We start from the raw sequence: 45,204 nt of genomic DNA on the forward strand, positions 1-45,204 counted from the left end.
TGCGGCGGGACTGTTCGGCGAAGCAGTCCTCGCCGTAGGAGCAGTTCGTCGCGCCCAGGCATTCGCGTGCGGACACGCTGACCTGCCGCCACGCCCGGTCGGACACACCGGGTACCAGGTCGTCGCGGTCGCCGGTCTCGGTGTCCGAGGACCATTCGCGCAGCCGGGTCACCTCCCGTCCGGTGCGGGAGATCTCGAACGGGTCGAACAGTTCACCCTCGGGTTCCTCCGCGGTGGAACCGTGAATCTTGTTCAGGCACAGGTAGTTCGACCGCCCCTTGAGGATCGCGAACGACGGTTCGCGGCCGATGGGAGCCTTCAGCGCGGTCGCCAGGCGCGGCAGGTCGCGGTCGATAAGCTGGCGCTGCAACGCGATCGTGGCAGTCGACACCACCACGGTATGCCCGGACACCACCGCGTGCCGAATCGACGGGATCAGATACGCCAGCGACTTGCCGGTACCGGTGCCCGCCTGCACGGCCAGATGCTCACCGGTGTCGATGGAATGCGCCACAGCCGAGGCCATCCGCAATTGCCCGTCGCGACGGGTACCACCGAGAGCGGTGACCGCGACGTCGAGGAGTTCGGGAACCTCCGGCAGCGTATCGAGTGCGTTCTTGTCCTGTGAACTCTTACCCAGGGGGCTCATCCGGAGTACGCCGGCGAGCCGTCGTACAGCAGATCACCGTCGAGAACAACACCCGCCGCACGCATCTCGGACAGGGCTTTACGGCAGGTCTCGTTCGCCACCCCGGCGGTGTAGTTCAGCAGCACGCGGGTGGCCAGACCAGCGGCGACCGCGTCCAGTGCCGTGGCGCGGACACAGTGATCGGTGGCGATGCCGACGATGTCGACCTCGGTGATCGAGCGGGCCGCGAGCCAATCGGCCAGCGTCGTCGAGCCGTCCTTGGCGGTGCCCTCGAAACCGGAATAGGCGGCGCTGTACTGGCCTTTGGAGAACACTTCGGCCACCGTCGCGGTGTTGAACGGCGGATGGAACCACACGCCCTCGGTGTCGACGCGGCAGTGCGGCGGCCAGCTGTCGACGAAATCGGGATTGTCGGAGAAGTGATCACCCGGGTCGATGTGATAGTCGCGGGTGGCCACCGCGATCCGGTAGTGGGGCAGCAGGGTGGTCACTGCGTCGGCGACGGCGGCGCCGCCGTGGACGCCGAGCGAACCGCCCTCACAGAAATCGTTCTGCACGTCGACGACGATCAGGGCGCGGTGTGGAGCATGCATTTCGGACGCCTCCTGGACCTAAGGGCGGGTGGGGAGCTGATAACGGGTGGGGATCGCGGGATCGCCGTGTGAGAGACCGAGGCCCTCCCACGGCAGACTCACCAATCCGTCGGCGAGATGGGCACGGCTGTCGGTGAGGGAGGGCAGGTCGGCTACCGGCTCGCCGCCGCGTACCAGAGGTATCTGCAGGGGCCGCACCGACTGTCCGTCGCCGTCGGGGACCGGTCCGCCGGTGCGGTAGATGACCTCCTCGACGACGGTGCCGCTGGCGCGTGCCAGTCGGATCGCCGACTTGGCTCCGCCCACCGACGCCTTGTGACTGGCCCGTTTGGCCACCGCGATGCCGTCGACCTCCACGAGCTTGTACACCATTCCGGCGGTGGGTGCGCCGCTGCCGGTGACCAGCGAGGTGCCCACCCCGTAGGTGTCCACAGGTTCTGCCCGCAAGGACGCGATCGCGTACTCATCGAGGTCGCCGGAGACCACGATCCTCACGTCCGGGGCGCCGAGCGAGTCGAGTTGGTCACGCACCTGACGCGCCAGTACACCAAGATCACCGGAATCTATGCGCACCGCACCCAGATCCGGGCCGGCCACCTCGATGGCGTTACGCACCCCCTGGGTGATGTCGTAGGTGTCGACGAGCAGGGTGGTGCCCACCCCGAGCGCCTCCACCTGCGCGGCGAAGGCGGCCTTCTCGTCGGGGCCGTCCGGGCCGGAGAATCCGAGTGTGAACGCGTGCGCGGCGGTCCCGGCGCTGGGCACACCGAAGGTGCGGGCGGCCTCCAGATTCGACGTCGCAGCGACCCCGGCCAGGTAGGCGGCGCGCGCGGAGGCGACCGCGGCACGCTCGTGGGTGCGCCGGCCGCCCATCTCGATGATCGGCCGTTTCGCCGCCGCGCTCACCATCCGGGCGGCGGCCGAGGCGATCGCCGAATCATGGTTGAGGATCGAGAGGATCAGGGTTTCGAGGATGACCGCCTCGGCGAAGGTGCCGCGGACGGTGAGGATGGGGGAGCCCGGAAAGTACAGCTCACCCTCGCGGTAGCCGTCGATGTCGCCGCTGAAGCGGTAGTCGCGCAACCAGGCCACGGTGTCATCGTCGAGGAACTGTGCCACCTGCGCGATCTCGTCGTCGCCGAAGCGGAAGCGGGTCAGCTCGTCGATCAGCCGCCCGGTGCCGGCCACCACGCCGTAGCGGCGGCCGTCGGGCAGCCGCCGGGCGAAGACCTCGAACACGCACGAACGCGCTGCCAGCGGGCCGCGCAGCGCCGCCGACACCATCGTCAGTTCGTAGTGGTCGGTCAGCAGGGCTGTGTTGTCGAGACTCACAATCGCCTACCCTATTCGTATGCATGCGGACATATGGTGTGCGCACGAGGCTACTCCCGGTTCGACGGCGGTGGCCGAACCCGCGGTCGCCGATCCACAGGTTGGGATGGATCGCCCCTGGGTGACGATCGTGTGGGACGACCCGGTCAACCTGATGCGGTACGTGACGTTCGTGTTCCAGAAGATCTTCGGGTATTCGGAGACACGCGCCAACGAACTGATGCTGCAGGTTCACAACGAGGGCAAGGCCGTCGTGTCGGCGGGCGACCGCGACAAGATGGAGACGGACGTGCGCAAACTGCACGCCGCCGGCCTGTGGGCCACCATGCAGCGCGACACCTGACCGGTCCGCCCGTCGCCGCGCCTACCATGTGAGGCGTGCGCACTTGGAAACGTGAAGGCAGAGGCCGCTCCCGCCGGATCTGTGCGGTAGTCGAGCAGCACGAGGCCGAATTGCTGATCTCGATGATCACCTCACTGACCGACCTGCTGACCGAACGCGAGTCGAGTGCCCCACCCGCCGACGAACTGGCCGCGATCACCGGCATCCGCACCGGCCACCGCGACGCACCGCGCGACGTCACCCTCGGGCGTCTGCTGCCCGACTTCCATCGGCCCGACCAGGATGAAGAAATGTCCGCGGATGTGGTCAACGGCGATCTCAACGCCGGTCTGCGCAGCGTCAACGAACCGATCATCATCGACGCCAAACTGGCCGCGGCCAAGGTCGTCCTCGACACCGTGCCGCCCGGTGGTGGCCGGATCGCGCTCACCGACGAGGAAGCCCAGCAGTGGCTCACCGCCCTCAACGATGTGCGGCTGGCGCTCGGCGCGATGCTCGGCATCACCGAGGACACCCCCGCCGAACTGCCCCCGGACCACCCACACGCCGCGCATCTGGATGTCTATCACTGGCTGACGTTCATGCAGGACATGCTGGTCGAGGTGCTGATGTCGCGGTAGGGGTGTCCCGGAGAGGGAACCTTTTCGAGGTAGCTACGTGCGATTGTCTGCGGCGCAGACTTCTCGTCGGCTTCGTCTGTGCGAGATCCAGGTAGTCGACTACTCGTGTCCCACTCCTTTCGGTCTGTGACCGTTGTCGTAGCGGATCGCGGGATTTCGGATTCAGCGTCACGTTGCGAATCCTTGCCTGTCATTTCCGCTGTGAAACAGGTCAATTGACATTGTTGGGAGTGAAACATGACAAGCCAGTTGGAAAGGTCGTCCCCAGAAGGGGCGGATGAGGAATCGGCCGGAGAACCGTGCACTGCGTGTGACACCGCAGCGTGGTTCCGGTCCTCCGATGACGTCCGGACGGGCTTCATCCGGGGAATCGACGCATTCGATACTCGCCCCGTGACGTATAGCGTGATCGACGACGTTGCGATTTTCGAAGGGGATATCGCGCTCGGCAGCCCTGACGAGGTGGCCGCGATCACCGCCGAAGTCACGAACGCAACCGCGGCGGAGGTCGCGGCGGCAGTCGCCGACAATGAACCGGGCATCGTGGTGAACGGTATCGGTATCACAGGTCAGCGGTATCGCTGGCCGGGTGGCTTGGTGCCGTTCACATGTGTGTCATCGCTGCGGCCCTTGGTCAATCAGGCAATCGCGCACTGGCAGCAGAACACCCGTATCCGGTTCGTGGAACGTACGTCGGCAAACCAGAATCTCTACCCGAATTGGGTGTCGTTCGAAGTTCGCGACGGCTGCTGGTCGTCGGTGGGGATGCAAGGGACAGGTGCCCAGGTCATCTCACTGGGTGGCGGGTGCGGCTTCGGGTCCGCAGTTCATGAAATCGGGCATGCGGTAGGTCTGTGGCATGAACAGAGTCGCGAGGATCGTGACAGGTTCGTGCGGGTCGTGTGGGCGAATATTCAAAGCGGTCGCGAACACAACTTCAACCAGCACATCACTGATGGCGATGATATCGGATCGTACGATTTCGGGTCGATAATGCACTATCCGGAAACGGCCTTCAGCAATAACGGAAAGGCCACGATCGTGCCGGTCGGAGGCCAGGCCATCGGGCAGCGCACGGGTCTGTCTGCCGGTGACATCGCTGCCGTTCGCACACTCTATCCGGAACTCGAGCAGTCGCGTTCCTGGCGGGGCGTCCAGTTCTCGGGAAATGTGGCGGCCGGCGCCACCAGGCGGTGGTCAACCCATAGCTGGCCGTCGCATTGGTTCGTGGAATGGTTCGTCATCCCCACTGCGCCGGTCATTGATGGCAATGCGCAACTCGAATGGGTGGTGGGAACATCGAGGCAAGCCGAGCGGCTTGTCAAATATCACGTCGAGGTACGAAACCTCTCGAACTCGGCCGTGAGTTTCGACGCACGGTACCAAGTTCTGGGTTGGTCGCCGAATGTTATCTGAGGCAAGGAAGCGGACAATGGAGATCACACTGAAGATTGACGGCATCGACGTCGTCGCCAACTCGGTCGAGTCGGGCGAAATGAATCATGACGCCGGCGCAGCACGCGAGTACTCGGGCGCGAGCGTCGACGGCAACCATGCCGCGGCGGACTCCGTGGACGCCGATGGCGGACCGCCACCGGGCTGGCTCGTTGCCGTGATCGAAACCGCCGAAGCAGAAGCAGCTATGTCGTCCCTCGCCGAGGAACTGGGGGCTGCGGTTGATGGGGGAACCGGCATCTGACGGCAACCGGTCGGATGACATCGAATGTAGACACATATTCAACGAAGGAGATTTGAAATGCGATTCGGAACTCAGTTCACCGGCACGGTGACCGCAGGGCAGACAAGGACCTGGTTCACGCATAGCTGGAACGCGGCATCGAATGTCGTGTGGTCCGTCGTCCCGACCGCACCGGTGGTCGACGGCGCCGCCCAGGTGGAGTGGAAGGTCAGGTCCACCCGGCAGGCGACCAATCTGGTCAAGTGGTTCATCGAAGTCAAGAACGTCACGAACGTTCCGGTGACCTTCCAAGCCCGCTACGCTGTGCTGGATGGATAGTCCTGCTTCTGGCGTGTCGGATGACGACCCGTGCCCGGTTTCGATAGCTGTGGTTTTCGAAGAAGCAATCGAAGCAGGGTCCGGGTCGATCCACGTCATGCTGGAAGATGTCAGTCGTATCGATGCCGCAGCGGAGGTTGTCGCCGAGTCGGTGGATGGAATCGAGCACGACGTCGGGGCGGGTGACGGCGTCACGGTGGTGCTCGGCGTCCCCCCCGCGCGCCGCGACGCGGGCTTGAATATTCGCGTCCACGTTGATTGCAGTGGCAGCGGGGCGATCACCAGTGGTGACCGAATTACCACTCAATCCTATCCGGTTCCGGTTGGCGGTTCGTCGAACACGGCGACAGTGCGGGTGGTGACCGTCTAGCAATCCGGACGGGGGACCCATGTGGCGCTGCCGGTGTCGGCCAGCTCGGGAATGTTCTCGCAGGATCTTCGGTTGCACATCGTCATGTTGACTATCAGCCGCGATCTGGTCGATCGGATGGTTGCCCACGCGCGCGCCGACCATCCGGACGAGGCGTGTGGGGTGATCGCCGGACCGGAAGGTTCGGACCGTCCGGAGCGGTTCATCCCGATGCTCAACGCCGAACGTTCGCCGACGTTCTACCGGTTCGATTCGGCCGAACAACTCAAGGTGTGGCGCGAGATGGACCGCGCCGACGAGGCGCCGGTGGTGATCTACCACTCGCACACCGCCACCGAGGCCTACCCGAGCCGTACCGACATCTCGTACGCCGGTGAGCCGGGCGCCCACTACGTGCTCATCTCCACCCGCGACCCGCAGGCCGAGGAGGTCCGCAGCTACCGCATCGTCGACGGTGTGGTCACCGAGGAGCCCGTGGAGATCGTCCCCGCGTAGCCTGCGCGTTCGCCCATCATCAGCCCCCGACATCAGGAGACCTCATGGCTGTGACCGTGTCCATCCCCACCATCCTTCGCCCGCACACCGGCGGTGAGAAGCGCGTCGAGTCGACCGGCGCCACCCTGGCCGAACTCATCGACACACTCGAATCGGCGCATCCGGGCCTGAAGGAACGCCTCGTGGCCCCCGACGCAGCCGGCACCGACACGCTGCACCGCTTCGTCAATGTGTACGTCAACGACGAGGACGTGCGGTTCACCGGCGGCCTGGCCACCGTCGTCGACGACGGCGACGAGGTGACCATCCTGCCCGCGGTCGCGGGCGGCTGATCCGGCGGTGGCACGCTACGAATCGCTCATCGAATCGGTCGGCCACACCCCACTGATCGGATTGCGGCGACTCTCGCCCCGATGGGACGACGATGACAACGGCCCGCATGTGCGACTGTGGGCCAAGCTTGAGGACCGCAACCCCACCGGCTCGATCAAGGACCGCCCGGCGCTACGGATGATCGAGGCCGCCGAACGCGACGGCACGCTGGCGCCGGGCGCCACGATCCTGGAACCGACCAGCGGCAACACCGGCATCTCGCTGGCGATGGCCGCCAAGGTCAAGGGATATCGCCTGATCTGCGTGATGCCCGAGAACACCTCAGACGAACGCCGATCGCTGCTGCGGATGTTCGGGGCCGAGGTGATCTCCTCGCCCGCGGCGGGTGGATCGAACACGGCCGTCGCGATGGCCAAGGACCTGGCCGCCGCCAATCCGGGCTGGGTGATGCTGTACCAGTACGGCAACGAGGCGAACATGCTCGCCCACTACGAGGGCACCGGCCCTGAACTGTATGCCGACCTGCCCGAGATCACCCACTTCGTCGCGGGTCTGGGCACCACCGGCACGCTCATGGGAGTGGGCCGGTATCTGGGTGAACGCAAGCCCGGCGTACAGATCGTGGCCGCCGAACCACGCTACGGCGACGAGGTGTACGGCCTGCGCAACATCGACGAAGGTTTCGTCCCCGAACTGTACGACCCCGAGGTGCTGACCCGCAGATTCTCGGTGACCGGCGCCGACGCGGTGGCCCAGGTACGGGAACTGATCGACCTCGAAGGGATCTTCGCCGGGGTGTCGACGGGCGCGATCCTGCACGCAGCCCGCGCGATCGGACGGCAGGCACTCAAACGCGGCGAGCGCGCCGACATCGGGCTGGTGATGCCCGACGCGGGATGGAAGTATCTGTCGACCGGGGCGTACGAAGGTAGCCTGGACGACGCACAGGAGGTGCTCGCCGGGCAGCTTTGGGCCTGACAGCACTCCTCACCGAACGGTCTCGATCAGCAGCGAGGAACGACACGTGACCCATCCGATGCCGGCCGCGGCGGCCGAGCAGCCACGCAAGCCGCGCCCGCTGTGGCTGACGTCGGCGATCACCATGATCGCGATCGCGGCCGGGCTCATCGCGATCGAAGTGATCGACAACCTGACCCCGCACCACGATCTGGATGCCAACGGCATCGAACCCCGGCAGGTGGGCGGACTCGACGGGATTATCTGGTCACCGTTCCTGCACGGTGACTGGGCGCACCTGTTCGGCAATCTCGGCCCCGGCCTCGTGCTGGGGTTTCTGCTGCTGATGGCGCGTCGATTCCTGGTCGTCACGGGCATCGTCTGGGTGATCTCCGGAGTCGGGGTGTGGCTCACCGCGCCCGCGTACTCGATCACCATCGGGGCGTCGGGCATCATCTTCGGCTGGCTCACCTACCTGCTGATCAGGGGAATCTTCAACCGCAGCCTGTGGCAGATCCTCATCGGCGTGGTGGTGTTCCTGATCTACGGCTCGGTGCTGTGGGGGGTGCTGCCCACCGACGAGGCGATCTCCTGGCAGGGCCACCTGTTCGGCGCGATCGGCGGCGTGGTCGCCGCGTGGCACCTGGCCGGCCGTGATCGTCGCCGGCGCGCGCCGCAGGCGCTCCCGTCGTCAGGGGTGGGACTCTGAGTATCGAGGCCACCGCGCCCATCGGCATCTTCGACTCCGGAGTCGGCGGCCTCACCGTCGCACGCGCGATCATCGACCTGTTGCCCGACGAGGACATCGTCTATATCGGTGACACCGGAAACGGCCCGTACGGCGGGCTCACCATCCCGGAGATCCGCAAGCACGCCCTGGCCATCGGTGACGACCTCGCGGCCCGGGGCGTGAAGGCGATCGTCATCGCCTGCAACACCGCGTCGGCCGCCTGCCTGCGCGACGCTCGCGAACGGTACGCGCCGATCCCGGTCATCGAGGTGATCCTGCCCGCGGTGCGCCGCGCCGTGGTGGCGACCAAGACCGGCCGGATCGGCGTGCTGGGCACCGAGGCCACGATCGCCTCCCGCGCCTACCAGGACTCGTTCGCCGCGGCCCGCGACACCGTGATCACCGCGGTCGCGTGCCCGCGGTTCGTCGACTTCGTCGAACGCGGAGTCACCAGCGGCCGGCAGATCCTCGGGCTCGCACAGGGATACCTTGAACCGCTGCAGCAGGCCGACGTCGACACCGTGGTACTCGGCTGCACCCACTATCCGTTGCTGTCGGGGGTCATCGCGCTGGCGATGGGTGATCAGGTGACACTGGTGTCCAGCGCCGAGGAGACCGCCAAGGACGTCTTCAGGGTGCTCACCGAGCGTGACCTGCTGACCCCGCATACCGGACGCGAGGCGGTGCGGGTGTTCCAGTCGACAGGCGATCCGGAGTTCTTCGCGCGGCTGTCGTCGCGATTCCTGGGCCCGGCGGTGGGTCAGGTCCAGCACCTCTAGCGACGCCCCGGCAGTTAACCCGCCGAACATGTGACTGTTATGCGACTCGCAGCGCCGACGGCATGGCAAGGTAGGGGAATGCGCTTAACCGTGCTCGGATGTTCAGGGAGTGTGGGTGGCCCCGGTGCTGCATGCTCGGGGTACCTTTTGCAGCTTCCCGGACATCAGCCTGTGATCATGGAGTGCGGCCCCGGTGCCTTCGGTGAACTGCAGCGGGTCGTCAACCCACGCGAGGTCGCGGTCATGCTCAGCCACCTGCACGCCGACCACTGCATGGATCTGGCGGCGATGCTCGTATGGCGTCGGTACGCGCCCGAACCGGCCACCGAACGGGCCCCGCTGTGGGGTCCGCCCGGATGCCGCGCGCGGATCGGTGCTGGGTCCTCGGAGGTTCCCGGTCAGCTCGACGACATCACCGACACCTTCGACGTCCACGAATGGGGTACCGACGACGTGCAATTGGGCGGATTCACGATCCGGCCCTTCGTCGTCGACCATGTCCCCAATTCGTATGGATTCCGGATCACCGCCCCCGACGGCAAAGTACTCGCGTACAGCGGCGACACCGCACCGTGCGACGAACTCGTCGATCTGGCCACCGACGCAGACCTGTTCCTGTGCGAGGCGTCGTGGACGCATGCGCCTTCCGAACGGCCCCCGCACCTGCATCTGTCGGGCATCGAGGCCGGTGAGGCCGCGACCAAGGCCAACGTGAAGCTGCTGGCCATTACCCATGTGCCGCCGTGGACGTCCAAGGAGGCCATCTACGACGAGGTTCGGCAGACGTTCAGCGGCCGCATCGAGATGGTCTCCCAGGGACAGTCTTTCGAGCTGTAGCCGCCACGCGGGACGGGTACCCGTCCGGCCGCGTGCGCGGTCACCGATAGAGTTGGACACCGTGACGACACGAGCAGACGGCCGCGCCGACGACGAACTCCGCCCCATCACCTTCACCCGTGGATTCACCTCCCATCCGGCGGGTTCGGTACTCGTCGAGTTCGGCGGGACCCGCGTCCTGTGCACGGCGAGCGTCACCGAGGGTGTACCGCGCTGGCGCAAGGGTTCCGGGCTCGGCTGGCTGACGGCCGAGTACGCGATGCTGCCGTCGTCGACACATGAGCGGTCCTCCCGCGAGTCGGTGCGCGGCAAGATCGGCGGCCGCACCCACGAGATCAGCCGCCTCGTCGGGCGGTCACTGCGGGCCTGCATCGACCTGGCCGCGCTGGGGGAGAACACCATCGCCGTCGACTGCGACGTCCTGCAGGCCGACGGCGGCACCCGCACCGCCTCCATCACCGGCGCGTACGTGGCCCTCGCCGATGCCGTCACCTGGCTGGGGGCGGCCGGCAAACTCAAGGATCCGCAGCCGCTCTCGTGCGCGATCGCCGCGGTCAGCGTCGGCGTCGTCGACGGCCGGGTGCGCCTGGACCTGCCGTACGAGGAGGATTCGCGCGCCGAGGTCGACATGAACGTGGTGGCCACCGACGCCGGTACCCTCGTCGAGGTGCAGGGTACGGGGGAGGGTGCGACGTTCCCGCGCGCCACCCTGGAGAAGCTGCTCGACATGGCCGAGATCGGCACCGACGCCCTGTTCGAGGCTCAGCGCGAGGCGTTGGCGCTGCCGTATCCGGGTGATCTGCCGGGTGCCAAGTGACGACGATCCTGCTGGCCAGCCGAAATGCCAAGAAGCTCACCGAACTGCGCCGCGTCGTCGCGGCGGCCGGGATCACCGGTCTCGATGTGGTGGGTCTCGATGACGTCCCCGAGTTCGCCGAACTGCCCGAGGACGGCGCGACGTTCGAGGACAATGCGCTGATCAAGGCGCGCACGGGTGCCGCCGCAACCGGACTGCCCACTCTCGCCGACGATTCGGGGATCAGCGTTGACGCCCTCAACGGGATGCCGGGGGTGCTGTCAGCGCGGTGGAGCGGGACCCACGGCGACGATGCCGCCAACAACACGCTGCTGCTGGCCCAGCTGTCGGATGTTCCCGACGATCGTCGCGGTGCGGCGTTCGTCTCGGCATGCGCGCTGGTCCGTCCCGACGGTACCGAAACCGTGGTGCGCGGCGAATGGCGAGGCACTCTCGCACGAGAACCGCACGGCATCAACGGTTTCGGCTACGACCCACTGTTCCTGCCCGCCGACGCCCTCGCCGCCGGCCGATCATCGGCCGAACTGAGCGCCGAAGAAAAAGACTCCCTCAGCCACCGCGGCAAGGCCTTGTCCGCCCTCGTCCCCGAACTCCGCGCCCTCGCCGCCGGCTAGCCCCGAGATCTGGTCAAGGTAACTAATCATCTTGATCCCTGAGGCCGAAGCGACGAAGGAGCGAGGGTCACGAAGGGTCCGGTGACCCGACCGCATGACGCAACCCCGACACCCGCCCTCAGATCCCGAACTGCGCCTTCACTTCCTTCGTCCGCTGATGCTCGACAACGAACGACAGGAACGGAATCGTCCCGGCGAGCGCGGTCCAGATGATCTTCCCCGCCGACCACCGCACCTTGATGGCCAGGTCGACGGCCATGATCAGGTACACGAAGTACACCCACCCGTGCACGATCGGCACGAAGTCGAGGGCGTCGACATCGAAGCCGTACTTGAGGGTGAGCTCGGCGACCAGCAGCAGCAACCAGAGTCCGGTGATCCACGCGAGCACCCGGTAACGCAGGAGTGCGCTCTTGACCGATGCGGTGGATGCGGTGGGTTTGGTGGTGCTGATCTCGGGCACGAACAACTTCCTTACACGTGATGCGGGCAAACGGTTGACGACAGGTTGTGGTCAGCGCGAGGTGGGTTCGGGATCGTCAACGCCACGACGCGGGGCGTCGGCCCGGTTCAGTTCGGCCAGATACCGGTTGTATTCGCGCAGGCCGGCATCGGCACCCGGATCGATCGGTGCGATCAACGATTCCGCGCTCGGTAAACTCTGGCGCTCGGGCAGGATGCCGTCCGGGATCTCGACGGCACCCTTGCTTCGCGGCGAGAGCTTCTCGACCTCGCCGGCATCGTTCTCCAGCACGACGAACCGCCGATAGGCGTACACCACCGCCGCCGCGAACGCAGGCCACTGCAGGGCGTACCCCAGGTTCTGGGCGGTGCCCGACGCCGACTCATATCGCGACCACTGCCACCACGCCAGCGCCAGACACGCCGCCGCGGCGACCACGACCAGCACGATCAGCGCGGGCCGGTGGCGGGTGCGGCCGGAACGGGCAGAATCCATGTCCCCGACGGTACCCGTACGACGCAGGTCACAGCGCACGCGGTACGCTTGGCGGCGCACGCGCGAGTGGCGGAATTGGCAGACGCGCTGGATTTAGGTTCCAGTGTCTAAGGACGTGGGGGTTCAAGTCCCCCCTCGCGCACTATTCGAACGTGCTGGTCAACCCCGTTTTTGGTGGTTGACCAGCATAGATGGCCCGAATCGGTGGGTGTGCGAAGGTGTGCATTGGTGCCGGTATGTGTAACAGAATTGGGCAAGAATTGGGCAAGGACTCCGGCCGACTCTCACGCGGGGCACCGGACCTGAAACAACAGAAGAGCCCCCACCCGCAATGGGTGGGGGCTCTCGTCGATCTGGGGTGTCGGCACCGTATCAGGGCCACTGGGCGGGAGTGTCTAGGCCGGATTGGCATCGAGCCAGGTGTTGGTGCCCTGCACGGTCATGTTGGTCCCGGAGCCGGTGACGGCCAGGTGCAGGAGGTCGCCATCGGTGAGCGAGACGCCGGTGACCGTGATCGTCGTCGTGGTTGAGCCTGGGAGTGCGGCACTGCCGATCTCGGTGCCGTTGCGCTTGATCCGGCCGGTACCCCCACTCGGACCGGTGTTCGCGACACGGGCTGTGACGGTGGCCGTTCCCGACCCTGACACCACCATTTTGTGGTCCGACACGGTCGCCGGGTAGGTGCCGTCGGAGGTCCAGTTGTTCACCGGGTCGACGGTGGCGTAGGCGATGGTCCGATTGCCGGACTTGACGATCCGCTGCCGGTCGAGGGTTTGCGCCTGGACCTGCTCACTGTAGGTGGCGGCCACGCTGGTGATGTCGGTGATCATCCGGATTGCCGACACCTGCTCGCTGTAGGTGACCGCGACCGTCGTCACGTCGGTGACTGCCCGCACGGCGATCACCTCCTCGCTGATGATGGCGGTCACCGAGGTGAGGTCGGTGACCAGGCGGGCCGGGACGACGGTCTGCGACCATGCGATCGTGGCGGTGGTGAGGTCGTCGAGATCGACCGCTGCGATGACCTGCTCGGACCAGGTAACCCCGACGGTCGTGACGTCGGTGAGGGTACGGCCCCCGCCCTGCGCCTCCACCACCTCGCTGTAGGTGACACCGACGGTGGTGACGTCGGTGATTGCCCGGATCGCCGACACCTGCTCGCTGTAGGCGGCAGCGACCGTCGTGACGTCGGTGATGGCGATAGCCGGGACCACGATCTGTGACCACACCACGTCCACGGTCGTCACGTCGGTGACAGCATGCGCCACGATCGCGGTCTCGCCGATGGTGGCGGCCACGGTGGTGATGTCGGTGATGGCTCGGACGGCGGTGATCTGTTCGGACCATGCCGCGCTTACGGTGGTGATATCGGTGAGCGCCTGGACGGTGCCGACCTCCGATGCCCACACCGCGGCCACGGTCGTCACGTCGGTGATCGACCGGACGGCGAGGATGGTCTCGGTCCACGTGACGGTGGCGGTGATGCGGGAGATGATCGACAGCGGCGGCTGCGGGATCGTGCCCGGCGGCAGGGACGACACCGACCCGGCCATCGACGGCAGAGACGACACCGACCCGGCCATCGACGGCAGAGACGACACCGACATCGGTTAGTCGACCTCGATCTGCGGTGTCACAAGCAGCTTGCCCGCGCCCGTGAACTCCTGCGGCGCAGGTGAGCCACCGGCCTTGATCTCGTTCACCTGCACCAGCGAGCCGCCCGTGGACGCGAGGAAGTATCCGATATGCGTGTACACGCCGGCCGGGACGTCGATCTCCACCTGCGATCCGGTGTAGACACCATCCCCGGCCGTACCCGACGACCAGGTGGTCTGTTTGCGGGCAGCGGATGCCTCCGCTGATGCCGACGTCATCGCCGCGACCCAGGTGGCCTTTACGGCGAGGTCCCCGGCCAGGGCCTCCTTGGTTGAACCTTGCGACAGTGGCATGCACTTCTCCTATCTCTTTTGTACTGCTATTGGATTCGGTGGACGTTGCCGACCGCGAGGCAGATGTCGAGGTCGTCACCGGTCTGGGGGACGGTCAGCATCAGCCGGTACCGCAACCCCGCCGGCAGTGCGTCGCACACCGCCGATTCCTGCCGGAATGCGATGGTGCGGGCGGTGATCTCCGATGCCGTCCAGGTGGTGATGACCGCGGCGGTGGTGGCGGGGTTGCGGGCGAACTCGATCCGCGCCACCACCGCCGGGTCGAGGTCGGGGTCAAGGTCGGCAATGGTCCAGGAATGGACGAAGTCCGCACCCCGGGACAGGATGAGTGCCTCGTGTGCGGGCCGGTGACCAGCCATCATTGCTCCTCTACGGTCGGGCGGACCTCGCGGTAGCCGAGCTGGGCGAGCGCTTCATGGATCGGGACCGCAGATGCGCACCGCAGGAGCGCGGTCATGCCGTTGGCGGGGTCCCCGTCAGCATCGACGACGCACCCGTTCTCGTCGGCGAGAAACACCTCGGTGCACAGTTGTTCGGCCTGATGCTGCGAGTGGGGGCCGACCTGGATACCGACCGCTTCGAGCGTTTCGGCCATGCCGGGGAGACCAGCGATGGTGCCGAGCACATCCAACCGCGGGTAGGTGACCAGCAGGTGCCGGCCATCAGCGCACCGGTACAGGTTGGTTACCGGACAGTAACGGGAGTCGTTCTCCCACAACAATATTGCGTCAATCATGACCGTTCTTTCCTCAAGGCGAAGAACACTCCGGGCGCGCCGTATCCGCCGGCACCAGGGGCGGCACCTGCGCCGCCACCTGCGCCGCCACCCCCGCCACCACCACCCCCGGGGTAGCCGCCGTTGCCGCCCGCGCCGCCCTTGTTGCCGGACAACAGATCACTCGCCGACCCACCGCCACCCGCACCGGATCCGCCACTTTTCGTGACCGCCGCCGGATCAGCACTATTACCGTTCCCGCCGCGTGACCGGGGAGCACCACCCAGGCCACCAGCTGCCACCGCAGACGGCTCACCAGCTGCCCCCGGAGCCGGGTTGTAGAAGCCGGACCCCGCGGGGATCGAGGTTCCGCCCGCACCGCCCGCACCGGGAGACGATGATGTCGGCGTGAACCCATACGGACTCGCGATGCCTCCAGCGCCAGGAAATGACGCCGCGAATGAGCCAAATGACGTATCCCCGTTCTCTGCCGCGATGGTCACCGGCACATCCACCGACGATTCGCCGTCCAATATCTCGGACACATCCAGCGTGTACACCTGGTATCCGCCTCCGACACCGCCCGCACCGCCCGCACCATACTGACTCCACACACCCGACGATCCGGTACGTCCACCCCCGACGCAGATCACCACCAATTCCGTCATCTGATCAGTGACCGTGAACACCCCCGACGAGGTGAACGTGGACACGATGTAGCCGTTGAGCACCGCATCCTTGATCGCTCTGATGGTGTAGTTCGCACGCTCGGGAGTCGACTCATCCGGGGCCGAACCAAACCAGCCCGAGAAGATGCCGGTGATCAGGTTTTCCACCAACGACATTGGCGCCAATGCGCCGCCGCCGAGTAAGAATTCCAGCAGCAGATTCCCGAGATTCGATGCTGCGCCGCCGAAGAAGTTCTGCACCAGCGGCTGCACATCAGCCGGTTCCTCGACAGTCGTCGCCGACGAGTCGTCGGCGATGTCGCCGAGCAACTCACCGAACATGGTGGTGATCGCTGTCATCGGGCCGTTGGTCATCGTGCCGCCGGGGGTGGCCAGCAGCTGGTCGCCGATCTTGTCCTTGGTCTGATCGGCCACCACCTCCGGATTCAGATTCTGATGATGAGCGGGCAGCTCACCGATGGTCAGCACCCCTTCGGGAAGGTTCGACGCATCAGGCAGATTCGGGGTCGTCACAACGTCTCTCCCTCTTCCGGGTGATACCTGGTCACCACACGCCTGGCCCCGGCCTCCAGCTGGTACAGGTCGGCCTGCACCTTGAGCAGCTGCGCGCGGTCGGTGCGGACCTCCTCACCGATACGGTTGGTCCGCCGATCCAGGTCGACGATCGCCAGCGCATCCTGATCACGCTGACGGGCCAGGCCCTCCACCGCCGCCACCGCCACCTCGACACGGGCCGCGAGCCGATCAATGTCATCACGCAGATTCGTATTGTGATCATTGGTGACCTGATCGCGGATCTCATTGGCCTGAACCTTGATCCGCCACGTGAACACCGCAGCCAAAATCCCCGGCAACGCGATCAGGAAATACGCGCCGATATCGAACCAGTCATTCGCATCCTGAGTCACCGGGTATGCCGCCCGCCGACAGCCGCCAGAAACGCCTGCGCCGCATCGCCCGCCGCGAGTCCGAGGTAACGCGGATCGTGCTCGGACCAGCCCGCCGCGCGCGCCCTGTCCACCACCGTCCCAGCCACGTCATCTGCGAATCGCTGCGCGCGCATCGCCATCAGATCACCGGCGGTGTACCGCGGCGCCGCCGACCGGGGAGCGACCCCGCGCAACGCGGTCGCGACGTCGGCGTTGCCCCGCGGCGTCAAGCCGTTGCGGGTGGCGCGCTGGGCGAGCACCCCGGCAACCATCACCACGGCGCCGAGCACGGTCGCTGCCGTCTGCGGCATACCCGTCCAGGTCGCCGTGGCCCACGTCCCGAGTGTGACCGTGGCCGAGGCGAACGCGCAGATCGTGTTCGACCAGCGCCGCCACCACGGCTGCGCCTGCAACGCGGCGGCGAGGGCGTCCTCGATCGCCGTCGCGAGTGCCGCGCTCACCGGGCGCCGCCATCGATCTGCGCGAGCACACCCGCCGCGCCGGCGTCCCCTTTGGCGGCCTCGCGGCGAATGAGCACGATGCACGCCGGATCACCCAGCAGCGCATTGCGTTCCACGAACTCCTCGTGGATGCGGGCGTCGATGTTGAGCACGAACCCAGCCAGGGTGTCGACGAGACCGTCACCGGCGCGGTACTTGCTGCGGGACGGGAACCTCTTGGTCAGCTCCTCGGCAGCCAGATCGGACATGATCGTTCCCTTCTGAGTCGGTAGTAGTCGTGGGCCCAGCGCCTTGCAGATCGCCAGGCGCCGGCGGCGGTCATCGAGGCCGTTGGTACCTCCGTTGATCGCCCGCGTCACCGCGACCACATCGTCGGCGTCAGCGAGCGCGCTCAGCTGGGGGCGGGCGATCGTCCAGTACCAGGCCGCACCCAGACCCGCGAACCGGTCACTGCCCAGTTCGTTGGGCTCGTCGACGAAGTACGTCGGCGAGGTCACCAGACGCTTGGCGAACGCCCACAACGACACCTGGGCGTGGTTATGGCGGCCGGTGATCTGCAGCCACCCGTGCCCACGGAACCGGAACCCGTCACCAGGCTCGGTGTTGCCCAGATCAGCGCGACCCTCATACCCACGCTGGGCGGGCGTCGGACCCCACAGCTCGGCCGGGTGCCGCAGACCGGCCGACTCGTGCCCGATCTGCGCGCACCAGTGAGCGGCCCGCAATGGGGTGGTGATCTGCGCCAGGCGCATCGACTCGACGAACGCCGGCAGCAGCTCGCGGTACCGGGCCACCGACATACTGGCGCCCATCGCTTCGGACAGCACCTCGGCCGTCACACCGTCCGGCGCCACCGGTGTGGGCGCAGGAGCACCGATCGGGCACGCCGTGTACCCCTTCCCGGCCACGCACGTCGCGGCCTGATCGACCGACTGCCAGTAGATGTTCGGCGCGAAACCGGAGTCCACGACGAGGATCTCCCGACGCGCCAGGTTGTAGCCGGCGACGAACCGGTAGTGGTAGACGAAACCCCCGGAGTACCCGACATTCTCGCCACGAGCTCCGCGAGGATAGTTGCTCGGCGGCACCATGATGTTGTCGACGACGCCATACCCGGCGTTGACCGACCCGATGATGTCGTCGAAGTACCGTTCGGTCGCCCCGGTGGAGGCGGGATCGGCGATCTCGCGAACCACATACCCGGGATTGCCCAGGCGCCGGTTGAGCACATCACGCACCAGGCCGACGTGGTCGGTGCCGTTCACGGTCGTGCCGAGATCGCGGGCCAAGGTCGCCTCGTCGACGCGCAGACCGCGCACGATCAGCGCCTGCTGAGCGGCCGCCGGACCGCAGAACCAGCCGGTGTCCTGCGACACCGTCGGCCGGGTCCGGTCGAAGGGCAGGACCACATCACCGTTCAATGCTTCACCTTCTTCGCCTGGGCGCGCTTGGCCTTCGGAGGTTTACGACGCAGCGCGGCCGGGATCTCCGGAGCCGTTGCCACGCTCGCGAACCCGAACTCGGCCGCCGGCAGTTCACCGGCCGGGTTCGACAGCACATCGGCGGCCTTGCCGGGGGTGTGCTGGCCCAGTTCCTTCTTGATCCACTTCGGCAGATAGTCCTGCTGGCCGGCGGCCACGAAGTTGGTCGACCGAACCCCGGTGCGCGCCATCACCTTGGCCACCGGCTCGAACATCTCGTGCACCGACAGCAGCGGCACCTCCTGCAACGCGAACGCCACCGCCAGCGCACCGGTCAGCGCCTCGGTGTGCCAGGTCTGCTCGGCATCGAGCCACTGCCAGGTCCGCTCGGCGGTCACCCACGCCTTCAGCGGATCGGCGGCCGCGGTGGGCGCGGTGTCGACGACCTCACCGGCGACCGCATCACCGGTGTCGGCGGCCTGCATATCCTCGGTCATCCCCACACTCCGATCTGCTGCAGCCCGGTGAAGGCCTTGGACACCAACGCAATCAACCTGTCGAGGGGACCCTGGTTGGCACGCGGATCACCGAACGTGGCCTGCCACTGCGGCGCCTTCCCCTCACCCCAGGCCAGGTCGAGCTGGCGGCACCGCTGCACGAACACCCGCGCGCCCAGGTACTTCACGGTCGCCCCGACCCGATCGCCGAGCCACCAATGCCCCTGCCCCTGATCACCGATCAGCCACGGCGAGGCGTCAGCGATCTGCAACGTGAAACTGGTGTCGGGGTCGGTCTCGCGGCGCCGCGAACGCAGCGCCATGATCGCGGCCGGGGTATAGGCCTGCATCACCCCGGTCGCCACTGTCTCCAAATAGTGACCCCAGCCCTGTTCGGCGGCACGCAAGATCAGCGGCACCGACATATAGGGCAGCAGACAATCCTTGTAGATCGGTTCCAGGAAACTGTTCAGAGCCCCACCCAGGGAGCCGATACCGAACCCGAGACCGGGGATAATGATGTTGTCGCCCAACAGATCCGCCGCATAATTCACCCCAGCACGCAGCAACTCATTGACCCCGGGCATCGACCGGCCACCGGCGGTGATCCGGCACGCCCCGCCCGGTACCCGCGAGAACTCGGTCTGCTGAATACCGGTGACCTCACCGTCGCGGTACACCACGTACGGGTGCTCCTTGAGCGTCCCGATCCAGTTCGGCACCCGATACTGCGAGGTGTCCACAATCGGGGTACCGGTGAACAGATCGTAGGAATCCTCCACATTGCCGGTGGTGACATCGGCGATCGCCCGCGCCAGCCCGGTCGCGAGATTCCCACCCATCGAGGTGCCGGTCCGGAACCCCGACTTGTCGACGATGTCGACCACGAGGGTGCCGTTGCGCAGCGCCGGCGCACCCGGCCACGCCGGCGGATCACCGGTCAACCACCGCCGCGTCACGATCATCAGCTCGGCGTCCTCACACACCGGGGCGGCGATATCCCACCACGACTGCATCGCGCCGGTAATGATCGTCGGCGGCGAAATATCAGCACCGAGCGCACCCGGCTTGACGACGATCTGCGCATCAGCCCACAACCCTGCACCCCACCCGGCCGAGTTCAACGGATCGGCATTCAGGTTGAAGTTCGTGAGCGAGAGGCGCCACAGGTTCACTGCGAGAGTGAGTTTCAGGCCGTAGATGGCCGGGCACCACAGGAACCAGATCTTCGGGATCTGGATCACCGACAGCGGCAGGAACGGCGACGGCGCCACGTGAACGTTCTTCAGTTCCTCCATGTCGCCGGCGAACTCGACGACCACCACGTCCTTCTCGCCGCGAATCAAGGTGGCCTTGCGCATGCGGCCACCGACCCGGGCACCGTCCTTGTCGATGGTGACGTGCACATTCCTGGTCCCGCGTTCCTCCTCTTCGAGAATCCAGAACGCCAGGAACGTGCCCCGCTCATCATCGAGATCGATCGGCAGGGTCAGGGTGAGCTTCTCGGTGTCGTTCAGCGGCAGCGACACATTCCCCGAGATCTCCGAGGCCAGCACACCACGGTAGTGCCAGTTACCGTCCCACAACCTGATCCACGGCTGCTCGACCCGCTGCTGGATGCGCTCATTGCGCAGTTCCTGCGCCCACAGCCGGAAATCTTCGAGCTCCTGCACGCGCTCCTGAATGGCCGCCATCACTACTCCAATCCAGACTCGGCCGACCAGAACCGGCGCATCGTGCACGTGATCGTCGCCCCGGCCGGACCAGTGCACTGCACCGGCACCACCAACTCCTCGGTGTACGGCGGAATCCAGTACATCGGCTCGATGCCGTTGAACAACCCGGTGACATTCGACTTATCCGCGGCCACATACGTTTCCATCATCGGATCAGCCATCACCGACAACCGCGAGGTCAACGTCGGCGTGACAATCATCCGGGCCGCATCCGCACCCACCGCCCGCCGCCACTTACCCTCGTTGCCGAACGAGAAATCGGGGAACCGCCACTGCGTCGCGGGGTCCATCGACCACTCCAACCAGCACTTCTGATCGGTCGGATTCGAGATCTTCAGATAGTCGGTGTGGGTGCCAGAAGACGGATTCGACCACGAATCAGCATCCTTCGGGCTCTCGTACATCGGCTGCAACGCCAACGCCGAGACCACCGCATGCGCGTAACCGTCGACATTCCAGTCCCGCTCGGGGGAGAACGCGATCTGCTGCGACAACCGCGAGGTCAGCCACCGCAACCCCGATTTTGCCGAGGTGTACCGCCACTCCGTCGACCCGTCAATCGGCCACAGCTTGCGGAACCGCGACACCGTCGCCTCAACACCATTGCCGACATCAAGCAGATGGAACGGCAACACCATCTCGCGCACCGGAATGTCGTGTCCGGCGAACCGGCCGCCGATCTGGAACGCCCCCGAAACGGTGCGCGTCTTGAACGCGGTCGAGAACATCCCGTCAGGGGACTGATCGAGGGCGATCCCATGCTCCTCCCACGGTGCACCGGGCCCGGCGACGGTCACCTGATCGTCATCGGTGACCAACTCGATCACCGCCTCCGTCGAGGACAATGAGGACGTCACGACAACCTCCCCAACGCGATCGCTGCCCGACGCTTCTCAGCCTGCTGCGCCTCGATGAACGCGTCCTCGACCTTCGCCGTCGAAATGTGGTACTCGACGTGGTCCCGATACCCCGGCCCACCGGCCCCACCGCCGCCGGCCGATGCGGGCACGAACTTGACCCCGGAGTTCAACAACGGCAACGCCTCCCGATTGATCCTTGCCGCACGAGCATTCACCATGAATTCCTCGTCCGAGGCCAGGATCGGGACCATGTCGTCACGGTGGCCACCCTTGCCACGAATCCAGCCACCATCGCGGTAGCCGCCGGCCTGCCGGTACACCGACACCAAACCCCTACCGGTGTACTTAGGGTCCTTGAGGACGTAAGTCATCGACGACACCAGGTTGCTGTAGCCATTCCAGATATCGTCGACCAGACCCTTGTCGCGATAGGCCTGATAGGTGGCGTCGACCATCTGCATCAACCCCTTCGACGGGGTCCCGGCGGCGGCGTTCGAGTCGTCGAGGTTGATCGCCTTCTCGTTGCCGGACGATTCCTGGTTCATCCGGTGGGTTGTCGCGCTGACGAGGGCATCGGTGACCGGCTGCCCCACCCGCTTGAGAGCGGTCTCGATGATCGGCACCCACCGCGTCACTCCGGACCCGGCCGGATTCTCGACAGCATCATCGACGTCGGCGACCTTCGACTTCACCTTCGTCGTGGTCAACCCGGACTCGTCCTTCACCGGCTCCGGAGCAGTGGCGCCGTCAGTCGTGGGATCGGCGACCGAGGTGTCGGTGGCAGTGTCGTTCGGTGCGAACTCGCCGGTCTTGGACTCGAACTCCTTCTGACGCTTCATCATCGCGTCGTAGGCCTCCTTGTCCTGCACATACTGGTTGTAGGCCGCCAGCAACGGCGGTGAATCACCGATCCCGAATACCCCGAGCCAGCCCTGCACCTGCCCCTCGACAGCCGACTTCGCCGCATCCCCGAACAACCCCGAGATCGTGTCCGCGCGCGCCTTGTCGTACTCGGCCTTCGGCGAGAGCTGCGGCTCGTCCGAACCCTTCGACCCCGCCTTGGTGGTGCCGGACTTGGTGGCACTGTTGGCCGCGTTCTGCTTCGCGTTCAGCTTCGCCGTGTCGTACTCCTGCTTCTTGTCCAACTCGGTCTTGTCGAAGGCCTGCTTGAGGTCGGCGAGCTTGGTGTCGTAGTCGGCCGCCGCGAGCACACCAGTGTCCTTCTGCCGCTTGAGTTCGAGTGCCTGACGGTCGAACTCCTGCTGACGCTGCAACTTTCCGGCCTCGTACGTCTTCGTCAGCTCATCAGAGGTACCCGAAGCGGACTTCTTCTGATTCTCGGCGGCATCGAAGTCCTGCTTGTTCTTCAACTCGGCCGCAGAGAAATCCGATTTCAGGGTGACGATGTCGTTCTTGTACGCATCACGCAACGCCTTGGACTGCGCGGTCGCCTCCTCAGCGGTGATCTCCTTGTTCTTGCGACGCGCGCGCACCGCATCCAGATCCGCATCCAGCCTGGCCTTGCGGTCGGCCTTCGCGTCGTCGAACTGCTGCTCCCGCTTGAGTTTCGCGTCGTCGAAGGCCTGCTTACGCTGCAGCTTGCCCTGCTCGTAGGTGTGCTTGGTCTGCTGATTCTGTTTCGCCTCAATACGTTTGGCGGCAGCCTTGACTTCCGACAGCGAGGCGTCATGGTCGAGGGACTGCGCACCGACCGGCGCGGTCTCGATCCTCTTGGCACCCACCTTCTTCACCGCGTCCGACAAGGTCGCACCCGACTCCATCAGCTTGATGACCTTGTTCAGCTGCTCCCAGTTCAGGACCGCCTCGGGTTTGCCGGTCTCGTTGCGCACCACCGACATACCCTCAGGCAGATATCCGCCCTGATCACGGAACAGGCCCGCGCCCCACTTGATCGGTGCGGTGACGCCCTTCCACATGGTCTTGGCGACGTCGCCGAGCGCCTCCTTGCCAAGCTTGTACCAGTGGCCGATGTCCTTGAGCTCGGACACGATCTTGAGGGTGGTGCTCAACGCGCCGGTGACAGACTTGTCGAAGAACTCCTTCGGGAAATCGCCGATCTTCCCGGTCCCTCCGGGCCACAGATCGTTCAGCATCGCCTTGATGCCACTCATCAGCCCGTCGAACACCTCGCGGGACTTCTTCGCCAACCACGACCGCTTGTCACTGTCGGTCATGCCCCCGAAATCTGACAGCTCCATGTCGTCGGGCACGACATTCGGGTCGACGTTCTTGTTCTTCCAGTACGCGTGGACATGGTCCATGTGGTTCTGCGTCGGGGAGCGCCGATCCTCCATCATCTGGCCGCGAGGACCATCCGGGTACCACATCTTCTGCTGCCAGATTGTCCAGTTGTACGGGTAGTTCTTGCGATTGGCGTGCACGAAGTCGTTGACGTTGTCGCCGGTCTTCTTGTCCGAGCCGGGGATCATCACATCCAGCGTCGACCCGGTGTCATGCTCGTGGAAACTGTCGACCCGGTAGCCTCCGATGTCGGTGATGTTCTTCCACAACGCGTGAATGACCCGCTTCATCAGCACACCGATTGGCAGCAGATTCCCCTCACCACCGGACCGGGACAGTCGGTCACCGGCCGACACCCCACCACCCTCGGCGAACATCGCCTGAATCGGACCACCCTCGCCGATGCTGCCGAGCCCACCGCGCGGGGTCCACGCGAACGGCCGGCCGGCCATCACCGCCGCACGCATCCCGTACATCGTCCTATGGCCACCGGCACGCTCGACATCCTCGGTGTCCCACACATGCTCGTCGGGCATCAGCAGACCATGTACCGAGTCCTTACCGCGCCGCGCGCCCTTCCCGAACGGGACCGGACCACCGGAGGCGAACGCCAGACTGATCGGCCCGGGCGCGGTACCGGGCAGGAAGAAGTCCAGGGCCTTCCACGCCTTGAGCAGGCCGTTGTTCCACACCGTCTCCACCACCCAGCGGATCGGTGTGGACGCGTACCCCTTGATCGCATCCCACGAGGACTCGATGCCCTTACCGATCGTGGAGAAGAACTCGCCGACCTTCGACAGCCCCGACTTGAGCGCATCGAACGCCGGCGAGATCACCGACTCCCACACAGCCTTGATGCCGTCGCCGAGCCCTTCCCAGACGGGTTTGATCACCGAATTCCAGATGGTGGTGAACGCATCCCCGACCTTGGACACCGCCGAACGCAGCGTGTCGAACACGGGTTTGATCACACCGTTCCACGCCGCCGAGATCGTCGACTTGATCCCATCCCAGGCCGGGACCACGACATTCGTCCACAGCCAGGTCACCACCGACCCGACCACACCGAGCGCGGTCTTGAACACGGCGAAGTAGACCTGCACACCGCTCCACCACACGCCGATGACGGTCTTGATCCCGTTGAACGCAGGCACGATCGCGTTCTGCCACAACCACATCACCACGGAGCCGAGGGCACTGAACACCGTCTTGGCGACGGCGAAGTAGGCCTGCACACCGGTCCACCACAGGCCGATCACCGTACGGATCCCGTTGAACGCGGGCATGATCGCGTTCTGCCACAGCCACGTCGCAGCACCACCGATCGCCTGCAGCGCCGAGGTGAACACCGGGAACACCGACGCCTGCAACCAACCCCACACAGCACCGACCGCGGACTTGATCCCCGACCAGGCCGAGTTCACGATGTTGCGGAAGGTCTCGGACTTCTTGTACGCCAACACGAGAGCGGCACCGAGGCCGATCAGGGCGGTGACCACGATCCCGATCGGGTTCGCGCGCATCGCCGCGCTGAACAACCAGGTGGCCGCCGCAGCGGCCCTCGACGCGACGGCGCCGATCTTGAGCGCGACAGCACGCGCCTTCTCCGCGATCGTCGCCCGCACCGCCGCGGCCGTCGAAATCCCCTCGGCCGCAGCCTTCCCGCGAAGCGCACCCACCGCGGCGGCGAGCTTGCCCGACAGCGTCGTCTGCGCGCCGGCCAGGCCGTAGGTGGCCATCGTGTAGGTGGCCATGATGCCGCGGCCGAACGCCATCGCCGTCGACACACCCCCGACGAGCAGCTTGACAGTCCGGAACCCGGAGTAGGCCACGACCAGCGCGGTCACCACACCCTGGTTCTCGCTCATCAGCTCACCGAGCCGTTGGATCGCCGGCACCAGAATCCCGACAATGATCGGAGTGAGCGCTTCGAGGGTGGTCAGCAGTAGACCCCACACGGAGATGCCGATCGCCGCTGACGCTACTGCCAGCGACTGACCGATCGAGGCGATCGCCGGCGCGATCGCCACCGCCGCCCCCGACAGCTGGGTGAAGATGCTGGAGAGCTGATCACCCCACCCGGACACCATCTCGCGGGCGGTGAAGATCTTGTCGACCAGGCCCGAATCCTCGTCCACCCCGAGCTGTTTGGCGATATCGGCGTTGAAATCACCTGTCGCGAACAACTTCACCGCACCCACGGTCTGCTGAATGGCCTCGCGCACCCGGAACAGCTTGTCCACCAGCGGCGCGTCCTCCTCGGCGCCACCGAGCAGCTTGCGGATCTCGGCGTTGAAATCACCAGTGGACAAGATCGCGATCACACCCTTGACCCGCGAGGTCATCGTGTCGATCCCGGCGGTGATACCGGAGAACACGTTCGGCATCGCCTTGAACGGGCCGTCGAGGATCGCCGCACCGAACCGGCCGAGGGCGGCCTTGGTGTTCTCCAGCGACCCCTGGAAGGTGTTACCCATGGTCTTGGCGGCGCCGCCGACATTCTTGTTGATCGCGGCGAAGAAGATCTCCGAGGACACCTTCCCGTCGGCGGCCAGGTCCGACACCTCGTCGGCGGTCACACCCATCTCGTCGGCGAGCCACTGGTAGATCGGGATACCCCGGCCGGCGACCTGGTCGAGGGTGTCATTCATCGCCCCACCCGAGGTCTGTACCCCGTTGAGGATGTCACCGAACTCGCCCAGATCGGTGCCGGCGATGGCCGCGGCGTCCGCGGTCATCGTCAGATACTTGGTGAGTTCTTGCCCGGGTTTGATCCCGGCCGCTACGGCGTTGGCGGCGATGGTCGCCGCATCACCGAGCCCGTAGGCGGTCCCCTTCACCGACGCGGTCGCCGACGTCATGATGTTCTCGACATCGGACGCCGAGTTCCCGAGCGCCTTGAGCTTCGCCTGCGCCTGATCGATCGAGTTCAGCCGGTCGAAGCCCTTGGTGAAGGCCATCGTCAGCCCCGACGAGATAGTGCCGGTCACCTTCGCGATACCCGCACCCATAGCCGAGGACAACGCCCCCGACATCAGCCCGCCGGCCTTCTTACCGGTCGAGGCGGCCGACGACTCGACAGCACCGAACTGCTTGTTCACCGCCTCACGGAAGCCACCGAAACTCGGCACCACCTCGACATAGGCGGTCGCCAGATTCACGGTGTTGCCAGAACCCACCGGTCAGCTCCCTCCCTTCGCCGGCCGACCCCCCGTCGCGCCGGCCGGCAGGCGCGGCCCCATGACCGGGTTACGGGCCCGCTTCGCCGGCGTCGACGCCTTCCCGCCATGCTTGGTGACCTTCGGCCGATGCCCGGGCCGCGGGATCGGCTCGGGCATATTCCGGCCACGCGCACCGTCTTTCGTCTTGGCCCACTGCAACCACCGCAACGAGTCGGCGATCGCCGCGAGCAACATCTCCTGCAACCCCCACGCCGAGTCCTCGTCCGGCGGATACATCGACCGGTAGAGCGCCGAGGACTTCGGCGCCCACCGCACGATGGCCCGCAGATCAGCCCACTCGAAACCGGGGGAACCGGCGTCGCGCAGCCGCAGACCGAGGTCGATGAGGTCACGTTCGAGAGCCTCCTTGTGTTCGCCGTCGACGAGGGTCAGGAGGCCGAAGATTCCGGGAGGCTGATCCCCGAATCCTCCTGCCACGCCGTCATCAACTGCATCTGATCGTTGAGCGTCAGATCATCGACCTTCGCCAGGGTGTCGTCGTCGATGAACCCGCGCGAGTGCAACGCCTCGATCAACCCGAAGTACTGCTCGGCCTCGTCGGCGTGCCGGAGTTTGCGGAAGATACCGCCCGGCAACTGCCCCCACTTGGGCAACACGATCTCGACCGTCTCGGTGACCGGCACTTCGGTGATCGTGATCGTGCCGTCCTCGGCGGTGTGGCGTTCCTCGCGCACCTGGTCGGTGTCGACGGCGACCTGGTGGTGGTACTTCTCGAATGCCATTGCTGGACCCAGCCTCTCAACTCGATGGATGTGCTGTTCCCGGCCCGCTACGGCCCCGCCGGCGAGGGCGGCCGGGTCCAGCGGAAACGCTCCCGCCGGCGAGATCATCAGCTGCCCGACGGGGCGAGCGCATCGACGTACATGAACGTGCGCGAGTTGTCGCCATCGATCAGCGCCGACTCGAACGACTCGACGGTCAGCTCGTAAGCGATGGTGTCGGTGTGCACGCGCACGATGTCACCGACCTCGGACACCTGCCCCTCGGGCACCCACACCCGCTCCAGGTCATCCCCGTCGGCGGTGTCGAAGATCCACGACTCGACCGGCAGCGTCTTCTTGTTCTTGCGGACCGTGATGTTCCCGAGACCGTCCTCGATCACGTTGGACGCACCGAACACCCGCTTGAGCACCTTCGCCGACTTGTGCTCCATCAGCACGAACTTGAACGTGTTGTCGTAGTTGGTCTGCAGAATCCGGACGGTCGCACCACCGAACGCCTTCTTCTTGTCCGAATCCCGCGCGATCGACTCGGTGATCCCGTCCTCACCGGCATACCCGAGATCATCGAACGCCACATTGATCGCGACGGTCGCGTTGGTCGGACCCGGGGTGCCCTTGGGGGCGCACCGGACCGCGCCGGTGACGCGCGGCATCGCAGATGCGACGTTGGCAGCAGTAGAAGCCATGACATGCCCCTTTCACAGGACGTCAGCCCTGCCCGGCGGGCAGGATCGAAAACAATTCAGCCCGTGGGCTTTCCACGAACAACGAGGATGAGGGTCGCCGAATAGCGGGGCATCGACGAATCAGGATCAGGATTGAACGAGGGCTCCCCGGCAACCCCCACGCCACGCACCCGCTTCTCGGCAGGGTCGCGGCCGGCGTCGACGACCGCGGCGACCACCTGCTCGATCAGCGCCGCCGCAGCCGAGGCGGTACCGGCCCACACGAACACCTGCACCAGCCGCTGCGACAGCGCCAGCGTCCGGCCGGTGCCCCCAACCGCCAACACCAGGACACACCCCGATTCCGGGATCACCTGCGGCCGCACCTGCGCGGCCACCGGCAACCCCGGCAACCGCTCACCCAGGACACGGACGAGCTCGGCCTCAACCTTCGGAAACACCACCGTGTCGGTCATGACGTCAACGCCCGCAGCAACTCACCATGGCGCGCGGTGCGCGCCTTGGCGCGGCCGGTCCCGGTCCACACCGCACCACGCACCCGATCACCACCGGACTCGTTCTCGGCATACCCGTAATCATCGGAATCCAGATGCGCCATCGTCTTTTGGACCTGCTCGGCGACGAGCTGGCACGCCACCGGATTCGACGCCATCCGCCGAAACGCGTTGTCGTCGTACACGACCTGCACTCGTGCCATGTCAGCCCACCACCCTCCGAAGATTGAGCAGCCCACCAGGATTCCAGCCGAACGGACTGTGGTCGTAGCGTTCGACCTCGCCGATCACATCGAACTCGGCACCGTCGAGACGGGCCTGCGCCCGATGCGAGAGCGCGGGGAACGACGGCGGCACCAGCAGCTCGACGTCAACGACCTGACGGTCATGACCGGCGAGCTTCGGCTCGGCCGTGGCCGGCGCACCCCACCCATAGACCGGGTGCGATGTCCACGGCGACCAGTCGGTGGTCGGGACCCCGAAATCATCAGGCGGGCCGTCGATCACCTCACGCACATCAACCATGAACGGGGCGGGGAACGATGCGGTCACAGGTACCGCTCCGATCCCAACGACACCGACACCATGCCGACGCGTAGCCCGGCCAGCATCTGCTTGTCGGCCGCCGACAACCACGGCGCCCCCGACGTCGAGCCCTCGGTGAACGTGTGATTACGCGAATACGGGCCCGCGGTCTGCGACACACCCGTCGAGTTCGCCGGCATCTCGCCGTCGGCGAGCAGGACCCGGGCAACCATGCGGGACTCGACGATCACCACGACCGGAAGATCCTGGTCGTAGGTGTCGCCGAGATAGCCGACCACGAGAGCCGCAGCCTCCTGCAGGAGACCGGGCACCCGGGCCGCCTCGTCCAAGGTCAAGGCCCGCCCGATCCGGGCCTCGACATCAGCCTGCGTGGTCGCCATCAGCGCGCAGCCCTTCGGCTCAGGACCCCGACGGCGCCGGGGTCACCAAACCGACCGGAGTCTTCGCCGCACCAGCCGCGGTCGCACCGTCGCCGAGGACATACGCGAACCGTGCCTTCATGCGGATCGCGACCATGTCCCGCTCGGCCAGATTGATCGACCCGACGGTCGCCTGATCGAGCAGCTTGACCGTGATGTCCTGCCGCACACCGATCCGCACCCGCGAGGAATCCACCACCAGCGCAGCAGCACTCGCAGCATTCCAGGCGCCGTTCTTGTTGAAGTAGGTGCGGAACCCGGCGAACGACTCGTCCCGGAAGATGGGCTGCCCGTTGGCATCACGCAGGTTCGCCACCTGGAACCGCAGCGCCAGACCGGCCACCAGAGTGTCGGGCAGATACCCGGCAGCCGCCACCAGCTCGGACACCTGGTTGATACGACCGACGAGGTCATTCTTCGACGCCGTCGACCCCGACACAGCCAGCGACTGGCCTGCGGTGGTCGCGGCGGCGAACAGCGCCGGCGACACCCACGACGCGGGCTTGTCGGTGCCCAGCAGCACCGCCTGGTCGAGCTTCTTACCGATCGCCTGACCACCGAGCGCCGAGATCTCCGACAGCACATCGGTGCTGGCGTCGTCGAGAACGTTCTCGTGCACGGGGATGATCACCGCGATCTCCTCGGCCACCAGCGTCCGGTCCTGCCACGCGGCCTCGGACTGCGGCTTCACACCACCCGGGGCGGTCGCCGACTCGGACACCCACCCCGCTTCGGGCAGCGCCGCGAGCACCGGCATGTGCGTGGTCTTGGTGCCCATCGAGACGGTGGGGAAGGCCTGCAGCACCGTCGACGCTTCCTTCGCACCGGTGAGCAGATCGTTCGAATACGCCTCCTGAATGAGGCTGGCCACTTCCGCGCGCGAAATATCAGGCATCGCGGACTCTCCAATCAGACGTCAAGCGCACTCGCACCACACAAATATGGGGGTGCGCGAGGTGAACAAATTGAGGTCCGAACGGGGTCCGCTGTGAATGCTCCCCAGCACCGTCGTACTACCGGGGAACGCGTGCGGCCATCATAACCACACGCGCCGACATTCACGCCAGCACTACGTGCCCGACCTGAACCTGCGCAACGCCTCCGCAGCAGCCGCTTTCGGATCAGCATCCGGCACAGCCGCACCCGTCGTACCCGATTTCAGGTCCCGCACAGACGGTTTCGGCGCCGGCGGGACAGTGGCCTGCTCGCCGCGCCACGCGATCAACGCATCCGCCGCAGCTTCGAGCTCCTCGCGTGTCGCGCCGGCCAACGCCGACGCCGGCACACCCTTGGCCGCCGCCACCGACGACACCAACGAGGACCGTTGCGCCGCATCACGTTCAGCCGTCACCGCCGCCAGTTGGTCGGTGAGCTTCTGCAGCTCGGTCTTCTCCCCGTCCCGGATCTGCGCGAGCTCGGCGGCCGCGGTCTTGTACTCGTCGAACTTCTCGAACTTGGCGCGCTCACGCGCCACCCGCGCACCGACCGCGGCATCGAAGTCCTCCTGCGAAGTGATCGGCTCGAAAGTGGCACTCGCCGGCGGCGTCGTGCCGGCGTTGTCGGCGCCGGCCGCAGGCGGGGTCGAGTCGGAGCCAGGGGCGGGAGTGGAGTCGGTCATGAACGTTCCTTCCAGTTGAGGGTGCTTGGTTGGCTATAGGGTCGCGGCGCGGGTCTTCTCCGCCTTCTTCGCCGCGACGAATGCGTCTTCGAGCCGCGATGCGGTGACGTCGATGTTGTGGACGCGTGGCGCCGCCAGCTCGGTGGCCGTCCGGATCGCGCCCGTATCGTGGGCAATCTTCACAACCACCTCCAGCAGACGCGCGACGAGGGTGCGGATGTCCTCGTCCTCGCCGTCGGGTGCGGGGTCAGGGTCAGGATCGGGTGAGACCGGATACACCGACACCGCCACCGAGTTGCCGACATACAGTTGCGGGTCGACGAGCAGCCGCACCTCACCCGACCCAGCGACCGGCCCGGGATCGGGTAGGCGCATGACCTCGTTCGGGGTGAGGCCGCTGGTCTCGTACAACTCCGACTCGGCCAATCGATACCCGAGTTGACGGCGTAACTCGGCAGGAAATGCGTCGGCGGCCGCCTGCAAGGTGTCGAACACCGCGCACACCGCAGCGCGACCGCCCTCGCGTTCGTGGAGGACGACAGTCACTGATCTGGACATGGGATTCCTTTCATGACGAAACCCCGCACCCTCCGGATGAGGATGCGGGGCTTTCGATCTGGGTTGTTCGGTTGTCAGGTCGGTTCGTCGAGGTCGATCACCTCATCGGTGGGGTGTCACCACCATCGGATCGTTCTGCCGCCGGTACCGCTCTTCGATCTCACGCAACTGCTCATGCCCGACGGCCAGGCACGTATGCAAGGCCAGACTCCCCCGCGCGTTGTTAGGGCTCGTTATCTCAGAGCTGGCACGGGTGTCTGACCTTGCGCTCGATACTCTACGCCTGGTCCTCGGAATCGGTCCGGACCTGTCGCTCACAGCCAGACCGACGGTTTATCGGCGTAGCTGTCGATGGGTGGCAGATCCCAATCGTCGGGATAGGGCTGATCGAAAATGGATACGTAGCCTTCCGGGTAATTTACGGGTGGCAACTCGTCAGGAGGGACACGTGAGAGGAGCCCTTTTTCGTCGCGTTCGTAGAGGAACATGTCGTCTGGAAACGAGACGAATGTACGACCGTCGCGTTCAAACGTGGACATCTCGTCGGAGTCGCGCAGCGAGGTAGTCACTGCAATGTGGTCATTGGGAACCGGCTTCCTACCCATTCCGCTACCACCCTCACTTCTCGAACATCCGGGTCATTCGGGTCAGGGGCACTGATCTGAGCATCCTCCAGTATCCGAATCTGCCCGTTCAGGATACACTCTTCGCTCTCGAACATCTTGCCGACGCTGTTCAGGTCCGCACCGTGTGCTCCGCGAATCTCGTACACAATTCGCGTCGTACCATGTCTGGCGTAGCCCGAGTAGGCAACCTTCTGGCTCTTCGTCGCTGATGCAAACGACCAGTTGTCGCCAGGTGTACCTCCCTCGATCTTTCCCTTCGCGAATCGCTTCATGATCCGATCCTCGGTCATGGCCGGCAAGTTGATGCCGCGGTACACGACCCCCAGGTTCCGATCCTCGGCAGTCATGCGAATGAGGCGGGCTGCTGCCGCCTCCAGGTCGGCACGGTAGTCGTGCTTCTCGTACAAGCCGGGCTTACGGTAGTGCTGGACGACGTACTTGAACTCCGCGGACTTGCTGATGCCTGCAAACGGTTCACGACCTGTGCCGATGTTCACCGCCACACGCTCGACGAGTTGTCGGTCCTCGTGCTTGTACTGCAACATCGCGGTGGCACGGTCGGCGGGATCGGCGATGTACCGCCAATCGTCTGCGGCCAGTGTCCTCCTCATGCGAGTCGTATCTCCTTGCCGGTTGTACGTGCTATGGACGCTGGCGGGATCGACGAGGGTGCGACCAGGGGGCTTCTCTGGAGGTAGCGAGTTCCAACGCTTCTCGGCGGCCAGCCATGCGGCAAGATCCTCCGGATCAGGGTCGGGTGAACCGGTGACGGATGCGAGGTTCGGCGGGTCGATCGGCGGAGGAGTTCCACCACCTCCAGCTGCGGCCGGACGAGACGGCCCACTACCTTGACGTGGAGGGTTGCCCTGTCCACTCCGGCCACTTCCGCCTGACCCGTGCTCGGCCAGTACCTGCTTGACTGGGTCGCGGCGTGCACGGGGCGCCGAGTCCATGAGCTTGGCGATCGCCGCTGGATCAGGCACACCGCGCTCGTTGGTGAGGCCTTCAGCCTTGGCCTGCTTGCGCGCGGCCTGGTAGTCCTGCTCCCACTGCTGCACGTGCGCCGGAGGCTCGTAGGTGTCCCCAGCACGCACGGCCACGGCCATGCACCGGCAGTTGCGGTGGTACTTCTCGCCATGCTGTTGGTTGCCGCGCAACCGCCGCACCTTCGCATTCCCGACACTGCGGCCGGCCTTGGCAGCAGCCTTGGCTGAGGAGTAGGTGGAGCGGTTGGCGCGGGCTTGCTCGGCGGTGAGCGTCCCGGCAGCGATCGCACGACGGTCACCAGCGGTCAGCGACGGAGCGCGGCCGACCACAGAACCGGCGGCAGCCTCGGAGGTGTACACCGCGCCGCGGGTGGCCAGCATCCGGCAGAACCCGCACGCGGTCGACGACGCGTACCGCGCCCACTTCACACCCTCGCGTTCGACGTTGTCCAGGACCGTGTCGCGCGACTGGTCATACAGCGCTTTGGTGGCGGCCGCGATCAGCGAGGCGAGCGGATCGTTCGTGGTCAGCGCCCACCTACCGGTGATCGCCAACGCCTCCGCCTCGGGCAGGACGGCCGGTTCGGGAACGAACAGCGCCGGATCGTCGGTGGTGGGTTGCTCGGCATAGAACTGCGCCGACACCTCACCTACCGCGACGAGGTAGGGCAGCAGCAGGTCGGGGTAGGCGTCGGTGATGAACGCGTACTGCTCGGCAGGTTCGAGCTGATCAAACACCGCGAGCAGCTGCGTGAGCGAGGTACCGAGCCGACGCGCCAACTCGGCGAGCACGCCCTGGAACTCGGCCACCGCGACAGGCACCGCCTCAGTCCTCGCCGACCAGGGTGCCGTCGAGGACCTCGGCCACATCCCGATCCGACGGCGGCGGGATCTGCGCCGGCGGTGCTGCCAGCAACCGATCCACCAGCGTCGTCGTCGCCGAGGCACGCATCGCGACCTTGATGCCCTGCACCTGCTGCTGCGACAACCCCGGCACCAGCGGAACGAGCTGATCGAGGGGGATGCCGGCGGTGGCGAGCTTGGCGATACCGTCGACAACCGCCGCGAACGCGCGCGCCTCGGTGTCACGCCAGACGACCTCGGCGCCGGAGTCGGCGGCGGTGGCCTCGTCCCCGTCCATCGCCGCAGCCAGCCGCAGTACCTGCTCCCAGGATTCACCGAACGACTCACGCCGCGCTGCCAGCTTGCGTTGCTGGTTCGCCTCGGCGGCCGCCAGTGCCTCAGCGGAGACGTTCACCAGTTTGCCGGTCACGTTCGCCAGGCTGATGCCGGCGCGCAGCGCGATGTGCTGCACGATCTCTTCCAGGATCGCGTTGTAGTCGGTCGTCGACCCCGCCGCCAGCGTGGTGGCCTTGACCTCGGCATCCTCGAACGTCCACACCCGCCGCGCTGAGGCGGCCAGCACCTGATCCTTGGACCCCGACCACCCGGAGATCACCTTCTGCGGGAACGCACCGAACCTGCTGACGATCAGCCGGTCGAAGTTCACCGCGTTCAGCGTCTGCTGATCCCGGATCAACGGGGCGACCTCACCGACGATCTGCCCGTCGGCAGTCCACGCGTTGACGAACCGCACCACCGGCACCACCGGCGCACCGTCGAGAACCGCACCATGCTCGACCGGGTCGCCGTCGACGGTAGGGGTGATCGGGTTGGTCGCCGACCTGTGCAGCGGGTCGTGCTCTGTGATCTCACCGAGGTCGAGCGGGTAGATGAACTTCTCGTCGTACAGGTTCGCCTTACGCCGCAGCTTCGCCCCATCCTGGGTGCGCCAGATCTCCAACGCGAACTGCGGCCACTCATCAGCGAGCGGGTCGACGTAGGCGGTCAGGATGTCCTTCGGCCCGCGCGGACGCAACCGCACCCGGCCGCCGGGCCCGCGGGTGACCGTCACGTACGCCGCACCGTAGGTCAATGCCGGCACATGCACCAGAGCCTGACGCGCATCCATCCGGTTGGCCTGCCACAACGCCCACCCCGGATCGTTGTCAGCCGAGGCCGCCGTCCGATACCCGGTCACCGACAAGTTCTGCGCGAACGAGTCGACGACCACCCCGAGGACGTTCTTCACCGACAACTTCGCGATGTCCTTGACCTCGTCCCCGGTGTCCTCGGGCACCGCCGGCACACCGAGCTGACCGCGCGCGTACCCGCCGACCCGGTCCAGCTCACCCCGCTCGGACAGATGCAGCTGCCACATCTTGCCGATGACCGCTCTGATCTCGTTCTCATCGAGCACAGACCCCACCTCTTTCACACGAACGTCGCACCACCACTGCTCTTCTTCTTGTCCAAACCCACCGCGACAGCGTCGATCCGGGCCTTCCACGCCATGACCGCGGCGTAGGCGGCGTCGATCTTGTCCCGCGAGTCGGGGAACGCCTTGTACAGCAGGTATCCGGTGCGCGTGGACCGCCGACGAGCGTTCAGGACGTGCCGGGTCAGCGACGGCGAACCATCATGGCGTGCCTCACCGTTCAGCACGGCCTGCCGGAACTCCTCGACCGCCTGACCGACCTGCGAGTTCTTCCCCCGAGGCCACACCGCGATCGGCTCAGACCGAGTCGCCTTCACCTTCAACCGCCGCCCATAGGTGGCTTCCCAGCGGGCCACATGCTCACCCCACCCGGACGGATCGGCATAGAACGCCACCACATTCCAGCGGTCAAAGCACTGCCGCACAGTCGCATCCACATCCAGCGGATTCGGCACCCACCCATCACCGGACGGACCGGCCGGCTGCTCCCACACCCGCACCTCGAACAGCACCCCGTCAGCGATCCGGCACCCGATCAGCGCCGTCGCATCGGCCTTACCCTTCGTCCGGCCACGCGACCCGTCGAACCCGAGGCTGATCGCATCACCATCGGCGAGCACCGCATCACCATCGAGCGCGGCAGCCCAATCCGGTTGCGAGATCCACGCATCCGAAGCGTGCGTGATCTGATTCAGAAAGTCGCTGCGCGACTGCTGCGGGTCTTGGGCCGGATCCCAGATCGTCGCGATCAACCTGTCCAGATCCACATGCCCCGGCGCGCAGGGCGGCTGATGAATCACACACCCATCCGGATGCGCCGACGAATCCCCATACGCCACCCGCAAACCCGCGATCAGCGACGCCCGATCAGTCATATCCGTCTCCGGCGGCGCCTCACGATGGTCGTACAGCAGACCGTCGTCCTTGGCGCGGCCCTGCCGGATATCGGCCCAGAAGTTCGCCGACTGCTCAGCCACCGAGTTCTCACCCGGAATGTAGGCATTCGGCGACTCCAACGTCGTCCCACCCACCTTCGCGGCATTGGCGCGCATCGTGTTCGCCAGCCGCACACCACCATTGGATGGAACCCATTCCTCGGTCTGGTCGAGCACGGCGAACACGGCGCGGGCGCCCTTGACGGTGCGGGCCGACGAGGTGATCGCCGACATGCGGCCGTTGTTCGGCAGGTTGATGAACGTGTCCATCACCTCAAGGCCCTGGACATGCTCGTGGATCGGCGCCTCGGCGCGCATCATCTCCAGCACCGGAGACCAGGTGTTGCGGACCTGCTCCTCGCTCACCGCGGCGAGCTGCACGATCGGGGTCCGCACCGACGACCACGGCTTGCCGACCGGCTGGCCGCAGGCGTCCCAGCCGTCGAACAGGACGGGCCCGCACGCCTCGACGCACGCGAGTGCGGCCAGCAGCGGCGACTTGCCGTGCCCGCGAGGGCGTCCCAGCACGCCGCGGTTGTAGCGGCGCCGGCCGGTCGCCGGGTCCAGGGCATACCAGTGCAGGATGAAGTCCTCCTGCTCCAGGTACGGCCGGAACGGCTCGTACTCGGCGCGGTCCGGCGCGGCGAGCATCTCGGTGATCCAGTCGATGACACCCCAGCCCAGGGTCGGGACCTCACCCTCGACGGACGGACGCCACGGCATCAGCGGGGATCGGCGAACAGCACCGCCCGCCGCGGCATGTCCCGCTCGATGCCGTCCGGGTGATCGATCAACGTCGGGCCGTCGGCATGGTCGACGATCGACGGGACGCAGTACGACACCTCGTGACCGCGTTCTTGGCACCAGACGGTGATCGCCTCATCGATCGGCATGTAGTCGACGAGGAGCTCGATGTTGTCGAGCATGTCGTCGACCAGGTCCTGACGGATGGCCACGGCCACCGCATGATTGAGCGTTGACGCCTGCACCCACCGCTCGCCGCGCTGCGCCGCCGCGTGGATATAGCCGGCCAGCGGCGGCGCGAGGTGGCGGGGGAAGTGCAGGCCGGCGTACAGCGACACCACCGGCGTCGGCGCCGACGACAACACCTCGGCCAGCCGGTCCGGGAAATTGTCGGCGAGCACCACATCGTCCTCGATGACCACCGCCCAGTCGGCGTCCGGGCACTGCGCCAACTCCCACGCGCGCCGATGATTCACACCGGGCCCGAACTCGCCCTCGAAGTCGTACGCCACGCTGGCATCGAGGGCGATCGCGAGATCGAACGCCGCCGCCTTGCGCGCCGAATGCGCCACCACCGAAGTGGTGATCAGCAATGACTTATCGTGTGACACAGTCATTCTCCTTCGAGGAATGGCAAGGCCCCGGAATCGCAGCGCATCAACGCTGGCCGGGGCCGAACTACTTTCAGGATCTATTCAGTTGGGGGACAGACGGTTACGTCAGTGTCCACTGGGCACATGCGGCCCGGAGCTGGCGCGCCGCCAGGAGGCGGTCGATATGGGTGAGGCGGTGGCTGGTGGAGTCGGGATGGTCCTGATACAGGAACTGCGGCCGGTCCGACCCGGCGAACCGCGCACCCAGATGCGCCAGGCCCACCCAGAACGTCGAATCCACCCAGTCGTTGTAGGTGTGCCACGGCCGACGCTCCCAGAGCTCACGGCGGAACGCCGCGCACGAGAAGCACCCCAGTTCCTCGTCGAGGATGCGCTGGGCAGACACCCGCGGGAAGCATCGCGCCTCACCCCGATGCAATGCCCCGAGTGACACCACGTCCGCGGCGGCGGTCAACGCCAGCGTGTCGGCGATCGCCCACGAGAACAACCGATCATCGACATCGAGGTGAATCACCCACTCCGCAGAGGTCACCTCAACTGCCGCGTTCCGGGCCGCACCGTAGCCCAGGTACGTCGATTGCCGGACCGCGAACGCGATGCCGGCCTCGGCGAGGATGCGGGTCGCGGTCTGGACCTGGACCCAGTCGTCGAACCCGCAGTCGACGATCACCACCTCGTCGGGCCGGACCGTCTGCGCGGCCACCGACCATGCCCACCCGGGCAGGTACCGCGAGTAGCCGCCCCACCCGGAGGTGACTACTGCGATGCCCGAATGACCCACAGCGGCCGCTCACAGGACGCGTCATAGCCCGGAGTGCGCGCGATGACACGCTCGGCGCGCTTCTCCAGCTCCTTGGTGATCGCCCGGGACTGGCCGTGCGCCACCGCCTTCGGCAACACCTCGTCAGGGTGCGCGGTCTCCACGAACACCAGCTCGGCGGACGCGCACAGCGCGTTCAGGTACGCACGCCACTTCGGCTGATGGTGCAGCACCGACAGACACAACGCGACGTCGAACGGGCCGAGCTTACGGATAGCCGGCGGCGTCAACTGCTCACGCACTACGACCACGCCCGGGCCCTCGCGCAGGTTCGGGTGATCGTCGACGGCCACCACCTTCGCGCCGTGCGTGTAGGCGAAGCGGTGCGCGAAGTAGCCGGTGTACGCGCCGAGGTCGAGCACCGAGAAACCTCGCCGGTCGCCGAGGTAGTCGGCGATGGCGTCGGCGCGGCCTTCGGCGTCGCGGCGGCCGGTGCCGACGGTCTGGCCGTCGACCCAGTCAGGCTGATAGTTCATCAGTGGTCACTCCCCACAGGTTGCGGATGGACGAACGATGGTCGGAGTCCCACCACATGACGTACCCACCGGCGCCGCGCACGGCGTCGTGGATCGCAGGTGTCGGGACGGCCTCCGAGGGGCCGGTCAGGTCATACGATGGCGCGCCCGGCGCGAGCACGGCAGTCTCCCAGTCGATCAGGTAAGGCATGCCGGCGTGGCCGAGGACGATGTTCCCGGGATGCACATCGCGATGATGGACACCGACGCGCGCGAGACCGGTCAGCAAGTGGGCGACCCAGCCGATCGTGCGATCGGGTGGCCGGCCGACGATCGGCTCGTAGGTCGCGATCACCAGAATCCCGCGATCGGGGTCGGCGTCGATCAGGTTCGGCCGGGCCCACGCCGTCGCACGATCCCGATACCAGCCGATCTCGGCGACGGCATCGGCAGGATCACGGAACTCCTTCACCGTGTACGCGCCGCCGATCGTGAGCACCGCACGTGTCTTCTCGACGACCCTGTCCACGCTCAGACCGCCTTCAACGGGCCGCGCCGCGCCCTGGCACCACCCGACGGGGCGCCACCACCGTCGGAGTCGACGACCGGCGCGTACTCGATCCGCAGCCGCTGCCGGTCCTCGACCGTCGCGCCGACCTTCGCCACCCGCAGCCGCAACTCGGCCATCAGCTTCATCTCGCCGTCACGCCAGATCGCGTTGTGCACCCGCGCGGTGTCGAGCATGTACTCCCACTCGACCGATGTGAAGTCCTGCGCGAGGGGCTCGGCGCCCCACTTCTTCCACCACTGGCGGGTGCGTTCGGACCACACATACTTGCGGCGAGAACCGTCCGGATCGAACTCGTAGAACGTCGGCAACGCCGGCTGTACGACGTCCGGATCACGCAGGTACGTCGCCCGTTTGGTCGGGTCGGCGTTGCGACGAGCCCGCTTCGCCGGGTCCTTCGGTGTCGGGCCCCTTCCTGCCAAGATTTCACCTCAATTCACGTAATTCGTTGGTAGACAATCAGATACATCGTCATAGGGGTCGGGTGTGCCAGTGCTCGCCGAGCCGCTCCGGAAGCCACGATTTACCCCGTCTGACCTGCACCGATACCCGAGATGCCCAGACCCGTACGGAGTCTCAGCCGCTATGACCTCCGGGGCCCCTTCGGGGCAGGCGGGGGCACCCCCCCAGGGGTCGAACGGTGTTCGATCGACCTCGCGTTCGATCACAACAGGCCCGGGTGTCGCTCGGTCGGGTGACGACCGCCGGCAGAGCGCGCCCGGCGGGCCGCGGCGGCCTCGGCCTGCGCCTTGGCCCGGTTGCACGGCCGGCAGGCTGCCCGCAGGTTCTCGGGATCGTCCGTGCCGCCCGAGGCGACGTTCACGATGTGGTCAACTTCGGTCGCGGCGACCAGGCACTGAGGGCCGCGGATCTGGCACTCGTGGCCGTCCCGGCGAAGTACCCTGCGCCGGACCCGGTCCCAGCCCTTACGCGGCCGGCGACTCGACGGCGACGGCTGCTCGTCCCAACTCACGACAACCCCAACCGGGCCGCGAGCCGGTCGGACTGCGCCGCCCACCACCTCGTTGTGTCCTGATGCGCGTGGCACGGCCGATGACAGCCGGGCACAACGGCGAGCATCTCGAACGACTGCGGGACAGCAGGCCCGGGCAACGCTTCCTCACGCCACCCGGACCCACCTGCCACCGAGGTGGCTCCCACCATCCCAAGCCCAAGGGGGTTCACCATGCCTGAATCTCCTCGTCGAAACCTCGAAGGGTTCCGCCGCGCCCCGCAGCCCTCGCCCGGGAAGTCAACAACCGGGCCCACCTCGCCGCAACAGGATCGAGGAGTCGGGTCATGAGTGTGAGGGCTTTGCCGTGAATGAGCAACGGCGTTGACGCGCGCGGCGGAAGAATAGGGAAGCGGGCCGAAGAGACGACGGCCGCGCTATGCGCGAGCATAGTCCAGTACCGGAGAATTCGGGATCAACCAACCGTCCGACCCTGCCCGCTCTGCTTGTAGGAACGCGCCTTCTGGTGTGCGGCAAGGACATCACCGAGGCGGTACTTCCACTCGGGCTCGACGCCACCGATCGGTGTGGAGTCGCGCCAGCCGGCGAGCAGACCTCGCCGACGCAGGTACGTCACCCGTTTGCGGTTGAGACCCCGGCCGCAGTCGCCGAGCTTATAGGCCAGCTTCTCGACCTGCGGACCGGTGACCACCTTCCGGTTCGCCTTCTTCACCCTCGCCTCGCTGTACACGTACTCGGGCTCAACATGATTCATCGCCCGCGAACACCGATCGATGATCGCGACGAGCTGGTCGCGCAATTCGACGCCAGAGGCCATCAACTGCAACGCGAACCGGTACCGAAGCAGCCACGCGCCGACCGCAGTGATCGAGGCACCCGAGTCATACACCGCACCCCGGTCTCGCTCGATCGCTCGCACCGTCGCGAGCAGCGTCGCATGCAACGCGGCGAGCAACTCCTCGATATGAATCGGATACGGCGGCCGCGACGACGGCGCTGGCCGACGAACACCCGGCCCACCCGGCCGCGTCGTCCCCGTCAACGCAATCGCCATCTCCCGCTCCAGATCCGGAAGCAGATCCAACTTCGCCGCGAGCTCGTCAATGTCCGCGCGGGTCAGGGAGTCGGGGTCGTCGTCGGTCACTCGGATTCCTGTTCTCGCTCGCACTTCCAGCACGGCGACGGTTGCTGATGGATCGGGCAGAGGGTTTCCACGACAGGCGACGGCGGGCCATGCCAGCCGTAGTACGGCGAACCGACCCCGCCCGCCGGACCGTGGTCACCAGGCGGTGGCGCGCCGGCATCGAGGACCTCGGCGACAGGCAGCGATGGAGGTGCCGGAGATCTCCGGCGCCGTCCTCGACGACGGCGGCGAGGGCTCCCGGGTCCGGACACAGCAGGACCGCCAGGGTCGGGCAGGGCAGGAGTGTGGTCGGGAGATCGCTCACCCTTCCCCAGACCCCTACCCACACCCAATCCCTGACCCTGCCCAGGCGCGCGCCCGCGCGTAGACAGCGTTTCGGTGTGATTTCGGCGGTGATTATCAGCTTGATTTTGTGTTTGATTTCCGGATTGATCCGGTGGCGATTGAGCAGTCGGGGCGTCGCCGGGCGTGGTGGTGTCCACACGTCGGACATCCGGGATCGACGACCGCGGGTTCAACCGTCCAGACACCTGCGGCGGATTGGGTGCGGAGAACTCTTGACCGGTCCGGGAGCTACCCGGCCTGGCTGGTTCTGACTCGTCACCCACCGACACAGGTCGGGGCTGGTCACCCTCGTCGTGGCCGGGATCTGTGGGAGCGGAGAACTCCTGGCGAGACCGGGAGCTACCCGGTGTCGCTGGTTCTGGCTCGTCACCCACAGGAGCCGGCGGCGGCGTGATGGGAGCGGAGAACTCTTGACCGGTCCGGGAGCTACCCGGCCTGGCTGGTTCTGACTCGTGACCCATCGACACCGCCGGCGGCGTGGCCGCGACGTGGTCGTCGATCTCGGATGGCTCCGGGCGTGGCGGAGGACGCAGGGTCATGCCCGCATCCTTCGGTGTCCGGTTGCCCTTGCTCTGATTGCAGGACTTGCACGCCAACACCAGATTCCGGATCCCCGAGGCCTTCCGGGGATTGACGTGATCAATGGTCGGCATGTTCGTCGGCGACCGACGGTCCTGGTGTTTGAGGAGTTTTCCGCAGTAGCGGCACTTGCCGGTCGTCGGGTTCTCCGGATCGACACAGTCCCGCGCCCACACCTGCGCCACGAGCTGCGGGGTGAGCAGCTCCTTGCGCTTGCGCCGGTTCGTGCGGACATCCTTGGCGGGGGTGTACCGCATCTGAAACCAGTCATGGAACAGATACGCGACACCATCAGGCAGTGGCGGGCACTGCTCGCAGTCATGGCCGGGCCTGTGCCACAGTCCGACCTCGACGAGCAACTCAGCACACTCGACCGCCTGTCGCGGCGCGAGCGTGATCAGGTCCAGACGGCGGATCGCGCCGTCGGTCCCGACATTCTGAGAATGCGCTCCCGCCTTCACCCACAACGCCTGCGCGGCTTGCCCACGCCAGCCGTCCTCTTCGAGGTCGATCTCATCGAGCCGGCGGAACTTGTGGTTCATCGCCAACTGGTCATCGACCTGAAAGAACGGCACCGGAAGGGCTTCCTCTCATGCACACGACAACCACCGCGCACGCACCACCAGGTCGTCGTACTCGGCGTAGCTCCCGGACCGGGGCGTAGCCAGCACTGTGACAACAAGGGAGCGCATGAATGGCGTTGTCTATCAAACACACTCGGATCAATCACTGATCGGTAGGAGGATCACGGCCACTGGTCACGGTATTCATCGACGCCGCCGGTTCCGTTGCGGCTCAACCTCGGCCGGACACTCCGCGTGATGACCCTGCTTCTCCGGATGCTGAGCGCACGCCAGACACCGGCCGTACTTGCGGCGCTCATCGATGGAGAGCACCCGCAGATTCCGCTGCAACGACGACTCCTCGACGCCGGCCATCAGTCGCGCTCCTCGATCGACACGACAGCCGTCAGCGGCACCCAGAAGTGCGAGTACTTCTCGGTGTCGGAAGCGCGCCAGCGGGTGTACAGCATCCCGTTCCGCACCGCCGGCACCAGCCTCGGCGGCGTGCTGCCGGTGAGAGGCTGGTACTGGACGTCGACGAGGTCGGGGCCGCGGACCACCCGGGCAGTGCGGACCAGGCACCGCACCCACTTCTCGGCCGCGCTCACCGCTGGGCCTCGTCGTCGGCGGATTCGGCGACGTTGGTCGGAGCAGCATGGGCGCAACGCCGACAGCGCCGCCCGGGCGGCGGCCAGGCACTCATGCCGCCTGGATTCGGGTACGGCATCCCACGATTCGGGCGTGGTCATCGTCATCGTCGGGGCGAAGATCGCCTTCGCCATCGCCTCAACCTGTACGACGATCTCCTCCTCGAGCGAGTCTGCGGCGTCGATCTCCTCCTCGAGCGAGTCTGCGGCGTCGAAGAAGTCGCCCGAATTGTATTGGGCATTCGGAGTGTCGAAGGCAGCCAACAGTTTCCCCGCCCACCGCAGATGCGCAGGATCCAGCGGATCCGGGTCGGGGAGATCCTCACCGACGAGGTCCCGCATCTCCTGGATCGTCGGCATCGGCCGCAACTCGACCCGCGATTCGGGCAAGGGACCGTGGGTGAACCCGGGCATGCGAGCCGGGTCTGACGGATCGATGCTGACGACATGATCGTGAAGATGAAACACCAGAGTGCCGTCGTCGGCGCGGTAGATGGGCGGGTACATCGTCACTGGTCCTCCTGGGACTCAAGGCATTTCAGGGCATCATCGAGACGATCGGCGGGGTAGAGAACTTCACGGGCCTTCGATCCACCACCGGCCCGCCTTCTCACCGGCCACCACGACCAGCTCGTCGAGCACACCCTGCCGGGCGATCGAGGCCGCCAACTCGGTCAGC

57 protein-coding genes and 1 tRNA gene are annotated in these 45,204 nt (G+C 66.3%); 16 read left to right on the top strand and 42 right to left on the bottom strand.

Annotated elements, in window-relative coordinates:
- The 3 genes from Q0627_RS04775 to Q0627_RS04785 form a co-directional block, all read right to left on the bottom strand.
- Positions 1-649 (bottom strand): ATP-dependent DNA helicase (locus Q0627_RS04775; protein WP_367180757.1); only part of this gene is annotated, 649 nt, incomplete at its 3' end.
- Positions 646-1,242: an isochorismatase family protein gene (locus tag Q0627_RS04780; RefSeq protein ID WP_291015509.1), complete on the bottom strand. Its 597-nt coding sequence runs from the start codon at positions 1,240-1,242 to the stop codon at positions 646-648. The genes Q0627_RS04780 and Q0627_RS04775, both read right to left, overlap by 4 nt.
- Before the next feature lie 18 nt (positions 1,243-1,260).
- Complete coding sequence (locus Q0627_RS04785) at positions 1,261-2,574, bottom strand: nicotinate phosphoribosyltransferase (protein ID WP_291015510.1); 1,314 nt, start codon at positions 2,572-2,574, stop codon at positions 1,261-1,263.
- A gap of 19 nt (positions 2,575-2,593) precedes the next feature.
- Here Q0627_RS04785 and clpS point away from each other — a divergent pair, with 19 nt between their 5' ends.
- From clpS to Q0627_RS04855, 14 genes are all read left to right on the top strand, one after another.
- A complete protein-coding gene (gene clpS, locus Q0627_RS04790) occupies positions 2,594-2,917 on the top strand; it encodes an ATP-dependent Clp protease adapter ClpS (RefSeq protein WP_291015511.1) in 324 nt (107 codons plus the stop codon).
- A 35-nt stretch (positions 2,918-2,952) separates the two neighbouring features.
- Complete coding sequence (locus Q0627_RS04795) at positions 2,953-3,537, top strand: DUF2017 domain-containing protein (protein ID WP_291015512.1); 585 nt, start codon at positions 2,953-2,955, stop codon at positions 3,535-3,537.
- A 393-nt stretch (positions 3,538-3,930) separates the two neighbouring features.
- Positions 3,931-4,953: a M12 family metallopeptidase gene (locus Q0627_RS04800; protein ID WP_291015513.1), complete on the top strand. Its 1,023-nt coding sequence runs from the start codon at positions 3,931-3,933 to the stop codon at positions 4,951-4,953.
- A 16-nt stretch (positions 4,954-4,969) separates the two neighbouring features.
- On the top strand, positions 4,970-5,236 hold the full coding sequence (locus Q0627_RS04805; RefSeq protein ID WP_291015514.1) for a hypothetical protein: 267 nt from the start codon (positions 4,970-4,972) through the stop codon (positions 5,234-5,236).
- 57 nt (positions 5,237-5,293) lie between these two features.
- Positions 5,294-5,554 carry a hypothetical protein gene (locus Q0627_RS04810; RefSeq protein WP_291015516.1) on the top strand — a complete coding sequence of 87 codons (261 nt, stop codon included), beginning with the start codon at positions 5,294-5,296 and terminating at the stop codon, positions 5,552-5,554.
- On the top strand, positions 5,547-5,924 hold the full coding sequence (locus tag Q0627_RS04815) for a hypothetical protein (protein WP_291015518.1): 378 nt from the start codon (positions 5,547-5,549) through the stop codon (positions 5,922-5,924). Before Q0627_RS04810 ends, Q0627_RS04815 begins: the two co-directional genes overlap by 8 nt.
- Positions 5,925-6,008: 84 nt before the next feature.
- Entirely contained in the window at positions 6,009-6,419 is a 411-nt protein-coding gene (locus tag Q0627_RS04820) for a M67 family metallopeptidase (protein WP_291015520.1), read from the top strand.
- A 44-nt stretch (positions 6,420-6,463) separates the two neighbouring features.
- Entirely contained in the window at positions 6,464-6,751 is a 288-nt protein-coding gene (locus Q0627_RS04825; RefSeq protein WP_291015522.1) for a MoaD/ThiS family protein, read from the top strand.
- Between the two features lie 7 nt (positions 6,752-6,758).
- Positions 6,759-7,730, top strand: coding sequence for a PLP-dependent cysteine synthase family protein (locus tag Q0627_RS04830; protein ID WP_291015524.1), 972 nt, complete (start codon positions 6,759-6,761; stop codon positions 7,728-7,730).
- A gap of 58 nt (positions 7,731-7,788) precedes the next feature.
- Entirely contained in the window at positions 7,789-8,418 is a 630-nt protein-coding gene (locus Q0627_RS04835; RefSeq protein ID WP_291015544.1) for a rhomboid family intramembrane serine protease, read from the top strand.
- Positions 8,415-9,218, top strand: a complete 804-nt coding sequence (murI, locus tag Q0627_RS04840; protein ID WP_291015545.1) for a glutamate racemase — start codon at positions 8,415-8,417, stop codon at positions 9,216-9,218. Before Q0627_RS04835 ends, murI begins: the two co-directional genes overlap by 4 nt.
- Positions 9,219-9,296: 78 nt before the next feature.
- Positions 9,297-10,055, top strand: coding sequence for a cyclic nucleotide-degrading phosphodiesterase (locus Q0627_RS04845; protein ID WP_291015526.1), 759 nt, complete (start codon positions 9,297-9,299; stop codon positions 10,053-10,055).
- 61 nt (positions 10,056-10,116) lie between these two features.
- The gene (gene rph / locus Q0627_RS04850; protein ID WP_291015528.1) at positions 10,117-10,872 is read left to right on the top strand and encodes a ribonuclease PH; all 756 of its coding nucleotides are present in this window, start codon (positions 10,117-10,119) and stop codon (positions 10,870-10,872) included.
- A complete protein-coding gene (locus Q0627_RS04855) occupies positions 10,869-11,486 on the top strand; it encodes a non-canonical purine NTP pyrophosphatase (protein ID WP_291015530.1) in 618 nt (205 codons plus the stop codon). Before rph ends, Q0627_RS04855 begins: the two co-directional genes overlap by 4 nt.
- Before the next feature lie 118 nt (positions 11,487-11,604).
- Here the strand turns inward: Q0627_RS04855 and Q0627_RS04860 are convergent, their stop codons facing one another.
- Together Q0627_RS04860 and Q0627_RS04865 are read right to left on the bottom strand one after the other, a co-directional pair.
- Entirely contained in the window at positions 11,605-11,949 is a 345-nt protein-coding gene (locus Q0627_RS04860) for a DUF3817 domain-containing protein (RefSeq protein ID WP_291015532.1), read from the bottom strand.
- A 51-nt stretch (positions 11,950-12,000) separates the two neighbouring features.
- A complete protein-coding gene (locus Q0627_RS04865; protein WP_291015534.1) occupies positions 12,001-12,444 on the bottom strand; it encodes a transcriptional regulator in 444 nt (147 codons plus the stop codon).
- A gap of 60 nt (positions 12,445-12,504) precedes the next feature.
- Between Q0627_RS04865 and Q0627_RS04870 the strand changes: the two genes are divergently transcribed.
- Positions 12,505-12,586: transfer RNA gene (locus tag Q0627_RS04870), tRNA-Leu, on the top strand.
- 253 nt (positions 12,587-12,839) lie between these two features.
- Here Q0627_RS04870 and Q0627_RS04875 read toward each other — a convergent pair.
- The 35 genes from Q0627_RS04875 to Q0627_RS22460 form a co-directional block, all read right to left on the bottom strand.
- A complete protein-coding gene (locus Q0627_RS04875; RefSeq protein ID WP_291015536.1) occupies positions 12,840-14,051 on the bottom strand; it encodes a hypothetical protein in 1,212 nt (403 codons plus the stop codon).
- Positions 14,052-14,054: 3 nt separating this feature from the next.
- Positions 14,055-14,393 (bottom strand): hypothetical protein, encoded by a 339-nt coding sequence (locus Q0627_RS04880; RefSeq protein WP_291015538.1) that lies wholly within the window; start codon positions 14,391-14,393, stop codon positions 14,055-14,057.
- Between the two features lie 26 nt (positions 14,394-14,419).
- Positions 14,420-14,752: a hypothetical protein gene (locus Q0627_RS04885; RefSeq protein WP_291015539.1), complete on the bottom strand. Its 333-nt coding sequence runs from the start codon at positions 14,750-14,752 to the stop codon at positions 14,420-14,422.
- A complete protein-coding gene (locus Q0627_RS04890; RefSeq protein WP_291015540.1) occupies positions 14,752-15,129 on the bottom strand; it encodes a hypothetical protein in 378 nt (125 codons plus the stop codon). The genes Q0627_RS04885 and Q0627_RS04890 overlap by 1 nt, the downstream gene beginning before the upstream one ends.
- Positions 15,126-16,310 carry a hypothetical protein gene (locus tag Q0627_RS04895; protein ID WP_291015541.1) on the bottom strand — a complete coding sequence of 395 codons (1,185 nt, stop codon included), beginning with the start codon at positions 16,308-16,310 and terminating at the stop codon, positions 15,126-15,128. The genes Q0627_RS04890 and Q0627_RS04895 overlap by 4 nt, the downstream gene beginning before the upstream one ends.
- Positions 16,307-16,705, bottom strand: coding sequence for a DUF2746 domain-containing protein (locus tag Q0627_RS04900; RefSeq protein ID WP_291015542.1), 399 nt, complete (start codon positions 16,703-16,705; stop codon positions 16,307-16,309). The genes Q0627_RS04895 and Q0627_RS04900 overlap by 4 nt, the downstream gene beginning before the upstream one ends.
- On the bottom strand, positions 16,702-17,187 hold the full coding sequence (locus Q0627_RS04905; protein WP_298808041.1) for a hypothetical protein: 486 nt from the start codon (positions 17,185-17,187) through the stop codon (positions 16,702-16,704). The genes Q0627_RS04900 and Q0627_RS04905 overlap by 4 nt, the downstream gene beginning before the upstream one ends.
- Complete coding sequence (locus tag Q0627_RS04910; RefSeq protein WP_298808043.1) at positions 17,184-18,608, bottom strand: C39 family peptidase; 1,425 nt, start codon at positions 18,606-18,608, stop codon at positions 17,184-17,186. The genes Q0627_RS04905 and Q0627_RS04910 overlap by 4 nt, the downstream gene beginning before the upstream one ends.
- The gene (locus tag Q0627_RS04915; RefSeq protein WP_291012270.1) at positions 18,605-19,105 is read right to left on the bottom strand and encodes a hypothetical protein; all 501 of its coding nucleotides are present in this window, start codon (positions 19,103-19,105) and stop codon (positions 18,605-18,607) included. Before Q0627_RS04915 ends, Q0627_RS04910 begins: the two co-directional genes overlap by 4 nt.
- Positions 19,102-20,799: a hypothetical protein gene (locus Q0627_RS04920; protein WP_291012268.1), complete on the bottom strand. Its 1,698-nt coding sequence runs from the start codon at positions 20,797-20,799 to the stop codon at positions 19,102-19,104. Before Q0627_RS04920 ends, Q0627_RS04915 begins: the two co-directional genes overlap by 4 nt.
- A 2-nt stretch (positions 20,800-20,801) precedes the next feature.
- Entirely contained in the window at positions 20,802-21,698 is an 897-nt protein-coding gene (locus Q0627_RS04925; RefSeq protein WP_291012265.1) for a hypothetical protein, read from the bottom strand.
- Entirely contained in the window at positions 21,695-27,142 is a 5,448-nt protein-coding gene (locus Q0627_RS04930; RefSeq protein ID WP_298808047.1) for a tape measure protein, read from the bottom strand. The genes Q0627_RS04925 and Q0627_RS04930 overlap by 4 nt, the downstream gene beginning before the upstream one ends.
- 3 nt (positions 27,143-27,145) lie before the next feature.
- Positions 27,146-27,622, bottom strand: a complete 477-nt coding sequence (locus Q0627_RS04935; RefSeq protein WP_298808049.1) for a DUF5361 domain-containing protein — start codon at positions 27,620-27,622, stop codon at positions 27,146-27,148.
- Positions 27,574-27,927 carry a hypothetical protein gene (locus tag Q0627_RS04940; protein ID WP_291012259.1) on the bottom strand — a complete coding sequence of 118 codons (354 nt, stop codon included), beginning with the start codon at positions 27,925-27,927 and terminating at the stop codon, positions 27,574-27,576. Before Q0627_RS04940 ends, Q0627_RS04935 begins: the two co-directional genes overlap by 49 nt.
- 107 nt (positions 27,928-28,034) lie before the next feature.
- Positions 28,035-28,613, bottom strand: coding sequence for a hypothetical protein (locus Q0627_RS04945; protein ID WP_291012257.1), 579 nt, complete (start codon positions 28,611-28,613; stop codon positions 28,035-28,037).
- Positions 28,614-28,669: 56 nt separating this feature from the next.
- Positions 28,670-29,068: a hypothetical protein gene (locus tag Q0627_RS04950; RefSeq protein WP_291012256.1), complete on the bottom strand. Its 399-nt coding sequence runs from the start codon at positions 29,066-29,068 to the stop codon at positions 28,670-28,672.
- A complete protein-coding gene (locus Q0627_RS04955) occupies positions 29,065-29,310 on the bottom strand; it encodes a hypothetical protein (protein WP_291012254.1) in 246 nt (81 codons plus the stop codon). The genes Q0627_RS04950 and Q0627_RS04955 overlap by 4 nt, the downstream gene beginning before the upstream one ends.
- A gap of 1 nt (position 29,311) precedes the next feature.
- Positions 29,312-29,659, bottom strand: coding sequence for a hypothetical protein (locus Q0627_RS04960; protein ID WP_291012252.1), 348 nt, complete (start codon positions 29,657-29,659; stop codon positions 29,312-29,314).
- Complete coding sequence (locus Q0627_RS04965) at positions 29,656-30,033, bottom strand: hypothetical protein (protein ID WP_291012249.1); 378 nt, start codon at positions 30,031-30,033, stop codon at positions 29,656-29,658. The genes Q0627_RS04960 and Q0627_RS04965 overlap by 4 nt, the downstream gene beginning before the upstream one ends.
- 19 nt (positions 30,034-30,052) lie before the next feature.
- Complete coding sequence (locus Q0627_RS04970; RefSeq protein ID WP_291012247.1) at positions 30,053-30,967, bottom strand: phage major capsid protein; 915 nt, start codon at positions 30,965-30,967, stop codon at positions 30,053-30,055.
- Positions 30,968-31,141: 174 nt separating this feature from the next.
- Complete coding sequence (locus tag Q0627_RS04975) at positions 31,142-31,690, bottom strand: hypothetical protein (RefSeq protein WP_291012245.1); 549 nt, start codon at positions 31,688-31,690, stop codon at positions 31,142-31,144.
- A gap of 33 nt (positions 31,691-31,723) precedes the next feature.
- Complete coding sequence (locus tag Q0627_RS04980; protein ID WP_291012242.1) at positions 31,724-32,248, bottom strand: hypothetical protein; 525 nt, start codon at positions 32,246-32,248, stop codon at positions 31,724-31,726.
- A 314-nt stretch (positions 32,249-32,562) separates the two neighbouring features.
- Positions 32,563-32,817: a hypothetical protein gene (locus tag Q0627_RS04985; protein ID WP_291012239.1), complete on the bottom strand. Its 255-nt coding sequence runs from the start codon at positions 32,815-32,817 to the stop codon at positions 32,563-32,565.
- On the bottom strand, positions 32,814-34,682 hold the full coding sequence (locus Q0627_RS04990) for a hypothetical protein (protein WP_291012237.1): 1,869 nt from the start codon (positions 34,680-34,682) through the stop codon (positions 32,814-32,816). Before Q0627_RS04990 ends, Q0627_RS04985 begins: the two co-directional genes overlap by 4 nt.
- A gap of 4 nt (positions 34,683-34,686) precedes the next feature.
- Complete coding sequence (locus Q0627_RS04995) at positions 34,687-36,120, bottom strand: phage portal protein (RefSeq protein ID WP_291012235.1); 1,434 nt, start codon at positions 36,118-36,120, stop codon at positions 34,687-34,689.
- 14 nt (positions 36,121-36,134) lie between these two features.
- Positions 36,135-37,796 carry a hypothetical protein gene (locus tag Q0627_RS05000; protein WP_291012233.1) on the bottom strand — a complete coding sequence of 554 codons (1,662 nt, stop codon included), beginning with the start codon at positions 37,794-37,796 and terminating at the stop codon, positions 36,135-36,137.
- Positions 37,796-38,428 carry a hypothetical protein gene (locus tag Q0627_RS05005; RefSeq protein ID WP_291012231.1) on the bottom strand — a complete coding sequence of 211 codons (633 nt, stop codon included), beginning with the start codon at positions 38,426-38,428 and terminating at the stop codon, positions 37,796-37,798. Before Q0627_RS05005 ends, Q0627_RS05000 begins: the two co-directional genes overlap by 1 nt.
- A gap of 103 nt (positions 38,429-38,531) precedes the next feature.
- Positions 38,532-39,212 carry a glycosyltransferase family A protein gene (locus Q0627_RS05010; RefSeq protein ID WP_291012228.1) on the bottom strand — a complete coding sequence of 227 codons (681 nt, stop codon included), beginning with the start codon at positions 39,210-39,212 and terminating at the stop codon, positions 38,532-38,534.
- Complete coding sequence (locus Q0627_RS05015; protein ID WP_291012225.1) at positions 39,188-39,727, bottom strand: bifunctional 2-polyprenyl-6-hydroxyphenol methylase/3-demethylubiquinol 3-O-methyltransferase UbiG; 540 nt, start codon at positions 39,725-39,727, stop codon at positions 39,188-39,190. Before Q0627_RS05015 ends, Q0627_RS05010 begins: the two co-directional genes overlap by 25 nt.
- Positions 39,711-40,235 carry a phosphotransferase gene (locus Q0627_RS05020; protein WP_291012222.1) on the bottom strand — a complete coding sequence of 175 codons (525 nt, stop codon included), beginning with the start codon at positions 40,233-40,235 and terminating at the stop codon, positions 39,711-39,713. The genes Q0627_RS05015 and Q0627_RS05020 overlap by 17 nt, the downstream gene beginning before the upstream one ends.
- Positions 40,236-40,237: 2 nt before the next feature.
- On the bottom strand, positions 40,238-40,696 hold the full coding sequence (locus Q0627_RS05025; RefSeq protein WP_291012219.1) for a hypothetical protein: 459 nt from the start codon (positions 40,694-40,696) through the stop codon (positions 40,238-40,240).
- A 242-nt stretch (positions 40,697-40,938) separates the two neighbouring features.
- The gene (locus tag Q0627_RS05030) at positions 40,939-41,247 is read right to left on the bottom strand and encodes an HNH endonuclease signature motif containing protein (protein WP_291012217.1); all 309 of its coding nucleotides are present in this window, start codon (positions 41,245-41,247) and stop codon (positions 40,939-40,941) included.
- Complete coding sequence (locus Q0627_RS05035) at positions 41,244-41,462, bottom strand: hypothetical protein (protein WP_291012215.1); 219 nt, start codon at positions 41,460-41,462, stop codon at positions 41,244-41,246. The genes Q0627_RS05030 and Q0627_RS05035 overlap by 4 nt, the downstream gene beginning before the upstream one ends.
- A gap of 239 nt (positions 41,463-41,701) precedes the next feature.
- The gene (locus tag Q0627_RS05040; RefSeq protein ID WP_291012213.1) at positions 41,702-42,391 is read right to left on the bottom strand and encodes a hypothetical protein; all 690 of its coding nucleotides are present in this window, start codon (positions 42,389-42,391) and stop codon (positions 41,702-41,704) included.
- Positions 42,388-43,389 (bottom strand): HNH endonuclease, encoded by a 1,002-nt coding sequence (locus Q0627_RS22460; protein ID WP_367180759.1) that lies wholly within the window; start codon positions 43,387-43,389, stop codon positions 42,388-42,390. The genes Q0627_RS05040 and Q0627_RS22460 overlap by 4 nt, the downstream gene beginning before the upstream one ends.
- 24 nt (positions 43,390-43,413) lie before the next feature.
- Here Q0627_RS22460 and Q0627_RS05045 point away from each other — a divergent pair, with 24 nt between their 5' ends.
- Positions 43,414-44,055 (top strand): hypothetical protein, encoded by a 642-nt coding sequence (locus Q0627_RS05045; RefSeq protein WP_291012210.1) that lies wholly within the window; start codon positions 43,414-43,416, stop codon positions 44,053-44,055.
- A 27-nt stretch (positions 44,056-44,082) separates the two neighbouring features.
- Here Q0627_RS05045 and Q0627_RS05050 read toward each other — a convergent pair whose 3' ends face one another.
- Both Q0627_RS05050 and Q0627_RS05055 read right to left on the bottom strand, forming a co-directional pair.
- Entirely contained in the window at positions 44,083-44,253 is a 171-nt protein-coding gene (locus Q0627_RS05050) for a hypothetical protein (protein ID WP_291012208.1), read from the bottom strand.
- Positions 44,253-45,038, bottom strand: a complete 786-nt coding sequence (locus Q0627_RS05055; RefSeq protein WP_291012206.1) for a hypothetical protein — start codon at positions 45,036-45,038, stop codon at positions 44,253-44,255. The genes Q0627_RS05050 and Q0627_RS05055 overlap by 1 nt, the downstream gene beginning before the upstream one ends.
- Positions 45,039-45,204 lie beyond the last annotated feature (166 nt).

It is taken from the genome of uncultured Gordonia sp. (assembly GCF_937858515.1).
GTDB lineage: Bacteria > Actinomycetota > Actinomycetes > Mycobacteriales > Mycobacteriaceae > Gordonia.

Coding starts and splice junctions, on each gene's coding strand:
- Q0627_RS04780 (WP_291015509.1), bottom strand. CDS start 1,242: ATGCATGCTCCACACCGCGCCCTGATCGTCGTCGACGTGCAGAACGAT.
- clpS (WP_291015511.1), top strand. CDS start 2,594: ATGCATGCGGACATATGGTGTGCGCACGAGGCTACTCCCGGTTCGACG.
- Q0627_RS04805 (WP_291015514.1), top strand. CDS start 4,970: ATGGAGATCACACTGAAGATTGACGGCATCGACGTCGTCGCCAACTCG.
- Q0627_RS04810 (WP_291015516.1), top strand. CDS start 5,294: ATGCGATTCGGAACTCAGTTCACCGGCACGGTGACCGCAGGGCAGACA.
- Q0627_RS04815 (WP_291015518.1), top strand. CDS start 5,547: ATGGATAGTCCTGCTTCTGGCGTGTCGGATGACGACCCGTGCCCGGTT.
- Q0627_RS04820 (WP_291015520.1), top strand. CDS start 6,009: ATGTTGACTATCAGCCGCGATCTGGTCGATCGGATGGTTGCCCACGCG.
- Q0627_RS04825 (WP_291015522.1), top strand. CDS start 6,464: ATGGCTGTGACCGTGTCCATCCCCACCATCCTTCGCCCGCACACCGGC.
- Q0627_RS04835 (WP_291015544.1), top strand. CDS start 7,789: ATGCCGGCCGCGGCGGCCGAGCAGCCACGCAAGCCGCGCCCGCTGTGG.
- Q0627_RS04845 (WP_291015526.1), top strand. CDS start 9,297: ATGCGCTTAACCGTGCTCGGATGTTCAGGGAGTGTGGGTGGCCCCGGT.
- Q0627_RS04865 (WP_291015534.1), bottom strand. CDS start 12,444: ATGGATTCTGCCCGTTCCGGCCGCACCCGCCACCGGCCCGCGCTGATC.
- Q0627_RS04875 (WP_291015536.1), bottom strand. CDS start 14,051: ATGTCGGTGTCGTCTCTGCCGTCGATGGCCGGGTCGGTGTCGTCTCTG.
- Q0627_RS04880 (WP_291015538.1), bottom strand. CDS start 14,393: ATGCCACTGTCGCAAGGTTCAACCAAGGAGGCCCTGGCCGGGGACCTC.
- Q0627_RS04885 (WP_291015539.1), bottom strand. CDS start 14,752: ATGGCTGGTCACCGGCCCGCACACGAGGCACTCATCCTGTCCCGGGGT.
- Q0627_RS04890 (WP_291015540.1), bottom strand. CDS start 15,129: ATGATTGACGCAATATTGTTGTGGGAGAACGACTCCCGTTACTGTCCG.
- Q0627_RS04915 (WP_291012270.1), bottom strand. CDS start 19,105: ATGACCGAGGATATGCAGGCCGCCGACACCGGTGATGCGGTCGCCGGT.
- Q0627_RS04920 (WP_291012268.1), bottom strand. CDS start 20,799: ATGGCGGCCATTCAGGAGCGCGTGCAGGAGCTCGAAGATTTCCGGCTG.
- Q0627_RS04940 (WP_291012259.1), bottom strand. CDS start 27,927: ATGGCATTCGAGAAGTACCACCACCAGGTCGCCGTCGACACCGACCAG.
- Q0627_RS04945 (WP_291012257.1), bottom strand. CDS start 28,613: ATGGCTTCTACTGCTGCCAACGTCGCATCTGCGATGCCGCGCGTCACC.
- Q0627_RS04950 (WP_291012256.1), bottom strand. CDS start 29,068: ATGACCGACACGGTGGTGTTTCCGAAGGTTGAGGCCGAGCTCGTCCGT.
- Q0627_RS04955 (WP_291012254.1), bottom strand. CDS start 29,310: ATGGCACGAGTGCAGGTCGTGTACGACGACAACGCGTTTCGGCGGATG.
- Q0627_RS04965 (WP_291012249.1), bottom strand. CDS start 30,033: ATGGCGACCACGCAGGCTGATGTCGAGGCCCGGATCGGGCGGGCCTTG.
- Q0627_RS04970 (WP_291012247.1), bottom strand. CDS start 30,967: ATGCCTGATATTTCGCGCGCGGAAGTGGCCAGCCTCATTCAGGAGGCG.
- Q0627_RS04975 (WP_291012245.1), bottom strand. CDS start 31,690: ATGACCGACTCCACTCCCGCCCCTGGCTCCGACTCGACCCCGCCTGCG.
- Q0627_RS04980 (WP_291012242.1), bottom strand. CDS start 32,248: ATGTCCAGATCAGTGACTGTCGTCCTCCACGAACGCGAGGGCGGTCGC.
- Q0627_RS05000 (WP_291012233.1), bottom strand. CDS start 37,796: ATGCCGTGGCGTCCGTCCGTCGAGGGTGAGGTCCCGACCCTGGGCTGG.
- Q0627_RS05015 (WP_291012225.1), bottom strand. CDS start 39,727: ATGAACTATCAGCCTGACTGGGTCGACGGCCAGACCGTCGGCACCGGC.
- Q0627_RS05035 (WP_291012215.1), bottom strand. CDS start 41,462: ATGGTGAACCCCCTTGGGCTTGGGATGGTGGGAGCCACCTCGGTGGCA.
- Q0627_RS22460 (WP_367180759.1), bottom strand. CDS start 43,389: ATGCCGACCATTGATCACGTCAATCCCCGGAAGGCCTCGGGGATCCGG.
- Q0627_RS05050 (WP_291012208.1), bottom strand. CDS start 44,253: ATGGCCGGCGTCGAGGAGTCGTCGTTGCAGCGGAATCTGCGGGTGCTC.